This is a genomic window from Sandaracinobacteroides sayramensis (genome assembly GCF_022014495.1).
Lineage (GTDB): Bacteria > Pseudomonadota > Alphaproteobacteria > Sphingomonadales > Sphingomonadaceae > Sandaracinobacteroides > Sandaracinobacteroides sayramense.
In genome coordinates, this window is record NZ_JAKLSQ010000015.1 from 1 (window position 1) to 56592 (window position 56592).

48 protein-coding genes (1 of these 48 only partly in view) are annotated in these 56592 nt (G+C 68.2%); 25 read left to right on the plus strand and 23 right to left on the minus strand.

The features are described 5' to 3' along the window. Positions 1-243 precede the first annotated feature (243 nt). Complete coding sequence (gene cysN, locus L6Q21_RS12185; protein ID WP_237831040.1) at positions 244-2163, minus strand: sulfate adenylyltransferase subunit CysN; 1920 nt, start codon at positions 2161-2163, stop codon at positions 244-246. 1 nt (position 2164) lies between these two features. Continuing rightward, positions 2165-3112, minus strand: coding sequence for a sulfate adenylyltransferase subunit CysD (gene cysD / locus L6Q21_RS12190; protein WP_237831041.1), 948 nt, complete (start codon positions 3110-3112; stop codon positions 2165-2167). A gap of 85 nt (positions 3113-3197) precedes the next feature. On the opposite strand from cysD, the gene L6Q21_RS12195 reads away from it, so the two are divergent. Together L6Q21_RS12195 and dapE are read left to right on the plus strand one after the other, a co-directional pair. Next, positions 3198-3848, plus strand: a complete 651-nt coding sequence (locus tag L6Q21_RS12195; protein WP_237831042.1) for a glutathione S-transferase — start codon at positions 3198-3200, stop codon at positions 3846-3848. A gap of 203 nt (positions 3849-4051) precedes the next feature. Next, positions 4052-5179: a succinyl-diaminopimelate desuccinylase gene (gene dapE / locus L6Q21_RS12200; RefSeq protein WP_237831043.1), complete on the plus strand. Its 1128-nt coding sequence runs from the start codon at positions 4052-4054 to the stop codon at positions 5177-5179. A 147-nt stretch (positions 5180-5326) separates the two neighbouring features. Here the strand turns inward: dapE and L6Q21_RS12205 are convergent, their stop codons facing one another. Beyond that, positions 5327-5644, minus strand: coding sequence for a TraR/DksA family transcriptional regulator (locus L6Q21_RS12205; RefSeq protein WP_237831044.1), 318 nt, complete (start codon positions 5642-5644; stop codon positions 5327-5329). A gap of 12 nt (positions 5645-5656) precedes the next feature. Further along, positions 5657-5908 (minus strand): YdcH family protein, encoded by a 252-nt coding sequence (locus tag L6Q21_RS12210; RefSeq protein ID WP_237831045.1) that lies wholly within the window; start codon positions 5906-5908, stop codon positions 5657-5659. A 293-nt stretch (positions 5909-6201) separates the two neighbouring features. On the opposite strand from L6Q21_RS12210, the gene L6Q21_RS12215 reads away from it, so the two are divergent. Further along, positions 6202-6531, plus strand: coding sequence for a UrcA family protein (locus L6Q21_RS12215; RefSeq protein ID WP_237831046.1), 330 nt, complete (start codon positions 6202-6204; stop codon positions 6529-6531). Between the two features lie 293 nt (positions 6532-6824). Then, on the plus strand, positions 6825-7103 hold the full coding sequence (locus L6Q21_RS12220; protein WP_237831047.1) for a GNAT family N-acetyltransferase: 279 nt from the start codon (positions 6825-6827) through the stop codon (positions 7101-7103). 174 nt (positions 7104-7277) lie between these two features. Here L6Q21_RS12220 and L6Q21_RS12225 read toward each other — a convergent pair whose 3' ends face one another. From L6Q21_RS12225 to L6Q21_RS12235, 3 genes are all read right to left on the minus strand, one after another. Further along, entirely contained in the window at positions 7278-8069 is a 792-nt protein-coding gene (locus tag L6Q21_RS12225; protein WP_237831048.1) for an SDR family oxidoreductase, read from the minus strand. A 300-nt stretch (positions 8070-8369) separates the two neighbouring features. After that, positions 8370-11210, minus strand: a complete 2841-nt coding sequence (uvrA, locus tag L6Q21_RS12230) for an excinuclease ABC subunit UvrA (protein WP_237831049.1) — start codon at positions 11208-11210, stop codon at positions 8370-8372. Between the two features lie 137 nt (positions 11211-11347). Next, positions 11348-12583, minus strand: a complete 1236-nt coding sequence (locus L6Q21_RS12235; protein WP_237831050.1) for a hypothetical protein — start codon at positions 12581-12583, stop codon at positions 11348-11350. 402 nt (positions 12584-12985) lie between these two features. On the opposite strand from L6Q21_RS12235, the gene L6Q21_RS12240 reads away from it, so the two are divergent. Together L6Q21_RS12240 and L6Q21_RS12245 are read left to right on the plus strand one after the other, a co-directional pair. Beyond that, entirely contained in the window at positions 12986-14101 is a 1116-nt protein-coding gene (locus tag L6Q21_RS12240) for a ScyD/ScyE family protein (protein ID WP_237831051.1), read from the plus strand. A gap of 241 nt (positions 14102-14342) precedes the next feature. Continuing rightward, positions 14343-15782 carry an alpha/beta hydrolase gene (locus L6Q21_RS12245; protein WP_237831052.1) on the plus strand — a complete coding sequence of 480 codons (1440 nt, stop codon included), beginning with the start codon at positions 14343-14345 and terminating at the stop codon, positions 15780-15782. A gap of 523 nt (positions 15783-16305) precedes the next feature. Here the strand turns inward: L6Q21_RS12245 and L6Q21_RS12250 are convergent. From L6Q21_RS12250 to L6Q21_RS12265, 4 genes are all read right to left on the minus strand, one after another. Then, positions 16306-17247 carry a ribose-phosphate pyrophosphokinase gene (locus L6Q21_RS12250; protein WP_237831053.1) on the minus strand — a complete coding sequence of 314 codons (942 nt, stop codon included), beginning with the start codon at positions 17245-17247 and terminating at the stop codon, positions 16306-16308. 136 nt (positions 17248-17383) lie between these two features. Further along, complete coding sequence (locus L6Q21_RS12255; protein ID WP_237831054.1) at positions 17384-18835, minus strand: asparagine synthetase B family protein; 1452 nt, start codon at positions 18833-18835, stop codon at positions 17384-17386. A gap of 97 nt (positions 18836-18932) precedes the next feature. Next, positions 18933-20051: an acyltransferase family protein gene (locus L6Q21_RS12260; protein WP_237831055.1), complete on the minus strand. Its 1119-nt coding sequence runs from the start codon at positions 20049-20051 to the stop codon at positions 18933-18935. Positions 20052-20085: 34 nt separating this feature from the next. After that, positions 20086-21702 carry an O-antigen ligase family protein gene (locus L6Q21_RS12265; protein WP_237831056.1) on the minus strand — a complete coding sequence of 539 codons (1617 nt, stop codon included), beginning with the start codon at positions 21700-21702 and terminating at the stop codon, positions 20086-20088. A 148-nt stretch (positions 21703-21850) separates the two neighbouring features. On the opposite strand from L6Q21_RS12265, the gene L6Q21_RS12270 reads away from it, so the two are divergent. The 3 genes from L6Q21_RS12270 to alr all read left to right on the plus strand — a co-directional run bounded on the left by L6Q21_RS12270 (position 21851) and on the right by alr (position 25357). Continuing rightward, positions 21851-22852, plus strand: coding sequence for an NAD-dependent epimerase/dehydratase family protein (locus L6Q21_RS12270; RefSeq protein WP_237831057.1), 1002 nt, complete (start codon positions 21851-21853; stop codon positions 22850-22852). A gap of 94 nt (positions 22853-22946) precedes the next feature. Then, positions 22947-24257: a lipopolysaccharide biosynthesis protein gene (locus L6Q21_RS12275; protein WP_237831058.1), complete on the plus strand. Its 1311-nt coding sequence runs from the start codon at positions 22947-22949 to the stop codon at positions 24255-24257. A gap of 104 nt (positions 24258-24361) precedes the next feature. After that, positions 24362-25357 carry an alanine racemase gene (gene alr / locus L6Q21_RS12280; RefSeq protein WP_237831059.1) on the plus strand — a complete coding sequence of 332 codons (996 nt, stop codon included), beginning with the start codon at positions 24362-24364 and terminating at the stop codon, positions 25355-25357. A gap of 119 nt (positions 25358-25476) precedes the next feature. On the opposite strand, the gene L6Q21_RS12285 is transcribed toward alr, so the two are convergent. The 4 genes from L6Q21_RS12285 to murA all read right to left on the minus strand — a co-directional run bounded on the left by L6Q21_RS12285 (position 25477) and on the right by murA (position 28835). After that, positions 25477-26364: a hypothetical protein gene (locus L6Q21_RS12285; protein WP_237831060.1), complete on the minus strand. Its 888-nt coding sequence runs from the start codon at positions 26362-26364 to the stop codon at positions 25477-25479. Beyond that, positions 26310-26954 (minus strand): hypothetical protein, encoded by a 645-nt coding sequence (locus L6Q21_RS12290; RefSeq protein WP_237831061.1) that lies wholly within the window; start codon positions 26952-26954, stop codon positions 26310-26312. Before L6Q21_RS12290 ends, L6Q21_RS12285 begins: the two co-directional genes overlap by 55 nt. Before the next feature lie 125 nt (positions 26955-27079). Then, a complete protein-coding gene (locus L6Q21_RS12295) occupies positions 27080-27559 on the minus strand; it encodes a DUF2948 family protein (protein ID WP_237831062.1) in 480 nt (159 codons plus the stop codon). Then, positions 27552-28835 (minus strand): UDP-N-acetylglucosamine 1-carboxyvinyltransferase, encoded by a 1284-nt coding sequence (gene murA, locus L6Q21_RS12300; protein WP_237831063.1) that lies wholly within the window; start codon positions 28833-28835, stop codon positions 27552-27554. The genes L6Q21_RS12295 and murA overlap by 8 nt, the downstream gene beginning before the upstream one ends. A gap of 448 nt (positions 28836-29283) precedes the next feature. Here murA and L6Q21_RS12305 point away from each other — a divergent pair, with 448 nt between their 5' ends. Continuing rightward, positions 29284-31878, plus strand: coding sequence for a right-handed parallel beta-helix repeat-containing protein (locus L6Q21_RS12305; RefSeq protein WP_237831064.1), 2595 nt, complete (start codon positions 29284-29286; stop codon positions 31876-31878). A gap of 179 nt (positions 31879-32057) precedes the next feature. On the opposite strand, the gene L6Q21_RS12310 is transcribed toward L6Q21_RS12305, so the two are convergent. Together L6Q21_RS12310 and L6Q21_RS12315 are read right to left on the minus strand one after the other, a co-directional pair. Then, positions 32058-33785 carry a right-handed parallel beta-helix repeat-containing protein gene (locus L6Q21_RS12310; RefSeq protein WP_237831065.1) on the minus strand — a complete coding sequence of 576 codons (1728 nt, stop codon included), beginning with the start codon at positions 33783-33785 and terminating at the stop codon, positions 32058-32060. Then, positions 33782-34078 carry a DUF952 domain-containing protein gene (locus L6Q21_RS12315; protein WP_237831066.1) on the minus strand — a complete coding sequence of 99 codons (297 nt, stop codon included), beginning with the start codon at positions 34076-34078 and terminating at the stop codon, positions 33782-33784. The genes L6Q21_RS12310 and L6Q21_RS12315 overlap by 4 nt, the downstream gene beginning before the upstream one ends. Positions 34079-34158: 80 nt before the next feature. Between L6Q21_RS12315 and L6Q21_RS12320 the strand changes: the two genes are divergently transcribed. The 7 genes from L6Q21_RS12320 (at position 34159) to L6Q21_RS12350 (ending at position 42041) form a co-directional block, all read left to right on the plus strand. Further along, positions 34159-34959, plus strand: a complete 801-nt coding sequence (locus L6Q21_RS12320) for a glycosyltransferase family 2 protein (protein ID WP_237831067.1) — start codon at positions 34159-34161, stop codon at positions 34957-34959. Positions 34960-35406: 447 nt separating this feature from the next. Then, positions 35407-36330 (plus strand): isopenicillin N synthase family dioxygenase, encoded by a 924-nt coding sequence (locus L6Q21_RS12325; RefSeq protein WP_237831068.1) that lies wholly within the window; start codon positions 35407-35409, stop codon positions 36328-36330. Beyond that, positions 36327-37856, plus strand: coding sequence for an alkaline phosphatase (locus L6Q21_RS12330; protein ID WP_237831069.1), 1530 nt, complete (start codon positions 36327-36329; stop codon positions 37854-37856). Before L6Q21_RS12325 ends, L6Q21_RS12330 begins: the two co-directional genes overlap by 4 nt. A 13-nt stretch (positions 37857-37869) precedes the next feature. Further along, positions 37870-38793: an NAD-dependent epimerase/dehydratase family protein gene (locus L6Q21_RS12335; RefSeq protein ID WP_237831070.1), complete on the plus strand. Its 924-nt coding sequence runs from the start codon at positions 37870-37872 to the stop codon at positions 38791-38793. A gap of 205 nt (positions 38794-38998) precedes the next feature. Beyond that, positions 38999-40252: an acetyl-CoA C-acetyltransferase gene (locus tag L6Q21_RS12340; protein ID WP_237831071.1), complete on the plus strand. Its 1254-nt coding sequence runs from the start codon at positions 38999-39001 to the stop codon at positions 40250-40252. An 83-nt stretch (positions 40253-40335) separates the two neighbouring features. Next, positions 40336-41214 (plus strand): alpha/beta fold hydrolase, encoded by an 879-nt coding sequence (locus L6Q21_RS12345; protein WP_237831072.1) that lies wholly within the window; start codon positions 40336-40338, stop codon positions 41212-41214. Positions 41215-41315: 101 nt separating this feature from the next. Continuing rightward, the gene (locus L6Q21_RS12350; RefSeq protein WP_237831073.1) at positions 41316-42041 is read left to right on the plus strand and encodes a hypothetical protein; all 726 of its coding nucleotides are present in this window, start codon (positions 41316-41318) and stop codon (positions 42039-42041) included. Between the two features lie 175 nt (positions 42042-42216). Here L6Q21_RS12350 and L6Q21_RS12355 read toward each other — a convergent pair whose 3' ends face one another. The 5 genes from L6Q21_RS12355 to L6Q21_RS12375 all read right to left on the minus strand — a co-directional run bounded on the left by L6Q21_RS12355 (position 42217) and on the right by L6Q21_RS12375 (position 47880). After that, entirely contained in the window at positions 42217-42813 is a 597-nt protein-coding gene (locus L6Q21_RS12355) for a DNA-3-methyladenine glycosylase I (protein WP_237831074.1), read from the minus strand. A gap of 54 nt (positions 42814-42867) precedes the next feature. Then, positions 42868-44355 carry a PepSY-associated TM helix domain-containing protein gene (locus L6Q21_RS12360; protein ID WP_237831075.1) on the minus strand — a complete coding sequence of 496 codons (1488 nt, stop codon included), beginning with the start codon at positions 44353-44355 and terminating at the stop codon, positions 42868-42870. Next, entirely contained in the window at positions 44355-44948 is a 594-nt protein-coding gene (locus L6Q21_RS12365) for a hypothetical protein (protein WP_237831076.1), read from the minus strand. Before L6Q21_RS12365 ends, L6Q21_RS12360 begins: the two co-directional genes overlap by 1 nt. Beyond that, positions 44945-47218, minus strand: a complete 2274-nt coding sequence (locus L6Q21_RS12370; protein ID WP_237831077.1) for a TonB-dependent receptor — start codon at positions 47216-47218, stop codon at positions 44945-44947. Before L6Q21_RS12370 ends, L6Q21_RS12365 begins: the two co-directional genes overlap by 4 nt. An 89-nt stretch (positions 47219-47307) precedes the next feature. Beyond that, complete coding sequence (locus tag L6Q21_RS12375) at positions 47308-47880, minus strand: TlpA family protein disulfide reductase (RefSeq protein WP_237831078.1); 573 nt, start codon at positions 47878-47880, stop codon at positions 47308-47310. Between L6Q21_RS12375 and argH the strand changes: the two genes are divergently transcribed. Genes argH through L6Q21_RS12400 form a run of 5 tightly spaced genes read left to right on the plus strand, consistent with a single transcriptional unit; the run spans position 47879 to position 52563 of the window. Continuing rightward, the gene (gene argH, locus L6Q21_RS12380) at positions 47879-49309 is read left to right on the plus strand and encodes an argininosuccinate lyase (protein ID WP_255696884.1); all 1431 of its coding nucleotides are present in this window, start codon (positions 47879-47881) and stop codon (positions 49307-49309) included. The two genes, L6Q21_RS12375 and argH, sit on opposite strands and share 2 nt — an antisense overlap. Next, a complete protein-coding gene (locus L6Q21_RS12385; protein ID WP_237831080.1) occupies positions 49300-49641 on the plus strand; it encodes a hypothetical protein in 342 nt (113 codons plus the stop codon). Before argH ends, L6Q21_RS12385 begins: the two co-directional genes overlap by 10 nt. Then, positions 49641-50912 (plus strand): diaminopimelate decarboxylase, encoded by a 1272-nt coding sequence (gene lysA, locus L6Q21_RS12390; protein ID WP_237831081.1) that lies wholly within the window; start codon positions 49641-49643, stop codon positions 50910-50912. Before L6Q21_RS12385 ends, lysA begins: the two co-directional genes overlap by 1 nt. Before the next feature lie 14 nt (positions 50913-50926). After that, complete coding sequence (locus L6Q21_RS12395) at positions 50927-51799, plus strand: UTP--glucose-1-phosphate uridylyltransferase (protein ID WP_237831082.1); 873 nt, start codon at positions 50927-50929, stop codon at positions 51797-51799. Further along, positions 51799-52563, plus strand: coding sequence for a precorrin-2 dehydrogenase/sirohydrochlorin ferrochelatase family protein (locus L6Q21_RS12400; protein WP_237831083.1), 765 nt, complete (start codon positions 51799-51801; stop codon positions 52561-52563). The genes L6Q21_RS12395 and L6Q21_RS12400 overlap by 1 nt, the downstream gene beginning before the upstream one ends. Before the next feature lie 416 nt (positions 52564-52979). On the opposite strand, the gene L6Q21_RS12405 is transcribed toward L6Q21_RS12400, so the two are convergent. Beyond that, positions 52980-53750, minus strand: a complete 771-nt coding sequence (locus tag L6Q21_RS12405; RefSeq protein ID WP_237831084.1) for an inositol monophosphatase family protein — start codon at positions 53748-53750, stop codon at positions 52980-52982. Positions 53751-53915: 165 nt separating this feature from the next. Between L6Q21_RS12405 and L6Q21_RS12410 the strand changes: the two genes are divergently transcribed. The 3 genes in view from L6Q21_RS12410 to L6Q21_RS12420 are tightly spaced (at most 32 nt apart) and all read left to right on the plus strand, a layout consistent with a single transcriptional unit that may run on beyond the window. Then, complete coding sequence (locus L6Q21_RS12410; RefSeq protein ID WP_237831085.1) at positions 53916-55109, plus strand: sensor histidine kinase; 1194 nt, start codon at positions 53916-53918, stop codon at positions 55107-55109. Next, a complete protein-coding gene (locus L6Q21_RS12415) occupies positions 55106-55852 on the plus strand; it encodes a LytR/AlgR family response regulator transcription factor (protein ID WP_237831086.1) in 747 nt (248 codons plus the stop codon). Before L6Q21_RS12410 ends, L6Q21_RS12415 begins: the two co-directional genes overlap by 4 nt. A 32-nt stretch (positions 55853-55884) precedes the next feature. Further along, positions 55885-56592, plus strand: partial view of a phospholipase D family protein gene (locus L6Q21_RS12420; RefSeq protein ID WP_272492463.1) — the beginning only. Its footprint extends 1023 nt past the window's final position; the window shows 708 of its 1731 coding nt (coding positions 1-708); the start codon lies at positions 55885-55887; its stop codon lies beyond the right edge, outside the window.

The following is a 56592-nucleotide window of genomic DNA, read 5'->3' on the forward strand; positions in this document are numbered from 1 at the left end:
TTTCCGCCTCCACCGCCGTGCCCGCCCAGAAGCTGGACCCCGGGTCAAGCCCGGGGGGACGGGGTGGGAGGTTGGTTGCCTGAACGGCTCGGCCGGTCTGGCGCTGCGTCGAGAATAGGGGGTGCAGGGGAAACATTCCCCTGCTGGGTCCAGGGCAAAGCCCTGGCCGCCGGAGGCCCCCCAAGCTGGACTGTGGACGCTAGCGGCTTACCCAGCCCCTCCCCTTCAGGAAGAGGGGCGTTTTCAGGGCCAGGCTTCGTAGATTTCGTCGTGGAGGATATGGGCCACGATTTGCTCGGCGGCTTGTTCCGGGGTGGTTTGCGTCGTGTCTATGTGGAGGTCCGGGTTTTCCGGCGGTTCGTAGGGGCTGTCTATGCCGGTGAAGTTCCGGATTTCGCCGGCGCGGGCGCGGGCGTAGAGGCCCTTGACGTCGCGGCGTTCGGCTTCGGCGAGCGGGGTGTCGATGAAGATTTCGACGAATTCGCCTTTGCCTTGCAGGTCTCTCGCCAGTTGGCGTTCGGCGCGGAAGGGGCTGATGAAGGCGGTGAGGACTATGAGGCCGGCGTCGACCATCAGCTTTCCGACTTCGGCTATGCGGCGGATGTTTTCGACGCGGTCGGCCTCGGTGAAGCCGAGGTCGCGGTTGAGGCCGTGGCGGACATTGTCTCCGTCCAGCAGATAGGTGCGCTTGCCCATGGCGTGGAGCTTCTTCTCCACCAGGTTGGCGATGGTGGACTTGCCGGCGCCCGAGAGGCCGGTGAACCAGAGGAGCATGGGGCGCTGGCCGTTCAGGGCCGCGCGGGTGGCCTTGGAGACGTCGAGCGCCTGCCAGCGGATGGTCGACGCGCGGGTGAGCGGATAGCGCACCGTGCCGGCGCCGGCGGTGGCGTTGGAGAGACGGTCTATCAGGATGAAGCCGCCGGTGAGGCGTGAGAGGCTGTAGGGGTCGAAGGCGATGGGGCGGTCCAGCGCGAGGGTGACCACGGCTATGTCGTTGAGGTTGAGGGCTTTCGCCGGCTGGGGCTCCAGCGTCGCCATGTCGATCCGCTGTTTGATGGCGGTGACGGTGGCGCCGACGGTGCGGGTGCCGAGCTTCAGCCAGTAGGGGCGGCCGGGGTAGAGGGGGGCCTCCTCCATCCAGATGAGGGTGGCTTCGAACTGGTCGGCGACATCGGCCGGGCGGTCCGCGCCGGCGAGGACGTCGCCGCGGCTGACGTCCACCTCGTCGGCAAGCGTGAAGGTGACGCTGGTGCCGGCGATGGCTTCGGAGAGATCGCCGGAGGGGCCGAGGATTCGGGCGATGCGGGTGTCGCGGCCGGCGGGCAGCACGCGGATCTTCTGGCCGACGTGGAAGGTGCCGCTGGCGATCTGGCCGGCGAAGCCGCGGAAGCTGGAATCCGGGCGGTTGACCCATTGCACCGGGAGGCGGGCGGGGCCGTCCGGATTGGCGATGGTATTGGTTTCGGCGGTTTCCAGCGCCTCGACCAGCGTGGGGCCCTTGTACCAGGGGAGGGTGGGCGCGCGGGTGGCGATGTTGGCGCCTTCCGGCGCGATGATCGGGATGGCGGTGATGTCGGCGAAGCCGAGGGTGGCGGCGAACTTGCGGAAATCGGCTTCGATGGCGCGGAAACGCGCTTCGCTGTGGCCGGCGAGGTCCATCTTGTTGACGGCGAGGACGAGCTGGCGGATTCCGAGCTGCGAGACGATGAAGGCGTGGCGGCGGGTCTGCTGCAGCAGGCCGCGCGAGGCGTCCACCAGCAGCACGGCGAGGTCCGCCGTGGAGGCGCCGGTCGCCATGTTGCGGGTATATTGCTCGTGGCCGGGACAGTCGGCGACGATGTAGCGGCGGTTGGGGCTGGCGAAGAAGCGGTAGGCGACGTCTATGGTGATGCCCTGCTCGCGCTCGGCGGCGAGGCCGTCGACCAGCAGGGCGAAGTCCATGTCTTTCCCGCGCGTGCCGTGGCGGGCGCTGTCGGCCGCCAGCGTTTCGATCTGGCCTTCGACCAGCGCCTTCGAATCGTGCAGCAGCCGGCCGATGAGGGTGGACTTGCCGTCGTCGACGCTGCCGCAGGTGATGAAGCGCAGCGTCGGCAGCCTGGCCTGACGGTCCAGGAAGTCCGACACGTCTTCGGCGTGCTCGGGGTGGAGGCGGATGGCGGTCATCTCAGAAATAGCCTTCCGCCTTCTTGCGCTCCATGGAGGCGGACTGGTCGTGGTCCACCATGCGGCCGGCGCGTTCGGTGGTGCGGCTGGAGAGCATTTCGGCGATCATGGAATCCAGCGTGTCGGCGCGGCTTTCGACGGCGCCCGACAGTGGCCAGCAGCCGAGCGTGCGGAAGCGGACTAGGCGCTCCTCGGCGGTTTCGCCGTTCAGCCATTGCATCCGCTCGTCGTCCACCACCAGTATCTGGCCGTCGCGCACGACCGTCCGCCGCTTGCGCGCGAGATAGAGGGGGACGAGGGGGACGTTTTCGAGGCGGATATAATCCCAGATGTCGAGCTCGGTCCAGTTGGAGAGCGGGAAGACGCGGACGCTTTCGCCCGGGTTCAGCCGGCCGTTGTAGAGCGACCAGAGCTCCGGGCGCTGGGCTTTCGGATCCCAGGCGTGGGCGGCGTTGCGGAAGGAGAAGATGCGCTCCTTGGCGCGGGCCTTCTCCTCGTCGCGGCGGCCGCCGCCGAAGGCCGCGTCGAAGCCGTGGTGGGTGAGCGCCTGCTTCAGCGGCTCGGTCAGCATCAGCCTGGTGTATTCGGGGGTGGGGGTGCGGAAGGGGTCGACGCCGGCGGCGGGCGCTTCCGCGTTGTGGGCGACGATGAGGTCGAGGTTGTGGGCGGCGACCATCCTGTCGCGGTGGCGGATCATGTCGCCGAAGTCCCAGCCGGAGGCGACGTGCAGGAAGGGGAAGGGCGGAGGGGCCGGATAGAAGGCCTTGAGCGCGAGATGCAGCATCACGCTCGAGTCCTTGCCGATCGAATAGAGGAAGACCGGCTTGCGCGCCTCCGCCACGGTTTCGCGGAAGATGTGGATGGATTCCGATTCCAGCCGCGCGAGGTGGCTGAGGCGCTGCGGATCGGGCGCGTGAATCGGTGCGGGGCGAACGGCTGAGGCGGTCATGGTGTGGCGCTAGTTGCTGCTGCGGCGCGTCGGGGAAAGCAAGTTGTTCTTTGCCCATGGATAGGCAGCGCGTAGAAAGCATCCCATGAAACTGCATCTGACCAACCGCCGCTACTCCTCCTGGTCGCTTCGGGGCTGGCTGGCCGCCAGACAGTCGGGCCTGCCGTTCGAGGAGGTTTATGTGGACATCTACGCCGACGACTGGGCGCGGGTGCGGACCGAGGGGGTTTATGGCGCGGCCGCCGGCAAGGTGCCGGTGCTGGAGGATGGCGCCAGCCTGATCTGGAATGCTGTGGCGATCGTCGAGTGGCTGGACCGCAGGAGCGGCGGCACGCGCTTCTGGCCGGCGGACGGGCCGGCGCGGGCGTTCGCGCTTTCGGCCGCGGTGGAGATGCAGGCCGGGTTTCCGGGGTTGCGGCAGGCCTGCCCGATGAACTGCCTGCGGCATTATCCCGGCTGGACGCTGGCGCCGGAGGCCGAGGCGGACGTGGCGCGGGTGCAGGCGCTTTGGGAAACCGGTTTGGAGGCCTTTGGCGGGCCGTGGCTGGCGGGGGGCGAATGGGGGGCGGTGGACATCCTGTTCGCGCCCGTCGCCAGCCGGCTGACGACCTATGACGTGAAGCTGAGCCCGGCGGCGGACGCCTATCGGCAGCGGGCGATGGCGCATCCGCTGGTGGCGGAGTGGGTGGAGGCCGCGAAGGCCGAGACGGTGGTGAAGCCGGCTTACGAATATTGAGGCCGAGCGAATGCTCGCTGAGGGTTGGCTTTCTTCCTCCAGCGTTTCGCCCGTGAAAAAGCTGGACCCCGGGTCAAGCCCGGGGTGACGGGGACTGGTGAACCGGGGTGGCGAGAGTTGGTGGTGAAATTGTTCGCTGCCAGTCGTAGCCGATCCATAGCCGAATATTGATAAGGGCGCGGCAAGCTGCCAGCAGGGGCGGCATGGATCCGATCGCTCTGGCCCAGGCCCTTGTCCGCTGCCCGTCCGTCACGCCTGCCGATGCCGGCGCTTTGGGGGTGGTGGCGGATGCGCTTTCGCGGCTGGGATTCGAATGCCATCGGCTGACCTTCGGCGAGGCGCCGGACGGGCCGATCGACAATCTGTTCGCGACCTATGGATCGGGCGGGCCGCATTTCGCCTTTGCCGGGCACACCGATGTGGTGCCGGAAGGGGGGGGCTGGTCTGTCGACCCCTATGCCGGGGAGATTCGCGGCGGGCGGCTGGTGGGGCGGGGCGCCGCCGATATGAAGGGGGCGCTGGCGGCCATGCTGTCGGCGGCGGCGGCGCATGTGGCGCGCGGGGCGCCGGGCACGCTCAGCTTCATCGTCACCGGCGATGAGGAAGGGCCGGCGACCTATGGCACCGATGCGCTGCTCGACTGGATGGAGGCGAACGGGCACCGGCCGCATGTCTGCCTGGTCGGCGAGCCGAGTTCCGCCCTGCGGCTGGGCGACATGATGAAGATCGGGCGGCGGGGCAGCCTGAACGCCTGGATCCGGGTGATCGGCGCGCAGGGGCATGTCGCCTATCCCGACCGCGCCGACAATCCGCTCCGCCGGCTGGTGCCGATCCTGAACGCGCTGCAGGCGCGGCGGCTGGACGAGGGGACGCAGTGGTTCGGCCCCTCCAACCTGGAGATCACCGACCTTGCCGTGGGGAATCCGGCCACCAACGTGATCCCGGCGGAGGCCAGGGCGCGGCTGAACATCCGCTTCAACGATTTGCACAGGGGCGAGGAACTGGCGGGCTGGATCCGCGAGACGGTCGCGGCGCATGCGCCTTCGGCCGAAGTGACGATCCGCATTTCCGGCGAAGCCTTCCTGACGCAGCCGGGTGTGTTCTCGACCCTGGTGGCGGATGCGGTGGAGGCCGAGACGGGGCTGCGGCCGGAGCTTTCCACCTCCGGCGGGACTTCGGACGCGCGCTTCATCCGGCGGATGTGCCCCGTCGTCGAGTTCGGGCTTCCGGGGCAGTCCATGCACAAGGTGGACGAGGAAGCCTCGGTGGCGGACATAGAGGCGCTGGCGCGGATCTACGACCGGGTGCTGGCGCAGGTGTTCGCGGGCTAGGTCGAGAACCCATGGAAGTGATGGATGCTTTCTCCGTCATCCCGGGCTTGACCCGGGATCCCGCTTCTTGGGCGCGCCGGGCGGAAAGCTGGACCCCGGGTCAAGCCCGGGGTGACGAAGGGGAATGGAAGCCCCCAGCCTGGATCGTCAGGGCGCGCAGTTGATGCAGAGCGTGGCCGTGGGCAGCGCTTGCAAGCGGGCGGGGGCGATAGCCTCCCCGCAATTGGCGCAGACGCCATATTCGCCGTCGCGGATTCGCTGAAGCGCGGCGCGGATTTCCCGGCCCTCTTCCACGCGCACGGCTTCCAGCCCCTCGGCTGTGCTGACATCTTCCAGCTGGTTGGCCTGCTCCTCCCAGTCGGAATCGAGGGGCTGGGTCGCTTCGCTTTCCAGCTTCTCGACTTCGGCGCCCAGTTCCTTCAGCCGGGCTTCGAGGCTGGCCTTGATGGAGTTCAGATCCTGCATGGCTTCCCTTCCTCAATCGGTTGCGCGGGCGGCGGAGACGATGGCGGCGATCCGGTCGAGCAGGTGCAGCCTTTCCCGCGAGACGGACTCGTTGCGCTCGTCGGAGGCCGGGTCGGTGCCGGCGTCTATGGCGTGGATGGCGGAATCCAGCTCGTCCAGCCGCGCGGCCAGTTGCTGGAAAGCCGGATCCTCCACCTTCAGCCGGCGCAGCAGCTCTGCGTCCTGCGGATAGATGTCGTGCAGCAGTTGGGGGATGTGGCTCATGCGCTCGCTCCTTCGTGGGAACAATGGCTTGCAGGCCGGCGGGTTCCTTGATCCCCGTCAAGCCGGGCGAATTTGGCATGCTTGGCATGGGGGCGAAAAAGCGACTGTGTGAAAATTCCCAAATGTTGGGATTATGAACATATGTTTTGTGAAGCGTTCATCCTGCGGACAGGTCGCTTTGCCGATGCTTCAGTATCAAATATTTGAAAACGCTTGATTTTATACACCGATGCCAAGGTTGGCACGGCACATGCATTGCTCTTGGCATCTGCATTTCAACAGGAGCTGATGCCATGACGACCCTTCCGACCCCGATGAACCTGACGAGCTTTGCCCTGGCCCTCGTGGCGAGCGGCGCCATGCTGGGCCTGGCGGCCGGACCCGCCGAAGCGGCCACCGAGACGCTGACCTTCCACAGTTCCGAGCTGGCGACGCCGGCCGGCCGGGCGCAACTGGAAACCCGGGTGCGATATGCCGCCGAGCGGGTCTGCGGCCGTGGCGGAGTGGACTGGCGGAACCTGCGCGAACAGGCGGACTATCGGGCCTGCGTGGCGCAGGCGACCGCGAAAGCCCGCGAGGATGTGGCGGCACTGCGCAGCGAAACGATGCTGGCGGCGCGCTGAGCGATTGCAACGAACAGAGGCGCGCCGGGGTATCCCCCTCTCTCTCCCGGCGCGCCTTTTCCCCCGGTGACCGATCAGTCCCGATGTCACCGGGGGAAGCCGATCCCCTTTCGAATGGGCCCCTTCGAACGGGCCCCTTGGAACAGGGATGGATTTCGCCGGGGTCACCCCTCTCTCCCCAGGCGAAGTAAAAGGCGGCCCGGCGTGTCCCCTCACACGCCGGGCCGTTCCTTTGCCCTGCAACCTTTCTTCTGCTTTGCTGTTGCCCCCATGAATGGGCGAAAGGTTGCGCGATGCTGGCGAACGGAGTGACGAACAGGCAGGCGGCGGACGGCCGCTCCGGCCGCTATGAGCTGGTGGTGGACGGGGTGACCGCCTATGCCGACTACCGGCTGGAGGGGGACAGCATCATCTTCCCGCACACCCTCGTGCCGCCGGAGATCGGCGGCCGGGGCGTGGGCGGCAGGCTGGTGAACGCCGCGCTCGACGACGCCGAGGCGCGCGGGCTGAAAGTGGTGCCGGACTGCTGGTTCGTGGCGAAGGCGGTGGAGGCGCGGCGCAAGCGCGGCTGACAGCTTGCGGATTGGTAGAAGCAGTTGAGGTATTTTCCGTCATCCCGGGCTTGACCCGGGTTCTCGCTTCTTGCCAGCGCCGGCGGGAAAGCTGGACCCCGGGTCAAGCCCGGGGTGACGGAGGGGAATGGGGAATATGGCTTCTCGACCCGGGGCCGCGGGGCCTTTCCTTTGCTATTCGCTGTCCATGGCGTGGCCGAGGGAGGCGTGGGCGACTCCGCCGTCGACCGTCAGCACTTCCCCCACCACATAATCGCCGGCGCGGCTGGCGAGGAAGATGGCGGCGCCGGCCATGTCCTCCGGCTGGCCGATGCGGCCGGCTGGAACCGCCTTCGCCACCATGTCGCCATGGTCGCGCGCGGCGCGGTTCATCTCGGAAGCGAAGGCGCCCGGGGCGATCGCCGAGACATGGATGTGCTGGGGCGCCAGATGCGCGGCGAGGCGGCGCGTCAGATGGTGGATGGCGGCCTTCGAGGCATGGTAGCTGTAGGTTTCCCACGGGTTGGGGCGGAGCCCGTCGATCGAGCCGATGTTGATGACCTTGGCCGGGCGGCCGGCGCTGGCCGCCGCCTTCAGCGCGCCGTGCAGCTTCTGGGTGAGGAAGAAGGGCGACTTGACGTTGAGGTCCATCACCTTGTCCCAGCCGCTTTCGGGGAATTCGGCGAAAGGCGCCCCCCAGGCGGCGCCGGCGTTGTTGACGAGGATGTCGAGCTTCGGCTCCGCTTTCGTCAGCGCGTCGGCCAGCGCCTGGCAGCCTTCGACGGTGGAGATGTCGCCCGGGAGCGGGATGCAGTTGGGGCCGAGTTCCGCCGCCGTGTCGAGGCAGGCCTGGATCTTGCGGGCGGTGATATAGACCTTCGCGCCCTGGGCGACGAAGCCGGAGGCGATCATCCGGCCGATGCCGCGCGAGCCGCCGGTGACGAGGGCGACGCGGCCTTCGAGGCTGAACAGGCTTCCGGTGTCCATATTGTCCTCCTTGCTTTCGCCGCAGGCTGGTAGGGGCATGGTGGCGGCGCGGCCACTGTCAGTTTAGGCTAGTTCAGGGACGGCGCCGGATTGCCGGGGAGCCGGAAGCGGCGTTGAGCGTTAGCGGGCGCCGTCGAAGACCTTGTAGCAGGCCGTCGAAGCCGGGGCATTGGTGGAGGGCGAAGCCCGGATCCCGGCGATTGACGATCTGAGACAGGACTGTTCTTCGGCCGCTGGCCCGCCGCTTCCGATTTCGAAACCTTGTGCCAGCTTCGAACAGGGCCCGAGTTCCGGCTTCCGTCAGCCCGCAGCCGCCCGCAGCAGCGGTTTCAGATAGCCGCCGGTGAAGCCCTTGCCGGAGGCGGCCAGCTGCTCCGGGGTGCCGGCCATCACCAGCGTGCCGCCGCCGGAACCACCTTCCGGGCCCATGTCGAGCACCCAGTCGGCGGTCTTGATGACTTCGAGATTGTGCTCGATCACCACCACGGTGTTGCCCTGCTCGACCAGCGCGTGAAGCACTTCCAGCAGCTTGCGGACATCCTCGAAGTGGAGGCCGGTGGTGGGCTCGTCCAGGATGTAGAGGGTCTGGCCGGTGGCGCGGCGGCTGAGTTCCTTCGCCAGCTTCACCCGCTGCGCCTCGCCGCCCGACAAGGTCGTCGCCTGCTGGCCGACATGGACATAGCCGAGGCCGACCTCCTCCAGCATGCGCAGCCGGTCGCGGATGGGGGGGACGGCCTCGAACAGCTTCACCGCGTCCGTCACCGTCATGTCCAGCACATCGGCGATCGAGTGCCCCTTGTGCAGCACTTCCAGCGTCTCGCGGTTGTAGCGCTTGCCGTGGCAGACGTCGCACTGGACATAGACGTCCGGCAGGAAGTGCATTTCGATCTTCAGCACGCCGTCGCCCTGGCAGGCCTCGCAGCGGCCGCCCTTCACGTTGAAGCTGAAGCGGCCGGGCTTGTAGCCGCGCGCCAGCGATTCCGGCAGGCCGGCATACCAGTCGCGGATGTGGGTGAAGGCTTGCGTGTAGGTGGCGGGGTTGGAGCGCGGCGTGCGGCCGATCGGCGACTGGTCTATGTCGATCACCTTGTCCAGATGCTCCAGCCCGGTAAGGCTGTCGTGCGGGCCGGCGTGGATGCGGGCGCCGTTCAAGGCGCGGGCGGCGGCCGGGTAGAGCGTGTCTATGACGAGGCTCGACTTGCCGCTGCCCGAGACGCCGGTGACGCAGGTGAAGGTGCCGAGCGGGATGCTGGCGCTGACGCCCTGCAGATTGTTGGCGCGGGCGCCCGTCAGCTTCAGCGCCTTGCCGTTGCCCTTGCGGCGCCTGTCCGGAAGCGGGACGGTGCGGCGGCCGGAGAGATAGTCGCCCGTGAGGCTGTTCGGGTTGTTCAATATGTCGTCGAGCGTGCCTTCGGCGATGACCATGCCGCCCTGCTTGCCGGCGCCCGGACCCATGTCGACCACATGGTCGGCGGTGCGGATCGCGTCCTCGTCGTGCTCGACGACGAGGACGGTGTTGCCGAGGTCGCGCAGGCGCTTCAGCGTTTCCAGCAGCCGGTCGTTGTCGCGCTGGTGCAGACCGATGCTGGGTTCGTCCAGCACATAGAGCACGCCGGAAAGGCCGGAGCCTATCTGCGAGGCGAGGCGTATCCGCTGGCTTTCGCCGCCGGAGAGCGTTCCAGAGGTGCGGTCGAGGCTGAGATAGCCGAGGCCGACGTTCACCAGGAAGCCGAGACGCTCGTTGATCTCCTTCAGGATGCGGGCGGCGATTTCCTGCTGCTTGCCGGTGAGGCTGCCGGTGAGGGCGAGGAACCAGTCGGCGGCCTCCGCCACCGAGCGGCGGGTGGATTCGCTGATGCTTTCGCCGGCGATCTTCACGCTGAGCGCCTCCGGGCGGAGGCGGGCGCCGCCGCAGGCCTCGCACGGCGCGCTGGCCTGGTAGCGGCCGAGCTCCTCGCGCATCCAGGCGGATTCGGTGTCGCGGAAGCGCTTGTCGAGGTTGGCGATGACGCCTTCGAAGGGCTTGTTCACCTCGTAGCGCTTGCGGCCGTCCTCGAAGACAAGGGCGATCGGCTTGCCTTTCGTGCCGTGGAGGATGGCCTCGCGCGTGGCTTCGGGGAGCTTCGCCCAGGGCTGTTCCAGCGTGCCGCCGAGCGCGGCGACCACCGAGGAGAGCACCTGCATATAATAGGGGCTGGGCGGGCTGGACTTCGCCCAGGGGACGACCGCGCCTTCCTTCAGCGAGACGGTCTCGTTGGGGACGATCAGCTCCGGGGAGAAGAAGAGCTTTTCGCCCAGGCCGTTGCAGGTGGGGCAGGCGCCCTGCGGGGCGTTGAAGGAGAAGAGGCGCGGCTCGATCTCGGGCAGGGTGAAGCCGGAGACGGGGCAGGCGAATTTCTCGGAGAAGGTGATCGGCTCGCCGCCGTCCACCAGTTCCACCGTGGCGAGGCCATCGGCGAGCTTCAGCGCGGTTTCGAAGCTTTCGGCGAGGCGGCTGGCGATGTCCGGCCGGACGACGAGGCGGTCGACCACCACTTCTATGTCGTGCTTGTATTTCTTGTCGAGCGCCGGCGCTTCCTCGATCTCGTGGATCTGGCCGTTCACGCGCAGACGCTGGAAGCCGGCCTTCTTCCACTCGGCGATTTCCTTGCGGTATTCGCCCTTGCGGCCGCGCACCACCGGGGCGAGCAGCATGAGCCGGGTGCCTTCGGGAAGCGCCAGCACCCGGTCCACCATCTGGCTGACCGTCTGCGCGCTGATCGGAAGGCCGGTGGCGGGCGAATAGGGCACGCCGACGCGCGCCCAGAGGAGGCGCATGTAATCGTAGATCTCGGTGACGGTGCCGACGGTCGAGCGCGGGTTGCGGCTGGTCGTCTTCTGCTCGATGCTGATGGCCGGCGACAGGCCCTCGATATGGTCGACGTCCGGCTTCTGCATCAGCTCCAGGAACTGGCGGGCGTAGGCGGAGAGGCTTTCCACATAGCGGCGCTGGCCCTCGGCGTAGATGGTGTCGAAGGCGAGGCTGGACTTGCCGCTGCCCGACAGGCCGGTGATGACGATCAGCTTGTCGCGCGGCAGGTCTATGTCGACCGACTTCAGATTATGCTCGCGCGCGCCGCGGACGGAGATTTTGGTCAGCATGGACGGTGTTCTACCTATGTTCCGCGCCAGTGGAAAGGGTTTGTGGAAAGGGTTTGTGGGAAGGGCTTGCGGGAAATGGCCGGGAAGGGGGAGCGGGCAGAAGTGGGAAATGCGGCGCGAAAAGAAAAGGGCTGGGGTCAGCTGGTGGGGACGGTGACGATTATGGGGCCGCTGGCCGGGACCGCCCTGGCCGGACCGGCGCGGCGTGGGCCTTCCAGAGCCGGGGCGCCGGGAATGGCGTAGGCCGCCATGGTGGAAGCGGCGCAGCCCCAGGAGACGCCGTTGGTGAAGCTTGCCGGCGCCACGGGGAACTCCCCTCCGCGCAGGAGCTTCGGCGCGCCCGCCTCGGCGTCGGCCGGATGGTTCTCCCAGGTCATGGCCGGGACCTGCAGCCCGCCCTCCACCTTCACGAAGGGGTGGGGGATGAAGTCTCCGATATAGGTCAGCTTGCCCGGCTCGACGGTGAACATCGCCGAGCCCAGGCAGAAGTTCACGTTGACGACGCCTTGCGCCGCCGGGGTCGCGCCGGTGATGACATAGGTGCCGGGCGTCAGCGCGGCGGCGACATGTTCGAGCTCCAGCGCCTTGTCGCGCGATTTCAGCAGGGCCGAATAGGTGGTGGTGTCGGCCTTGTCGCGCCTGGCCGGGGTGACGATATTGGCGGCTTCCGGATCGTAGCGGCTGATGAGGACGGCGGCCGACTTGCCCTGCGACAGCGAGTCCGGGCGGCGGAAACCCAGGATCACACCGCCCTGGCCGGGGGCGATCTCGACCGGCTTCACCGGCTTGGGGGGCGGGGCGCTGGCCTTGGGCGGGGTGCGCGGTTCGAGCGGGGCGGCGATCGCCGGAGCGGCCAGGCGGTTGGCCCAGCGCGTGACCTTCACGCCCTCCGGCAGGGTCTCGGCCCCCACCAGCCTTTCGAAATGCCCTTCCCGCTCGGCGTCGGTCATGGCGGCGACCCGGCTGCGCACGGCGGCGTCTTCCACTTCGACGAGGTTCCAGCCCTTGACGAGGAGGCAGGTGCGCCGGTTCGCGCGCCGGAGTTCGCCTTCGGCAATGGCGTTGCCGATCATCGCGCCGATGATTCCGGCGCCGGCCGCCGCCGCGGGCGAGATGATTCCGGGGTTGTAGGGGACGACGACGGTCTGCCCGCCCATCGTCCGCGAGCCGCGGGCGATCAGGCGGCATTCCTGCCAGTCGGCGTCATAGTCGGCGCGGGTGGCGCCCGGGCGGTTGTAGAAGCGGCTGTCCTTCAGGTCGCGCGCGGAGTCCTCGGCGATCTCGCGCGCGTCTTCCGCGCTGGTCAGCGCCGGGACTTCGGAGACAGCAGGGCCGGCGGCTTCGGAGGTTTCGGCCTGAGTCGCAGATATCAATAGAAATGCAAGCAATACAGACATTTAAGCCTCCACCCTGGCCTCATCGGCGCTTTTGCCGCTGTAGACCCGCCGCCTCTCCGGCGCCAGAGCGATTATGCATCCGGGCAGTGGATGCGGTTTGAAAAACCGGACCCCGGGCCGAGCCCGGGGCGACGGAAATCTGGGGAAGCCGTTCGCCGCGACTTCAAACCGATCCATCGGCGCAAGCCGGCACGGCTACAGTTCGGGGCCGAAAGCTGCTATGCACATGGTTAACGACGAGTCGCGGCGCTTTGCGCCGGGCGCGTCTTCCATGCCCGGGGAAAGCCCGGCGGGGTCGCATCGGCGAAGGCTGTGGATTCTGCGAGGAGGGGCATGATGCGAACAGGGATTTGGGCCATTGCGGCCATCGGCGCCGCTATGCTGTCTGGGCCGGCCGGAGCGGCGACCTATAAATCGACTATCTTCGCCCAGAATCTGAACAATCCGCGCGGGCTGGCCTTCGGGCCGGACGGGGCGCTCTACATCGCCGAAGGCGGCACCTTCAATCCGGGCGGGCCGAGCATCATACAGGAAGGGCAGCCGGCGGAATTCGGGCTCTCCGGCTCCATCACCCGCGTGGAGAATGGCGTGCAGACGCGGATCGTCACCGGGCTGCCCTCGCTGACGGGGATAACGAGCGGCTCGTCGACCGGCGCGGCGGACATCGCCTTCCTGAACGGCACCGGCTACTTCCTGATCGGGCTGGGCGCCGACCCCGCCGCCCGCACCGGGGCGCTGGGCTCGGCGCCGGAAGCGGTGGATCTGGGCGGGCTTTACAGCTTCTCCGGCAATGTGGTGACGAAGCTGGCCGATATCGCCGCCTTCGAGGCACTGAACAATCCCGCCGGCGGGCCGATTGACAGCAACCCGTTCAAGCTGACCGCCGGACCGGGCAGGCTGCTGGTGACGGACGCGGGCGGCAACAGCCTGCTTTCGGTGACGCCTGAAGGAGTGGTTTCGCTGGAAGCGGTGTTTCCCGGCCGCGACATCGGCGGCGGCTTCCCGAGCGACTCGGTGCCGACCGGAGTCGCCGTCGGCCCGGACGGAGCCTTCTATGTGGGGGAGCTGACCGGCTTCCCCTTCACGCCGGGGCAGGCGCAGATCTTCCGCATCGACGCCGATGACGGGACGCGCAGCGTCCATGCCACCGGCTTCACGAACCTGACCGACATCGCCTGGGGCGCCGACGGCTTCCTCTATGCGCTGCAGTTCGCCGATTCGGGGATCCCGGGCGGGCCGCCCGGCTCGCTGGTGCGGCTGGAGGCGGACGGATCGCTGACCACGATCTTCGGCGGGCTGATCGCGCCGGTCGGGCTGGAGATCGGCGCCGACGGAGCCTTCTACGTGACGCAGTTCAGCGCCTCGTCCGGCGTGGGGCAGGTGCTGCGGATTGCCGCGGTGCCGGAGCCGGCGAGCTGGGCGATGCTGGTGCTGGGCTTCGGCGTGCTGGGGATGGCGGCACGGCGGCGCAGGGCTACCTTCGCGCAGGGGTGATGGGGCGAAGCGGCGGCTGTGAAACACTCCCGTCACCCCGGGCTTGACCCGGGATTCCGCTGTCTTCCTCAAGCGCTGCGCCGGTAGAAAAGCTGGACCCCGGGTCAAGCCCGGGGTGACGGGTGGTGGAGATGTCCGGTGTCTGGTCGGCGACCCGCACGGGTTGGCAAGCTGCACAATCGCCATTTTTCGGGCGGCAGAATTGCCTTTTCTTTCCCCGCCAGCCGGCTAGGTCTGGGGCATGTGGCGCTGGATCGGATTCGCGGCCCTGATCGGGCTCATCATCACCATTCTCATGTCGTTCCACCAGCCGCCCATGCGCCTGATGCCGGTGCCGCTGGCCTTCCAGAAATCCGGGTCCGCGATGTTCGCCGCCAACCCCGGCCTCAGGCAGGACAACCGGATCGAGCTTTTCTACGCCACCAACCGCCTGCCGGTGGGGCCGCGCAACAACCGCCTCTATTCGGTGGCGCCCGGGCGCGACCTGCTGCTGGGGGTGGGCACCATCCGCATCGGCGACGATGGAACGCCCTGGGACAGGGTCTATGAATGGTCGCAGGGGACGGACGGCGGCCGGCGGCCGCAACTGGTTCTGGAGCGGATGGCGGAAATGGCGACCCTGCCCGAAGGGGCGGTGCCGGCGCCCTCCCCCGCGCTCGACTCGCAGCTTCGGGGCTGGCTGGGGCTGGTGGACCAGGCGCTGGAGCAGAGCCCCGACAGGGACATCATCATCTATGTCCATGGCGCCAATTCCACGGTGGAGCGGGCGGCGGGGCAGGCGGCGCAGCTTCGGCACTTCACCGGGCAGAACGCCGTGGTGCTGCTGTTCGCCTGGCCGACGGCGGAGAATTTCCTGGTCTATCCGCGCGACATCGAGACCGCCTTCGGCGCCGCGCCGCAGCTGGCACGGCTGGTGCAGCTGCTGTCGGCCCATACCAGGGTGCGCAAGATCGACGTGCTGAGCTATTCCGCCGGCGGCACCGTCGCCTCGGACGGCCTGGCGCAGCTTGGCCGCTACGCGACGGACGAGGGCGTGGACGTGCGGCTGGGGCAGGTGCACCACGCCGCGCCCGACGCTGACTTCCGCAGCTTCACCGACGACCTGCGCGATTACGCGAAAGTGGCCGAGCGGGTGACCGTGTCTTTGAACATGGAGGATTCGGCGCTGCGGCTTTCGCAGGTGGTGAACCGCGCCTCGCGCGCGGGGCGGCCCGACCTTTCCGAGCTTTCGCCCGGCGACCTGCGCTTCCTGCAGCAGGCCAACCGCGAGCTGGGGCTGGAAATCGTGCGGGTGCGGCCGGGCGACCTCCATGGGGTAAGCGCCCGCTCGCACGCCTTCTGGTACATGGACCCCTGGGCGGCGAGCGACGTGCTGATCGAACTGCTGTTCGGGCTGGGCGCCGAGAAGCGGGGGCTGGCGCCGGGGCCGGGGGCCGGCGGGCTTTCCTACTGGGTGTTCCCGCCGGATTATGAAGAGCGCCTGCCCGGGGTGCTGGCGAAGGTCTCAGCCCTCCTGCCCGCTACCGTGCCCGCTACCGTGTCTGGGGCCGCGCCCGAAGCGGCCGTCGTTCAGGAAGGCGATCGCCTCGGCGACGCTCAAGGGGTGGAAGGGCATCAGGCTGTGGGCGACGGGAAGGACGATATGGTCGGCCATGCCGTCGAGGCGGGTGGCGGCCACTGACACCTTGCCGTCGTTGGGGCGCGGCAGGACGCGCTCCGGGACGAGGCCGGGCACGTCTCCGGCGACCACGCCCAGCTCATAGTCGACCGGGCCGAGCAGCGCCTCGTCCGCGCGCAGGCGGCGGGTGCGCAGCACGCCGCCGACCGGGCCGAGGACGGTCGCCGACAGCTTCAGGTCGAACAGCAGGTCCGCCAGTTCCGAGCCCTGGTTGGGCGGCGCGAGCTGGACGACGCGGCCGAGGCGCTTCGGCCGCTCGGTGGCGATGAGCGCCCGGGCGACGAGGCCGCCGAGCGAGTGGGTGACGATGTGGAGCGGCCCGTCCAGCGTCTGTTCGAAGGCGGCGACGCGAGGGGCAAGGAAGGCGAGGATCTCCGCCATGCCGCGGCGCATGCCGTAGCTGGGCGCCAGCGTCGCATGGCCCTCGGCGCCGAGTTCGGAGCCGAGGAAGCCCATGGAAAGGCCGGTGCGGCCATGGCCATGAAGGAGAAGGACGCCCGAGGGCATGGCGTCGCCGCGCGCCGCTTCAGTCGAACAGGCTGGAGACGGAGCTTTCGTCGGAAATGCGGCGGATCGCCTCGCCCAGCAGCGGCGCCATGGTGAGGTGGCGGATCTTCTTCGCCTCGGTGACCGGCTGGGTGGAGCCGATCGAGTCGGTGATGACGAGTTCCGTCAGCGCCGAGCCCTCGACACGGGCGACGGCGCCGCCCGAAAGCACGCCATGCGTCACATAGGCGACGACCCCGGCGGCGCCGGCGTTCACCAGCGCCTGCGCGGCGTTGCACAGCGTGCCCGCGGAATCGACGATGTCGTCGATCAGGATGCAGAAGCGGCCCGAGACGTCGCCGATGATGTTCATCACCTCGCTTTCGCCGGGGCGCTCGCGCCGCTTGTCGACGATGGCGAGCGGGGCGTTGTCCAGCCGGCGGGCGAGCGCCCGGGCACGGACCACGCCGCCGACGTCCGGCGAGACGACCATCAGCTTGCCGGCCTGGCCCGGGTGGCGGGCCTGGATGTCGGCCGACATGACGGGCGCCGCGAAGAGATTGTCCACCGGCAGGTCGAAGAAGCCCTGGATCTGGCCGGCGTGGAGGTCCACCGAAAGCACGCGCGAGGCGCCGGCGGTGGTGATGAGGTTGGCGACGAGCTTCGCCGAAATCGGGGTGCGGGGGCCGGGCTTGCGGTCCTGCCGGGCGTAGCCGAAATAGGGGATGACGGCGGTGATCCGCTTGGCGCTGGCGCGCCGGAGCGCGTCGATGCAGATCAGCAGCTCCATCAGATTGTCGTTGGCGGGCGCGGAGGTGGACTGCAGGACGAAGACGTCCTCGCCGCGCACATTCTCGTGGATCTCGACGAAAATCTCCTCGTCGGCGAAGCGGCGGACGGAGGCCTGCGTGAGGGGAATCTCCAGATAGCTGGCGACATCCTGGGCGAGCTTGGGGTTGCTGTTGCCGGCGAGTAGTTTCATCGATGCTTCCTGAAGCGGTTGCGAAGCCGGTAGCCTACGCGGCCGCGTTCGGCAATCTTTGCGCGCCCGCCTCCCGCGCGGATAGCCCGCGCCGGGGAAAGGCGTGTTCAAATGCGCCTTCCGGAACGGGAATGCTCTAGCGGAAGGGGCGGATGATGCGCCGCACGTTCGTGGGGATCATGTCCTTCAGTTCCTGCTTCCAGTAGATCAGCCGGTCCATCCCGGTCACCTTGTTCACCGGGGCCTGCAGCAGTTCCGGCCAGAGCAACGAGATATAGTCGCGGAAGAAGCCGTTGTTCAGGCGATAGCCGTTGGGGAGGCTGAGAATGGATTCGTAGATCTTCACGCCCACGAAGGGATAGATGGTGGGGCGGTCGAGCTTGTGGCCGTAGATGGACGAGGCCGCCCAGTTGCTGTGGATCTGCTCGATCTTGGCGAGATCCAGCGCGAACACCCGGTCGCAAGGCGGCAGGCCGGCCAGCCAGCGCTCCGCCGCTTCATGGACGCGCGGCACGTCCGGGATGCGGATCATGTAGAGGAGGCGTTCGACCGGCAGGCTCTTGTGGCCGAGGTCCTCGCCGTTCCAGCTCGTCGCGCGGGTGAGTTCGGCGCAGGTGCCGCCGATCGGCTGCAGCCCACGGTCGGTTGCGACCACGCAATCCGTCATCTTCGCGACATTCTCGAAGATGGTGTAGCCGGTGCGGTGGAGCCAGGCCTCGATCGATTGCGCCGAGCTTTCCGTCAGCGGAATCTTGTGGTGCGCCACGCCGGCCACCTGTGCGACGCGGGCGGCCATCGCACCCTCCCTATCCCCCGGGGTGACGAAGGTCTGGGTTTCCAGTCGGTCGCGCATGTTGCGGCAGGCGGCGAGCGCCATGCGGGAATCGTTGCCGCCGCTCAGGTTCATCACCGCCTTGCCGGCCGTCAGCACGGCCTCGGTGTTGCGGCGGACGCGGGCGGCGATGTCGGCCACGAGGGGCTGCGTCTCGATCGGCTGGTCGCGGTCGAGCGCGGCGAACGCCGGTTGCGGCCAGACACGCTGGACGCTGAAGCTGGAGAGGTGGAGGCGGTGGTTGGGGTGCAGCCGCTCCAGCCCGCGCCGGGCGGTGAGGCCGAAGGGCAGGAAGCCGCGCGATTTCGGAAAGTTGAAGATCTCGCGCACCTCGGCGTCGTCCTCGAAGTCCGCGAACAGGCTGGCCATGGTGGTGGTGGACGCGATCAGCCCGTGGGCGGCGGAAAAGACCGCGGGCAGCGCCCCGGCGATGTTCAACTGGAAGTAGCGGCCTTCCGCCGCCTCGCGGATCACCACGAAGGCGCCGCCGGCTTCGTCCAGCAGCTCGTCCAGCCGGTTTTCGGGGACGGTCAGGTCGGCGTCTTTCACATGATAGACACCATCGAAGATCACCCAGCCGAGGATGGCGGCGATTTCACGCCCTTCGGTCGTGCGGATGCGGATGCACGGCAGGTCGGGGTGGGCGTAGAGGTGCAGGCCGACAAGGCCGTTCACGACCTTCGCGCCCCTCGGCTCCTTGCGGGCGGGCTCGGACAGGAGGCACCATTGCTTCGGGAAAATCGGGCCGTCTTGCATATGCACCCCCTGTGTCTCGGCCATGCGGGCCGCGCGGCAAGCCGCGCTTCGATCGCCCCTGCCTACAGATTGAAAATGAAGATTTCCAGAAAGGCCGTCAGCTGGCCGGCGCCCGGGCCGGGGCGAGCGGCTTTCCGTTCCAAAGCCACAGCAGGAAGCGCGACCGGGCGATGACCTGGGTGTGGAGGGCGAGAAGGGCTGGATAGCCCACGAGGAGGATGATCGCGAAGATCAGATAGAGGTTGGTGGTGAACTGCTGGGCGATGACGGCGATCAGATAGATCGCCAGAAAGTGGAATATGTAGAAGCTGTAGACGCTGTCCGTCAGCATTTTCAGGGCCGGGCTGCCGCTGGTGACCAGCCGGCGGGCGAGCGCGAGCAGGGTGATGACGATCATCAGCATGAAGCCGGCCCTGGCCATGAAATAGCTGGCCCGCTCCAGCACCCAGGGCAGTTGCGCGCCATAGGTGAGCTGCGCCCAATAGGCGATGGCGAAGAAAGCCAGCGCGATGAGCGGCAGGCGGTGCAGCGATTCGTAGAGGCCGCGATGGATATAGGCCAGCAGGCCCAGCGTGAAGAAGGGGAGATGCACCAGAGTCGCCATGGCGATGAAGTGCATCGGATGGCCTTGCGGCAGGTGCAGGATCTGGTCGTGGAGCGCGCGCAGGAGGACGGTGGCGGCGCCAGTGGCGAGCGCCAGCGCGAACGGCGTGGCAGCGCGATCCTCCATAAGCCATGCGACGGGGCGCAGCTTCAGCAGCCCGCGCCCGCCCGCCAGCAGCGCCGGCGTGAGCAGGGCATAGGCGAACAGCGAGAAGAGGAACCACAGATGCAGGTGCCAGTTGGACTGCGCCGGTGGATTGACCGGCAGCCTCCAGCCGCCGTCCAGCCATTCGCCGGCCGTCATCGGGTTTCCGTGGAACCAGTGGATCAGCCAGTTGGTGAGCGGGTTCAGCAGCAGCAGGCCGGCCGCCAGCGGCACGAGGACTAGGCGGCTGCGGTTGCGCAGAAAATCCCCCAACGGTTGCCGGGAGGCGACCATGGCGCTGAAATAGCCCGACACCAGGAAGAAGGCGGCCATGCGGAAATGCTCGGAAATGTCCTTGATCCCGTCGAACAGCCAGCCGCTGCCGATGGTGGAGCCGTGCACCATGAGGCCGAACAGCATGCAGAAGCAGCGAACGGCATCCAGATGGTAGATACGCTTGGCGGACATTCGGGCCCTTCCTGTCGAATGATCCGCGCTGGAGTCAGGCGGAGCGCATGAGTGCCGGAATGGCCCCTTGGGGATGGGCTTGCGTCGGCGGCGAAGACTGCCCCTCCCTCTTCTGCTCCCCCATCACCCGCAGTTTCTGACGATAGTATATGCCCAGAATGAGGCCGGCGAAGCAGAAGGCGAGGCTCTGGCCGCCTTCGGTGCTGAGCACCAGCCGGGCGAGGAGAAACGCCATGATGCCGACCGCCGCCGCGCCGGCCACCTCCTCGTCGCGCGTTCCGGCGTTCAGATAGATTTTCACCCCGATGGCGATGGAGAGGGCGAAGATGCCCACGAACATGAGGAAGCCCGGAATACCGAATTCCACCAGGAGGTTGATGGGGTAGGAGTCCACCGTGAACTTGCCCGCCAGATTCCGGTAGGGGATGATGCTGTCAATGGAGCCCATGCCATAGCCGATGGGATTCTTGATGATGGCCGGTATGGCCATGTCCCACTGAACTTCGCGCGCGTTGTTGCTGGCCTGGTGCGCGCCGCCGCCGAGCACTTTGACGCGCAGCCGCGGCAGCACCAGTATCGCGGTGAACAGGGTGATGGCGGCGGCGGGATAGAGGGACAGCATCGCCGGGGCGATCAGGTCGCGATCTCCCTTGGTCAGGCGATAGCGCCGCCAGGTCCACAATCCGATGAAGGCCGGGAAGGTCGCGACGAGCGCGACCATGGCCGTCCGCGACTGCGTGAGGACTCCTGCGGTGATCATCAGCACAAGGAGTGCGGTCGCGGCCAGCCTGCGCCACTGCGTCTTTGCCCAGAAGATCGCCAGCAGGCAGAAGGGGATCAGCATGCCCACATATTCCGCATAGATGAGCGAGTTGGTGAAAATGGAGCGCGCCCTGTATTCGTTCAGACGGGCGTTGCCGAACTGGATGGTTTCCAGAATCGCCGGGTCGATCGAAAGGAAAGCGGGAATATGGTCCGCCCAGATCGGCTTCGAATTCATATGCTCGGGGATCACCACGGCCGAGGTTATGGCCCCCGCCACGAGTATCAGCTTCATCAGCTTCTGGGGCATGTCCGGCTTCGACATGACCCATGCCGTGATCAGGAACAGGAAATACCAGAGGAAAAGCTGGTTGGTCCAACGCGAGGCGGATTCGAATTTCCCCACCGCCATCATGAAGCCCTGCCAGCCGACCCAGATGAGGAACAGCCGGGCCAATATCTTTTGCGACCCGAGAATATCCAGGAATTCCCGGCGCAGCCGCGAGGAGGTGGCGAGCGAATAGAGCGAGATCGCCGCCAGCACGAACATCGCGATCCGCTGGAAGGAGATCCAGGGCAGGCCAGGGGCGTTGAGCGCCAGATAGCGCGGCCATATCAGCGCAAGCGCCATGAAGACGAAGAACAGCTTCACCATCAGCCGGTCGAGATTGGTGTTGACGTCGGGAGCTATCCACAGCGCTATGAGGGCCATGATGGCCACGGGAATGGCCGGGATGAACCAGCCATACATGCCGAAGACGCCGATGAAGTAGCCCAGCACCACCGCCAGAAGGATCAGGGCGGAAACGCCGAACAGCTTCGTCAGACGATGCTGCACATCGTCGACCCGCCGCGTGTAAGGCGATAGGATTCGATCCCTGGTCGTCATCGATTCCAGCCCATAGGCCAGCAAGGCCGCTTGCTCCAGCGGGAAAACCGGCGCAAACGGCGCGCCGGCGAGGATTCAACAATTATTCAACGATGCAGTTCCCAGGAGATACCGGCATGAAAGCCGCGCAGAAAGCCGAACGGCCCTGATGGCGACGCTTGTGACAGGTGTCGCCGGATTCATCGGCTCGGCCGTGGCCCAGGCGCTGGCCCGGCCTGGCGAGCCGGTGATCGGCATCGACTGCCTGGTGCCCTATTACAGGCTGGACCTGAAGGAGGCCCGGCTGGCCCGGCTGGAGCGGCCCGGATTCTTTCTGGCGCGGACCGACTTCGCGGACATGGCGGCCCTGGATGAAGCGGTCGCGGCGGCGGAAGGGCGGCTGGGCCCGGTCACTCGTATAGTCCATCTGGGGGCCCAGCCCGGCGTGCGCTGGTCCATCGAGCATCCGCACGACTATGCCCGCTCCAATCTGGTGGGGCATCTCAACCTGCTGGAACTGGCGCGCCGGCTGCAGGTGCCGATGGTCTACGCCTCCTCGTCCTCCGTCTATGGCGGCAACGACAAGCTGCCCTTCGCGGTGGAGGACCGGGTGGACCGGCCAATCTCGCTCTATGCCGCCACCAAGAAGGCGGACGAGCTTCTGTCCGAATCCTATGCGCATCTTTATCGTATCCCGTTGACGGGGCTGAGGTTCTTCACCGTCTACGGCCCCTGGGGGCGGCCCGACATGGCGGTGTGGCAGTTTACCGAAAGCTGCCTTCAGGGGCGCATGGTGCGGATATTCAACCAGGGCCGGATGCGCCGGGACTTCACCTATGTGGACGATATCGTCGCCGGGGTGCTGGCCTGTCTTCAGCGTCCGCCGGAGGACGATGGCCTCGAAAAGCCGGGCGGAAGTCTTTCGCCGCATTCGATCTACAACATCGGCAACAACCGCTCCGAAGCGCTGATGCATCTGGTGGAACTGGTGGAACAGGCCTGCGGTCGGCCGCTGCTGCGCGAATATGCGCCGATGCAGCCGGGGGACGTGAAGGACACCTTCGCCGACATTTCCGCCATCGCGCAGGACCATGGCTTCGCGCCGCGCACGCGGCTGGACGAAGGCATTCCCCGTTTCGTCGACTGGTTCCGGAGCTGGGCGCGCCCCTGAGCCCGGAAGGCCGGACTTGTCCGCAAACCGTAACCGGCGGCCGGCCAGGCAAGTCATTGTCTTGCGGCGAGCGGCGGTCCATAGCGCGCGCCGTATGTCCGGCAACCCCCTGTCCCGCCTGCGGCCGATGTTGAAGCGGCTATGGAGCCCGGCGCTGCTGGCCTATGGCATTGCCGGCGGAGTCGCTCTCGCCTCTTTTCTTTCGACCTTGCTTCTCGCCCAGCTTTCGGGGCCCGCGGTGATCGGCCAATATGCCATGGCAATGAGCACCGCCACCCTGCTGGCGAGCTTTGCCGTGCTGGGGCTGGAGCGAATCACCATTCGCGAGATCGCCGGGGATCTGAGGCAGAACGAGCGCGGCAAGGCGCGGGCGGCCCTTTCCGCCATCGTCCAGGTGGTGGCGGTGGCCGCCGCGGCCACTGCCGCGATCTACACGGCGGCCGTGCTGCTGACGCCGCTGGTTTCGCGGATCGAAGGCGACCGGATCGCCATGCTGATCGTCGTGGCCTCCATATTGGTCTGGCCGTTGCAGCGGGTGGGATATTCGGCGCTGCGCGCGGCGGGTATGCCTGTCGTCGGCCAGCTGTTCGAAGCGATGCCGACCTTCCTGTTCACGGCCGGGATCCTGCTGTTGTTCGCGCTGGGGTTTTCCCCGACGACGCCGCAGGCCGTCGGCTTCTCCGTGCTGGGGCAGGCCGTCGCCTGTGTCGGGGCGTGGCTGGTGCTGAGGCCCCGGATGCGCGCATGGGGCGCGCCCGATCGCGACGCCGTGAACCGCCGGCTGCTGGTGGCGGGGCTTCCGCTGATGGCGACCCTGTTCCTGCAGCTGTTTTCCGACTGGCTTCTGCTGGCGCGGATTTCCGCCACCCTGGGCGTCGACGAGACCGGCGCCTTCCGCGTGTCGGTCCAGGTCATCACCATCATCGCCACCATCGTCTCCACCACCGAAGCCTATGTGGCGGCGCGCTTCGCCGGGGATTTCCGCGCCGGCCGGCCGGACATGGCGTGGGCGCGCCACCGGCGGGCAACCCTTCTGATGCTGGGCATCACGGCGCCGGCGTTCCTGCTGCTGTTCCTGGTGCCCGAACAATTGCTGTTGCTGGCCTTCGGGCCGAAGTTCGCCGTCGCCGCAACGGCGTTGAGCGTCATGGCGGCCGGCCAGCTGATAAATGTGCTGAGAGGTCCGTTGGGCTCGCTGCTGACCATGGCCGGCTATGAGCGGGTGCAGCTTGGCTTCACGCTGGTGGGCCTGGCGATGGTGGTGGCGCTGGCGCTGCTGCTGGTGCCCCGGCACGGGCTGATGGGAGCGGCGATCGCGCAGGTGGTGCCGACCATCTTCCGCTCCGTCGCCGGCTATGCTTTCGCCCGCTGGCGAATTCCGAACAGGCCCGCAGCCGCTGGTTGACGACAGAAGCATGATATCTTGCCCGGCCGTTGCATGGTATAGCCCGGCAAACTATCCCTCCTTCCAGGACGTTCCCCGGCAGCCCCGCCCTTTTGCGGCTAAGATTGGAAGAGGCGGCGCTGGCCGCCAATTTCCGCTGGTTCGAGGAGAGGGCGGGGGTTCCCGCCATTCCGGCCGTGAAGGCCGATGGCTATGGCCTGGGCGCGGCGCAAGTGGTGGAGCGGCTGCTGAAGGCCGGCGCGCGGACCTTCGCCGTTTCCAGCTGGTGGGAGGCGCAGGCGCTGGGCCGCCCGGACCTGCCGCTGGTGGTGCTGCACGGCTTCACGCCGGACTGCGCGCCGGCCGCCGCCGCCCTGCCGCTGGCGCGGCCGGCGCTGGCGACCGTGGCGCAATGCCGGGCCTGGGCGGAGGCCTTTCCGGGGCGCGAGGCCGACCTGATGGTGAACACCGGCATGAACCGGCTTGGGCTGGAGGCGAGCGAACTGGGCGCGGCCGACGGGCTTCGGCTGGCGGTGCTGCACAGCCACCTCGCCTGCGCCGACGAGCCGGCGCATCCGCATACCCCGGCGCAACTGGCCGCCTTCCGGGCGCTTTCGGGCGCGCTGCCGGGCGTGACGCGGGCGCTGGCCAATTCCGCCGGCATCTGCTGGGGGCGCGAGTATAGTTTCGACCATGTGCGCCCCGGGATCGGGCTTTATGGCGGCGTGCCGCACCCGGATGCCCGGGTGGCGCAAGTGGTGCGGCCCGAGGCGCGGGTGCTGCAGGTGCGGGACGTGCCCGAGGGGCAGACGGTCGGCTATGGCGCGGTCTGGACGGCGCGGCGCGATAGCCGCGTGGCCATATTGAACGCCGGCTATGCGGACGGCTTGCCGCGCCAGCTGATGCAGCGGCTGCGGGTTCGGCTGGGCGGGGCCTTGCTGCCGCTCGCCGGGCGGATTTCGATGGACATGCTCGCGGTGGACGTGACCGGCGCCGATGTGGCCGAGGGCGACTGGCTGGCCTTCGACTTCGACCTGCCGGCGTTGACCGAAGGCACCGGGCTGGCGCAATATGAGTTGCTCGTCTGGATGTCGCGCCGCTACGACCGGATCTGGGTCTAGGCTGGGAAGCTGTATAAGCGATCGATGTATTTTCCGTCGCCGCGGATTGGGGTCGGAGCCTGCTTCCTTCCTTGAGCGTTGCGCCCGCGGAAAAGCTGGACCCCGGGTCAAGCCCGGGGTTACGTGGAAGAGCAGAGGCGGCGAACGACGGGCGAGGGGGTGCTCGAGCCGCCCCTCAGCTTGCCAGCTTCTTGCGCAGGAAGCGCTGCACCGTCTTCAGGCTGTCCAACCCGCGCCAGCCGGTTGAGCGGGCCGAGATGGTTCCGGCAGTCGCCATAGCGGTTGATCGGGAAGGCCATGGCTTCCGGCCAGAGGATTTCGCCGATGCGGGGCAGCAGCTTTTCCGAGCCGCGGTCGGGCAGCGAAAGCGTGAGGAAGCTTTCCTGTATCCGCCATTGCGCGAAGGGCATCAGCGACCAGCGCAGCGACTTCTGCGCCGGCCCCTGCCCCATGCCCCAGCTTCCCATCCGGAGCTCGATATAGGCGAGGTCCATGACGGTGGAGCGCGGCAGATGGCGGATCGGCGCCAGCCAGGCTTCGATGTCGGCCTCCATCCCGGCGTCGCGGGGCTGCTTCAGTCGGGCGAGGATGTTGAGCGCGTCCGCCGGCTGGCGGTTCACCTGCTCCCAGTCGTGGGCGTAGAGGAAGCAGCGGGCCGGTTCGCCGTAGAGGCCGTTCACGAAGACATCGCCATCGACCCCGCGCAGCGACAGGTAGATTTCGCGGTTGTTGGAACGGACGGCGTGGCCGACCATCCGGTCCCAGCGCTCGATGTCGGCGGGGGTCGAGGCGGTGATCGGAACGCTCTGGTGCCGGAAGCCTAGCTCGGCGCAGAGGCGGGGCGGGATATCCTGGTCGAAGGAGACTCGGCCGTCGGCCAAGGTCATTCCGGAAACGCTTTGCGCATGGCCCCGGAAGGCGGCGAAGACGATGCGGCTGTCGAGCCCCGCCGTCAGCCCGATGGCGATGCGGTAGCGGCTGGCGGCGGCGCCGGCGAAGCCCGCCATCTGCGCGGCGGCGGCCTGCGCCGCTTCCTCAAGGGTGGGGGCGGGGGCGGCGAGGAGCGCCGCGTGCGGCTGATCCCGCGATGCGCGGTCAGGGTGCCGGGAATCCAGCCGGCGCGGCCCTCCGCCGTGACCAGCCGGGCGTGGCGGTCGCGCAGGAAGCGCTCTTCATAGGCTGCCGGATCGAGGATTTCGTTCGCCGAGCCGCCGAAGCGCCGGGTTTCGGGGCAATAGACGAGCGGCAGGCTGGCGCCGCAATCCGGGTAGAGCCGGCGGCCGAAGGGGCCGCCATGGGTTTCGACGAGGAGGCAGCCGGAAACGCCGCGGACGATGTGCAGTTCCACTTCCTCCGCCGTGCCGATCGGCCGGTCGACGCGGATGCCGGCATTTTCCATCGAGAGGTGCGGGCCGAGCCAGCCTTCCAGCAGCAGGCCGTGCACGGTGGCGACGCGGGCGCCGCTGGAATCGGTGACCGGCCAGGATTTGAGGCCGTGGCTGAGGGCGATTCGCGCCGGGGCGTCCGCCGGCGCCTCGCCACGGGCGCCGAAGGGTTCCAGTTCGGCGTTCACGCCATGCGGTTCGGACGATGCCATCTGTGTCTGCCACTCTTGCCGGAACTGCCGTCGGATCGAGTCGGGGTCGTTTGCCACAGGGGCCGGAGCAAAAGAAAGGAACGAATTGTGTCGCGCGCGGGGTGGCGCCGCGTTGGTGCCGGTCGTCAGTCCGCGTCGTGGTCGGGGATGGCGGCCGCGCCCCAGGGGCCTGAGACGTCTTCCAGCGTCGCGTCCAGCACCTCCTGCGTCAGGCGAAGCGCCGCGCCCCCACCGAAGCTCAGCAGCAGGGCGGCCTCCTCCGCTTCCGCTTCGCCGCCATCTGCTTCGCCGCCGTCCGCTTCGCCGCCGTCGAAGGTGATCGACAGCAGCGGCAGCACCGCGTCCGCCGCCGCCGGCCAGTTGCGGCGCTGGACGGACTTCACATAATCGAAGCGCAGCGCCGAGCGGATGCGGGTGGCGGCCCCGCCCTTCTGCGGCCCGCGCGCCGCATCCTCCCAGCGGAAGCGGTTGCCGATGAGGGCGAGGCGCTGCTGCCTCGGCTGCCAGGCGATGTCGTGGGCGAGGATCGCCATGTCCTGCACGCAGGCGGAGACGAGGATCAGGTCGTCGGGCTCTTCGGCCCGCAGCAGCAGAAGTTCAGTCACCGTTCACCCGTTCGATCTCGGCGCCCACCGCCTGCAGTTTCTCTTCCAGCCGTTCGTAGCCGCGATCCAGGTGATAGACGCGGCGGACCACCGTTTCCCCCTTCGCGGCGAGGCCGGCGATGACGAGGCTCATGGAGGCGCGCAGGTCGGTCGCCATCACCGGCGCGCCATGCAGTTCCGGCACCCCGCGCACCATGGCCGAGCGGCCGGTCACGGTGATGTCCGCCCCCATGCGCGCCAGTTCGGGGACGTGCATGTAGCGGTTCTCGAAGATGGTTTCCGTCAGCATCGAGGCGCCGTCGGCGACGGTGACGAGGGCCATCAGCTGCGCCTGCATGTCGGTGGCGAAGCCGGGCCAGGGGGCGGTGGTGGCGGTGACGCCGTGAAGACCGTTGGCGCGGCTGACCTTCAGCCCGCCCTCCACATCCTCGAAGGCGACGCCTGCCTGTTCCAGAACGGGGAGGGTGGAGCCGAGGAGGTCGCGGCTGGCGCCTTGCAGCACCACTTCGCCGCCGGTGATGGCGGCGGCGCAGGCGTAGCTGCCGGCCTCGATCCGGTCGGGCATGACGGCGTAGGTGGCGCCGTGCAGCCGGTCCACGCCCTGGATTTCCAGCCGCTCGGTGCCGATGCCGTCGATCTTCGCGCCCATGGCGACGAGGCAGTTGGCGAGGTCGACGATCTCCGGCTCGCGCGCGGCATGTTCGATGATGCTGTCGCCTTTGGCGAGGACGGCGGCCATCAGCACATTTTCCGTGGCGCCCACCGAGACGACGGGGAAGATGATGCGGCCGCCGGTGAGGCCCCCCTTGGGCGCCTTCGCGCGGACATAGCCGGCGGTCAGCTCGATTTCGGCCCCGAGCGCCTCCAGCCCCTTCAGGTGCAGGTCGATCGGGCGGTTGCCGATGGCGCAGCCGCCGGGCTGGGAGACGGTGGCGATCCCCTCCCGCGCCAGCAGCGGGCCGAGCACCAGGATCGAGGCCCGCATCTTGCGCACGATGTCGTAGGGCGCGGTCGTCGAGGTGGTGCGGCTGGCGGAGATGGTCATCACCCGGCCGAAATCCTCGGGCCGCGAGCCGCGCGTGTGGGTGGAGGCGCCGAGCACGTTCAGCAGATGGCCGAAAGTGTCCACGTCCGCGAGCCGGGGGAGGTTTCTGAGAGTGAGCGGCTCGTCCGTCAGCAGCGCGGCCGGAAGCAGCGTGAGGGCGGCGTTCTTCGCGCCCGAGATGGGGAGGCGGCCCTTCAGCTGCCGGCCGCCGATAATCCGTATCTGGTCCATATAAGAGGGGTAATTAGCGGGGTTGGGCCGCTTGCGCGAGAGGCCGGGACGGCAAAGCCGAAAATTGGGTGAATATGCGCCCTGCCGGGGCCTTCGGGCGACGGTCCGAGGTCGAAAAATTGTGACAGGAAAGTTTCAGAAGATTTTACAACTAACGGAAAAATAACAGGAAAATATTTTCCACGATTCGGCTTCGAGTCGCGTCTCAAGTTTTTCGTTCATGTAACATCCGGCTGGCGGTATATGTTCGGCTCGTCGGCGTTTATGCACGCTTCGGCGAAAAAAACGTGAAAAATCTTGTGCGGGCACCGTTCCCTAACACAGTGCGAACGGGTCTAAAAAAACGGTCTAAAAAATAATAACAAAGGGTTGCATAATGACTTTTAACAAAAGTCTCGCCTTGTGCGGGCTGCTTGCCTCTGCGGCAACGCCAGCGGCTGCATTCGATTTGTCCTCAGTCCAGTTCCTTCTCGAAGATGCCAGAAGCCGGGTCAGCACATTGCTGGCGGTCGAGGATTCCTCGACGGCCGGGAAAACGGCTGAGCGCGGCACCGCCTCCTTCGGGGCCGGCGCTGCGGTGACCGGCGGCTCGGCGGCGCTTGCCAGGAGCCTTGCCGACAGGCTGCCGGCTTCGACGCAGGCGACCGTCTCCGCTTCCCGCCTGCCGCAGGTGGCGACGGTTGCGCCCGCTGCCGGCACGGCCGCTCCGGCAAATACGGCCTTGCCGGTTGCCGCGCTTCCGGCGGCGCCAGCCCCGGCAATTGCGCTTCCGGCTGCGCCGGCTCCGGCTATCCTGGCCCCGACTATCCTGGCTCCGACGGTGACATCGCCTGCGGTCGCCGCATCGGCGCAGCCCGCAGCCAGTGCCGCTCCGGCTGTGGTGGTGGCGCCCGCGGCGTCTTCCCCTGCGCCGTCCTCCCTTGTGCTGTCCTCCCCTGCGCTGTCCTCTGCGGCCAGCGTGTCGGCCGTTTCCAGCCTTCCCGCCGCTGGGATCACCGCCGAACTGCCGGCGGCCACAGCTACTCTCGTGCCCGTTTCCACCTCGCCGGTGACGGTGGTGGAAACCGCCGTCGTCGCGGGCGTCGCCTCGGTGGTGGAAGGGGTGAAGGAGGTGGTCTCCTCCGCCGTCGCCACTGTCAGCGGCATCGGCGGCGCGCTCGTGGACATGGTCGTCGCGGCGCTGGGTGGCGACAGCGGCGTCAGCGGTCCGCTGCTCAGCCGCGAGCAATTGCAATCGGCGATCCGCGTCGGGGCCGAACCCGGCAAGCTCACGCCGGAAACGCCGCCGTCGGGCGGAAACGGCGATGAACTGACGAACGAGGACGATTTGTCCGCGGCACCGGAGCCGGAGGCCGAGCCGGACGAGGTCGGGGTGATCGGCGGCAACGGCACCACCTATTATGTCGACTATGCCGCCGGCGACAACGGCAACAGCGGCAAATCCCCGGACAAGCCCTGGAAGCATGCGCCGGGCGATTCGCTTGCGACCGGCGCGGCCGCCAGCGTTTCCCTGAAGCCGGGCGATACGGTGCGGTTCAAGGCGGGAGTCGCCTATCGCGGCAGCATCGCGCTGAAGCACAGCGGCAGCGAGGGCAACCCGATCATCTACACCGGCACCGGCTTCGGTTCGGGGCAGGCGATCTGGGATGGGGCGGATGAGGTCTCCTCGTCGGTGCCCTGCCCCAGCCAGTCGGCTTGCGGAGGGGCGGCCAACTGGTCGAGCCTGCGCCTCGTCACTTTCGCGGAACCCGAAACGGAGCATCGCAAGCTGTTCGATGCGCAAGGGGCGCTGTTCGAGCCGCAATCGCCGGGCCAGTCCGATCCCTTCTGGGGCGCGAACATCGACCAATATGCCGTTATCCCGGTAGCCAAGGCGGCGGCGATGACGGAAGGCAGGCTGGAAGACGCCGCCCTGGCGGCGGCTGCCCGGAACGAGCCCAATGCGAGGCTGCTGCTCTGGGTGTACGGCAACAAGGTGGTGGAGCGGACGATCGACTCCATCTCCGGCAACACCCTCTATTTCGACGGCAAGGGGCTGGTCCCCTACACCAACCGCGACAGCAAGGCGGCCATCGTCGGCGCCGTCAAGTCGGTGAACAAGCCGGGCCTCTATGCGATCATCGCGCCGGGCAAGGCCATCGTCTATCCGCGTTCGGCCGGCGCCTCGCAATATTATGTCGGGAAGGGGCGCTCGGCCTTCAACCTGCGCGGGCAATCGAACATCACCGTCCACGGCTTCCAGTTCGTTCGCGGAACGGCCTCGCGCGGGACGACCCGCGAGGGGGTCGTGGTCGCCAACTACAGCGGCGCGGTCTCCAACATCCGCATCGAGAGCAACAGGTTCCAGAACTTTTCGATGCAGAATGGCTATGGCATGGTGATGCTGAACAATGTCACCAACCTCGTCATCCGCGGCAACAGGCTGGAGGATCTGGAAGGCGCTTCCGGTTTCCGCCTGGGATCCAAGGTGTTCAACCTGACGGTCGAGAACAACCGTCTGCGCAAGATGGGGCGCACCGGCATCTTCCTCGGCGGCGTCACCGGCGGCGTCGTCCGCTCCAACATCCTTTCGGAGTTCCTGGGCGTCCATGGCAACGCCATGAGCTATTATGAAGCGAACAAGAGCGTCGACGTGACCGGGAACTGCGTTTTCAACAGCAGCCGGCCGATGACGTTCCACGGCGACGGCAGCGGCGGAAATACCGTCAACAACATACGCTTCGCCGACAACATCTTCGTCACCAGCGCCGATGGCACCAGCGCCGTCTACAGCTGGGGCAGCGGCATGCGCGGCGTGGTTCTGGAGAATAATCTGGCCCTCGGGCGCAAGGCAGGCTTCATCCTGAACAGCGGCGACAAGGAAGTGACCGCGACCCGCAACCGCACGTCCCGCCTGCTGATCAACGGTTCCAAGACCACGCCGGCCGGCTGGCTGATCCAGAACAACGACGACAGCGCGGAACTGGGCGATGCCGCCAATGCCAGCCTCGCGATGAACGGGTGCACTGCCCAGAGCCCGAGCGGGGTGCTGGCGGTGGGCTGAGCCGGTCCTGGCCCGGGACGTGGGCACGAGACAATCGCGCGCCCGAGACAATCACGCGAAAGACCCGGACCGGGAGAGACGCAGACCCTCCCGGTCCCACCTTCCAGACGCCCGCCGACGCGGGCGTCTGACTTTATCCGGGGGCCCCGACGTCCCCGAATCGCCCGGCTGGAAAGCCTTCAACCCTTCGGCTTGAAGCGCACGACAGGCGGGATGCGGCTGCCGGGAACCGCGCAGCCTTCTTCGCTGAACTGGCCGCCGGCCACGCTGGCAAGGGAGAGATTCTCCCGGTTGTCGGCCAACGTCCAGTCCGGCGGGATATCGCCGCGCGTGGCGATGCCCGACGTGTCGTTGCCGCGGACGACGACCTGCCGCTCGCTGCGGTTCATGAGCAGCCCGTGCTTCGGCCCCACGAGCAGGTTGCTCTCGATCAGCACGTCGCGGGTCTGGCCGCCCCAGCTGTTGATGGCCGCCTGCCCGTCCGGCGTGGAAATGAGGATGTTCCGCACGATGCGGATGCGGTTCACCATCTCGCCCTTCTTGTCCCCATGATAGGTCAGCGGACGGTTGGACGAGACGACGCAATTGCCTTCGATTGTGATGTCCTGATTGCCGAGATAGGCCGTGATGCCGTTGCCGTGCACGCCTTTGATTTCCGCCAGCACATTGCCTTTGATCTGCGCGCCCTGGACTCCGAGGACGCCGATCGCGGTGCGGCCTGTGCGGCGGATGACATTGCCGGCCACGGTGATGTTGCGCGGGCTTCCGCCGCTGGCGCGGAAGCCGCCGCCAAAGGCGATATTCTCCACCCGGTTGGCGATGAAGCGAAACCCTTCCGAACCCTGCAGATGGACGATGCCCGAACCATTTTCCAGCAGCGCGGGGCCGAACAGGTTTCCGCTCACCTCGATGTTGCGGGCATTGGCGCCCAGAGAGGTGACGGCGCGGCCTTCGCGTTGCCCGGCCCGGCTTCCGGTCATGTTGCGGAAATGCAGCCCGGAAATCACCACATCGGACTGGCCGTTCAGATTGAAGCCCATCCGCCCCGAGCCGATGGAGAGGCTGGCGGCCGTGTCGCCCGGCAGCAGGCGGGCGACGAGGACGCCCTCGGCAACGACCACATATCGTCCGGGGGACTGCAGCCCCTCGAAACTGCCGTTCAGCGCCACGGCGCCGTCGCGGTTGTCGTAGAAGTCGAGATCGGTCGGATCGAAGAAGAGGCGGTCGCCTTCCACGCGAAGCAGGGGCCGCCGCTGGACGAGATTGGGCCGCACCCAGAAGGCCAGTTCCATCCGGCCGCCGGCCTTGGCGGCCTTGGCCAGTTGTGGCGACGTGAAAGACCCGGACCGCATGCTGGAGAGCTGGCTGCGCGATATCGTCGCGAAGCTGTGCCGGTTGTCGCTGAAGAAGGGGTCCGGCAGGTCCGGGAGCTGGCTGAGCCAATACAGACCCTTGGCGCCATAGAGCACGATCCGCGCGGTTTGCGGCTTGGCATATTCCACCCGGGTCAGGCCCTGCCAGTTCTGTGCGCCACCGCAATCCGCCGAGCTTTGGCAGGGGCGGGCGGTGGTGACCGGGTCGGAGCCGTCGATGATGCCCATCCCCTTGTCCCAGCCAAGGCCGCTATAGGTGATCGGCTTTTGCGCCGTGCCGCTGGCAGGCAGCACGATCGTGCCGCGATAGGGCACTCCGGCGCGGAAAAGCACCTTGTCACCCGGTTGCAGGGATGCGCCGGCCGGCCGCGCGGTCGCCGCCCGGTCCCCCGGGGCGTGCTTCCAGGCGGTGGCGGGGCTTCGGCCGTCCGCCTGGTCGCTGCCGTTCCGGTAATCGACATGCCAGGTGGTGCCGCCGGCGGGCGAGCAGCCCGCAAGCGCCGCCCCGGCGGCGATCAGTGCAAAGCCCTTCATGCCGGCTCCTCCTGGCCCAATGTGTCGGCCCATTCCAGCGGCCGGTAGAGATGTGGAAAATCCTGTCCGTTCCGGGACTTTTCCCATTTGAGGGCAGGGTCGCCGGCGACATCCACCTCGGCCAGCACCAGCCCGCCCTCTCCGGCGAAATGCGCCTTCAGCGTGCCGGCCGCCTGCGCCGCCGTGGAGAGGTGGATGAAACCGTCCCGGAGATCGTCGGCAGAGCCTCGATAGCGGCCGGATTCGCGGAAGGCGGCCCACTCCCCGGCGCGGAAAATCTTCACCAACGTCATGATTTCATCCTTGGGCATGCCTCGGGGAACGTCAAACCCCGGCACTGGAATCCGTCGGCAGGCCGGCCTAGAACCCGGCCATGTCGGAACTCCGCTGGACGATCGTCGTCCCCTATTACAATGAGGAGAGGTGGCTGCCCGCCACGCTCCAGAGCTTGACCGCCCAAACGCTGCGCCCCTTTCATGTGGTGCTCGTGGACAATGGTTCGACCGATTCCGGGCCGGAACTGGCCCGGACCTGGGCGCAGGCGCAGCAGGGCATGAAGGTCAGCCTGCTCCAGCAGCCCACGCCCGGACAAGTGCACGCGCTGGCCATGGGAATCGCCGCCGCCGATACCGAATTCCTCGCCATCTGCGACGCGGACACCCTATACCCGCCGCATTATTTCGAAACCGCGACAGGCCACATGGACGCGGCGCCGAAATCGACCATCGGCTTCATCGCCCACGACACCGGCCCCGACCCGGACAGCCTGGGCGAGCGCGTCGGGCGGTTCCTCTACACCCATATCATCCCCCGGATCCTGACCCACCAGGCGCACGGCGGCGGCTACGCGCATCTGATGCGCACCGCCCCGTTCAAGGCCTCCGGCGGCTATGACCCGAAGCTCTGGCCCTATGTGCTGAAAGACCATGAACTGGTGAACCGGCTATGGAAGCACGGCCGGATCGCCTACGCCAACGACCTCTGGGTGCAGCCGTCGCCACGCCGCGCCGACCGCAAGAGCGTGCGCTGGACGCTGTTCGAGCGAATCCTCTACCACCTGACGCTGCCGGGGCAGAAAGACTGGTTCTTCTACGAATTCCTCGGCCCGCGCTTCGAGGCCCGCGGGCAGAAGGATATCGTCCTGCGGCGGCAGAGCTGGGTGGAGGGGGATTAGCGGCATCGGGGGCGGATGCGGGGCGGTTTTCGAAGGGGCTCTGCCCCTTCACCCCGGCAGGGAAATGATTTCCCTGCACCCTCTTTTCGTTTGGTTGTGGGTGATTGGGGCGGTTGGGTTGGTGGTGGGGTTTGATTGCCTGCGGCGCTGGTTTTGGTGGGTGGGTGGTTTCCTTCTTGAGCGTTGTGGTTGTGGGACGGTCCCACCCCACCCCAACCCCTCCCCTGACAGGGGAGGGGCTTTCTTCTTTCTTGCGCCGCAGGCTTTTGGAATTGTTGGTGGGTGCAGGGCGCTGAGAAGCTGGACCCCGGGTCAAGCCCGGGGTGACGGGTGGTGATTTTTGAGGATCGGGGGTGCAGGGGCGTCACGCCCCTGCTGGGTCCAGGGCGAAGCCCTGGCCGCCGGAGGCGCCTCGCCTAAAGCCCGAAACCTGCTTACAGCAGGCGCATGTCGACTCGTGCCGATATCAAGCCGATCGCGCTTTCGCTGGTGGAGGCGGACCTCGACGAGGCCGCCGCGCGTTTCGGGGACAGTTTCCGCCGCACCGGCTTCGCGGTGGTGGAGGGGCATGGCATCGCCCCCGAGGTGATCGAGGGCGCGTGGGAGGCGGCCCGGCGTTTCTTCGCCCTGCCGGATGCGGTGAAGCGGCGCTACCATCTGCCGGGCGGGGCCGGGCAGCGGGGGTATACCGCCTTCGGCGTGGAAACGGCCAAGGGGGCCAGCCTCTCCGACCTGAAGGAATTCTGGCATGTGGGCCGGGATCTGCCCGCGGGGCACCGCTTTTGCGCGATCATGGCGCCCAATATCTGGCCGGACGAGGTTCTGCCGGAGTTCCGGCCGGCGATGCAGGCCCTGTTCGCGGCTTTGGGCGACGCCGGGCTGAAGGTGCTGAAGGCGATCGCCGTGCATCTGGGGCAGCGGGCGGATTTTTTCGAAAGCCCGGTGGCGGACGGCAATTCCATCCTGCGGCTGCTGCATTATCCGCCGGTGACGCAAGGGGCGGATGCCGTGCGCGCCGGCGCGCATGAGGACATCAATGTGATCACCCTGCTGCTGGGGGCGGAGGAGGCCGGGCTGCAACTGCTTTCGCGGCAGGGGGAGTGGCTGGAGGTGCCGGCGCCGGAGGGCTCGCTCGTCGTCAATGTGGGGGACATGCTGCAGCGGCAGACGGGGGGGCAATTGCCCTCCACCACGCACCGGGTGGTGAATCCGGCGCCGGAGCGGCGGCACCTGCCGCGCTATTCCATGCCCTATTTCCTGCATTACCGGCCCGACTGGCTGATCGAGCCTTTCGTTCCGAACGCCGAAATGCCGCCGATCACCGCGCATGACTTTCTTCTGCAACGTCTGGCCGAGATAAAGCTGACATGAGAATCCTGACCCTTTCCGTCGCGGCGCTGGTTGCCGCCCCGCTGGCCGCGCCTTTGGCCGCCCAGTCCATTTCCACCACCGCCTCGCGCGAGCCGAGCTGGAAGAAGGCGGAGGCCGAGGTGGCCGCCCGCCGCTCCACTCCCGGCGCCGGGCAGCGGGCGAAGAATGTGATCATCTTCATCGGCGATGGGATGGGCGTTTCCACCATCACCGCCGCGCGCATCTACGAGGCGCAGAAGCGGGCGAAGGCGGCGGGCGGCAGCTATCCCGGCTTCGAGGGCGGCGAGGAGAATCTGCTGAGCTTCGAGAAGCTGCCGAACCGGGCGCTGGTGAAGACCTACAACACCAACGCGCAGGTGCCGGACAGCGCGGGGACGGCTTCCGCCATCACCACCGGCACCAAGACGCGGATCGGCGTGCTGGGCATCCTGCCCGGGCAGGGGGCGGACACCTGCCGCACGCCGGCGCAGTTCCCCAAGACCCTGGGCGAGCTGGCGCATGAGAAGGGCATGGGGCTGGGGATCGTGACGACCACCCGCATCACCCATGCGACTCCGGCCGCCATGTTCGCGCACAGCCCGTCGCGCGATTGGGAAGGGGCGGACAGGGCCTTTCCCGCCGAGGAGCGCAAGACGGGCTGCGCCGACATCGCCTCGCAGCTCGTCGGCTTCCGGGGCGGGGCGGATGTGGTGCTGGGCGGCGGGCTGGGGCGGTTCCGCCCCAGGGACGCCGGCGGCAGCCGCGACGACGGCCGCGACCTGATCGCCGAGTGGCAGAAGGCCTGGCCGCAGGGGCGGTTCGTGGAGACGGCGGCGCCCTTCCGGGCGCTGGACCCGAAGGCGGCGGAGCCGGTGTTCGGCCTGTTCCACGAGGACCATCTGAGCTTCGCCTTCGACGCCGACCGGGCGAAGGAGCCGTCTCTGGCGGAGATGGCGGTGTTTGCGGCGAAGAAGCTGGAAGCGCGGGCGAAGCGTTCGGGCAAGGGCTATGTGCTGATGGTGGAAGGCGGGCGGATCGACCATGCCCACCATATGACCAACGCCTATCGGGCGCTGGACGAGACCGCCGAGCTTTCGCTGGCGGTGGAGGAGGTGCTGAAGAGCGTCGACCTGAAGGAGACGCTGGTGCTGGTGACCGCCGACCACAGCCATGTCTTCACCATGTCGGGCTATCCCCCGCGCGCGAACCCGATCCTGGGGCTCCTCAGGCCGATCAAGGGCGGCGAGGGCGGATCGGCGACGGACGCCAACGGCAATGTGCTGGACCAGCTTGGGCGGCCGATGACGACGCTCGGCTATATGAACGGTCCGCTGGAGGTGCGTTCGGGCGGGAAGGTGCTGAATTCCACGCGCGAGCCGACGGACCCGGACTTCCTGCAGCCCAAGGCGTTCCTCGTCAGCTCGGAAACGCATGGCGGCGAGGATGTGGCGCTGTTCGGCGCCGGGCCGGGAAGCGCGCTGGTGTCCGGCACGGTGGAGCAGAACAGCATCTTCTACATCATGGCGCACGCGCTGGGCTGGAAGTAGCGGCCGGCCGCCCGTGCGGACATTGGTGATCGGCGGCACGCGCTTCATCGGCGCGCATCTGGTGCGGCGGCTGCACGATGCGGGTGCGGAGGTCACCCTGTTCCATCGGGGGCTGACGGCCAATCCGATCCTGCCCGACGTGGCGCATGTGCTGGACGAGGGGGCGGAATATCCCATCGTCCGCTTCCCGGACGCCCTGCGCCGGGACTGGGATCTGGTGGTGCATATGGTGGCGATGGGCGCCGCCGATGCCGAGGCCGCCGTCGGCGCCTTTCGCGGCCGGGCCGGGCGGCTGCTGCTGGTTTCCAGCTGCGACGTCTATCGCGCCTATGGGCGGCTGACCCGGGCCGAGCCGGGGGAAGCCGAGCCGGTGCCGCTGGGGGAGGAGGCGCCGCTCAGGTCCGTGCTGTTCCCTTATCGCGGGATGGAGCCGCTGCTGGAGGCCTATGCCCGCCATTATGAGAAGATACTGGCCGAGGCGGCGGTGCGGGCGGCCGACGGGCTGGACTGGACGATCCTTCGGCTGCCGAAGGTCTATGGGCCGGAGGACAATGGCGACCTGGCGAGCGTGCGCGGCTATCGCGCGGCGCCCGGCTGGCGCTGGACGCATGGGCATGTGACGAATGTGGCGGCGGCGATCGCGCTGGCCGCGACGCATCCGGCGGCGCGATGCGGGCTGTTCAATGTGGGAGAGGCGGAGACTCCGACCATGGGCGAGCGATTGGCCGGATTCCCGCCGGAAGCGGGCGATCCGCCGCCGCTGCCCGACTTCGATTTCCGCCAGCCGCTGGTGCTGGACAGCGGGCGCATCCGGCGGGAGCTGGGATATGCGGATGTGGTGGACGAAGCGGCGGCGATGCGGGAGCTGGCGGCTGGGCTTGGTGTTGCGGGCGTTTCGCGTGTGGAGAAGCTGGACCCCGGGTCAAGCCCGGGGTGACGGAATTGGGGGTGCAGGGGAATCATTCCCCTGCCGGGGTGAAGGGGCGGAGCCCCTTCGGTCTTCGCGGCTAATTTCTCTCCCTGGGTGCAAAATTCGCATTTATCTGCCATGGCGGCCGTGTCAGGGCCGTTTTCCTCGCACTTCGCACAGTAGAGGTGCCGGGCGGGCGGCCTAATCGCTTTTTGCCGAAGGAGACTGAAGGATGGCAGACGCCTATATCATCGACGCCGTGCGCACCCCGCGGGGAATCGGCAAGCCCGGCAAGGGCGCGCTTTCGCACCTGCACCCGCAGCATCTGGGGGCGACCGTGCTGAAGGCGATCGCCGAGCGGAACGGGCTCGACACCTCGACCGTCGACGATGTGATCTGGTCGACGAGCGCGCAGCGCGGCAAGCAGAGCAACGATCTGGGGCGGATGGCGGCGCTGGACGCCGGTTACGACGTCCGCTCGTCCGGGTTGACGCTGGACCGTTTCTGCGGCGGCGGAATCACCACGGTGAATCTGGCGGCGGGCATGGTGATGTCTGGCCTGGAGGATTGCGTGGTGGCGGGCGGCACCGAGATGATGAGCTACACCACCGAGCTTTCCGCGCAGGAGCGGGCCGGCGGGTTGCCACCGCTGATGATGGGGGTGGGGAACGCCCGGCTGCAGAAGGTGCACCCGCAGTCCCACCAGGGGGTGTGCGGCGACGCCATCGCCAGCCTGGAGGGGATCAGCCGCGCCGATGTCGATGCGCTCGGCCTGGAAAGCCAGAAGCGGGCGGCGCAGGCGATCGCCGAGGGGCGGTTCGCGAAATCGCTGATTCCGGTGCTGAACGAGGATGGCTCGGTGGCGCTGGACCGCGAGGAGTTTCCGCGCCCGCAGACGACGGCCGAGGGGCTGGCGGCGCTGGAGGCGAGCTTCGCCAAGATCGCCGACATGCCGCTGGACGAGCGGGGGACGACCTTCCGCGGGCTGATCAACCAGAAATACCCCGAGCTGAAGATCGGCCATGTGCACCACGCCGGCAATTCCTCGGGCGTGGTGGACGGCGCGGCGGCGGTGCTGGTGACGAGCAAGGCCTATGCCGAGAAGAACGGGCTGAAGCCGCGGGCGCGGATCGTCTCCATGGCGAACATGGGCGATTGCCCGACGCTGATGCTGAACGCGCCGGTGCCGGCGGCGAAGAAGGCGCTGGCGAAGGCCGGGCTGACGCTGGACGACATCGACCTGTTCGAGATCAACGAGGCCTTCGCCGTGGTGGCGGAGAAGTTCATCCGCGACCTCGGCCTCGACCGCGAGAAGGTGAATGTGAACGGCGGGGCGATCGCCCTTGGCCACCCGATCGGCGCCACCGGCTCGATCCTGATCGGCACGCTGCTGGACGAGCTGGAGCGGCGCGACCTGAAGCGCGGCCTGGTGACCATGTGCGCCGCCGGCGGCATGGCGCCGGCGATCGTCATCGAGCGGGTCTGAACGGCCGGGCCCCGGGGAGTCGGCTTCCCGGGGCGGCTTTCTTCAGGAAAAATGGGGAGTGGACAGGGGTTGCGGCACAGGCCATGCCCCTTCCCATGCAGGAAGGCCCCACATCCCACAGCTATATCTCGCAGCGGCTGAAGCTGCATTACGCCGACTGGGGGAACCCCGAGGCGCCGCCGCTGCTGCTGCTGCACGGCGGGCGCGACCATTGCCGCAACTGGGACTGGACGGCGAAAGCGCTTAAGGAACGCTGGCATATCCTCGCGCCGGACTGGCGGGGCCATGGCGACAGCCAATGGTCGGCCGACGGCGAATATAAGCTGCTGACCTATGTCTATGATCTGGCGCAGCTGATCCACCAGCAGGGGCTGGCGCCGCTGACCATCGTCGCGCATTCGATGGGCGGGAACATCGCGCTGCGCTACGCCGGGCTTTACCCCGAGCATGTCCGCCGGCTGGTGGTGATCGAGGGGCTTGGGCAGAGCCCGAAGCGGCAGGCCGAGCGCGAGGCGGTCGATTTCGCCGAGCGGATGCGCATCTGGGTGGAGAAGAAGCGCGCCGCCGCCGCGCGGACGCCGCGCCGCTATGCGACGCTGGAGGATGCGCTGGGGCGGATGATGGAGGAGAATGGCCATCTGTCCGAAGCGCAGGCGCGGCATCTGACGGTGCATGGCGTCAACCGCAACGAGGATGGCACCTATGGCTGGAAGTTCGACCCCTATCTGAACATCTGGAACGACGCCGACCTTCCGCAGGCGCAGGTGGAGGCGCTGTGGTCCCGGATCACCGCGCCGACGCTGCTGCTGTATGGCGCCAACAGCAGCGCTTCCAACCCGGAGAAGGACGGGCGCATCCGGCATTTCCGCGACGCGCGGCTGAAAGTTTATGAAGACGCCGGCCACTGGCTGCACCATGACCGCTTCGAACGCTTCCTGGGCGATCTCGACGCCTTTCTGTAGGCCCTGCCCTGACCCGGTTCGGGCACCCTTGCCGTTGAAAGCCCGCCGCGCGGCCGCCATGCGGGCGGAAACCGCCGGGCCGGCGGAGCAGGGAGCAAGGCATGGCGGGCAGGATTCAAATGGCGGGCGCGGTTGCGCTTCTGGCGGCCATGGCGGCGCCGGTGGCGGCGCAGGATGGCGGCTGGCAGATCGTACTGCAGCCCTATCTGATGGTGCCGGCGATGACCGGCTCGGCCGCCGTGAAGGGGTTCGATGCCGATGTCGATGTCGGCCGCAAGGATGTGGTCAAGAATCTGAACATCGGTTTCCTCGGCTATGTGGAGGTGACGAACGGCCGGCTGGGCTTCGCCGTCGACACCAACTACATGGATCTGGACGCCACGCCGGACAGCGCGCGGATCAGCGCCAACAGTTCGCAACTGGCGGTTCAGCCCATGCTCTTCTACCGGGTGGCGCAATGGTTCGACCTGATGCTGGGGGCGCGCTACAACAAGATCAGCTTGAAGCTGGAATCCGATCTGGAGGCGGTCGACGGGCTGAAACGCTCGAAGGACTGGATGGACCCGATCGCCGGCTTCCGCTTCCAGGGGCCGCTGGGCGGCGCGACGACCTTCAGCCTTCTGGCCAATATCGGCGGCTTCGGGCTCGGCTCCGACCTGGCGCTGCAGGTGAAGCCGATGCTGAGCTTCGGTGTGGGATCGGGCATCTCCATCGATGCCGGCTACCAACTGGCCTATATGGATTATGAAAGCGGCTCCGGGCGGGATCGCTTCGCCTATGACGTGCTGACGCATGGGCCGCTGCTGGGCGTGACCTTCCGCTTCTGAGGTTTCGCCCCTGCACCTTGGAAGGGGGTTGCTGCGACGCTCCGCAACCTCGTCACCCCGGGCTTGACCCGGGGTCCGGCTTTCTTCTTCCAGCGCCGTGGCCGCAGAACAGCTGGACCCCGGGTCAAGCCCGGGGTGACGACAGGCCTGGGTCAAGACCCCTCCGGGTGGGTGTTTACGGCCTTGCGAAGGTGGCGCGGGCGGCTTCGACTTCGGCGTGGATGGCGCAATCGGGGTGGTGGTCGTTCACCAGCCCCATGGCCTGCATGAAGGCGTAGGCGGTGGTGGGGCCGACGAAGGACCAGCCGCGCTTCTTCAGATCCTTCGACATGGCGACGGATTCGGGCGAGGTCGCGCGGACGGCGTAGGGGAGCGGCGCGGCTTCGTGGCGCCAGACATAGGCGGCGAGCGACCCTTCCGCGGCGATCAGCTTCAGCGCCTGCCGGGCGTTGTTGATGGTGGATTCGATCTTGCCCCGGTGGCGGACGATTCCGGCGTCGGCCAGCAGGCGCTCCACGTCCGTTTCGGTGAAGGCCGCGACTTGCCCGATGTCGAAACCGGCGAAGGCGCGGCGGAAATTCGCGCGCTTCGTCAGGATGGTGCGCCAGCTCAGGCCGGACTGGAAGCCTTCCAGGCAGAGCTTCTCGAACAGCCGGCGGTCGTCGGCGACGGGGAAGCCCCATTCGCGGTCGTGGTAATCGAAATAGTCCGGGCTGGCGGCGCACCAGTGGCAGCGGGGGCGCCCGTCCGGGCCGGGGATGGGGTCGTGCATGGGCGCAATGTGCCGCAAGGCCGGGCGCGCGGGAAGCGCCCCCGGCGATGTTTCTCAGACCAGAGCACGCGAAAGATGCGGGCGGGCCACGGTGTAGAGCAGCAGCAGGCCTCCGGCCGCGAGCGAGAGGTTGATGGCGGTCGCCACCGGGTCTCCGCCGGGGCGGCCGATGGCGTGGAAGGTGGTGAGGAAGAGGAGGAGCGCGCCGGTCAGCCCCCGGCCGAGGCGCGAGAGGGCGGCGGGCGCGAGCGGCCAGGCCGCCGCGAGGGCGAGGAGGCTGACGACGCCCCAGACGGCGATCGGCAGGACGAGCTCCGCCGTGGGCCAGCCGATGGCGGCGATGGCCGCGGCCGTGAGCGCCAGCGGCTGCCCCCAGATGACGGACGCCCAGACCTTCTCCCAATTGGGAGCCGGGCGGCCCTTGTCCCGCCGGCGGGCGAGCCAGATATGGACTCCGCCGGCCGCCAGATAGGTGAGGCCGAGGCCGAGGATGCCATAGGCGATCTTCACCGTGTAGCCGGCGAACCAGCCGAAGTGCAGCGGGCCGAGCGAGCCGAGGATCTTCTCGCCGAGGTTCGAGTCCTCCGCCTTGCTGGAATGGTAGAGGCTTCCCTCGCGGTCGAAGGCGAAGGCGCTGACGCCGGCGATGCGGTTGGGGGTGGTGCGGACGTTGAAGAGCGCCGCGCCGCCCATTTCCGTCGGATGCTCCAGCATCACATATTCGATCCGGCCGTCCGGGGCGCGGGCGACGGCTTGCGCGAACATCGGCCTCAGGTCGAGCGGCGGGGCCGGGCGGGGGTCGTCAACCGGGTGCGGCGGCAGGAACAGGCTGTAGACCTTGTCGGTGTCCCCCTTGAAGAGGGCGAGGCCGAGGACGCCGACGATGACGATCGACAGCCCGAGCAGCGCCCCCGTCAGCGAGACGATCACATGGAAGGGCAGCGCCCAGACGCCGATGCGGTTGTGGAGGTCCGCCTCCTGCAGGCGGCGGGAGCCGCCGAGGCGCAGGTGGAAGGCGTCGCGGAAGATGCGCGGGTGGGCGAGGATGCCCGAGATCAGCGAGGAGAGCAGCGCCACCCCGCTGAGGCCGACGATGAAGCCGCCCCAGCTGCGCGGCAGGTGCAGGTGGATGTGGAGGCGGGTGAGGAATTCCGACCAGAGCATGTCCGCCCCGCCCGTCAGCTCCCCGTCGGCGTCGGCGAGCAGGCTTTCCCGCTCGCCATCCTTCTCGGTGGTGACCATCAGCCAGGGGAGGTCGCGGTTGGGGAGGTTGATGAAGACATGCTCGACGCCGTCGCCGGCCTTTTCGAGCGCGGCGAGATAGGCGCGGTTCAGCGTTTCCGCCGAGACGCTTTCCATGCGCGGGGCCGTGGGGTTTTCCCAGCGCTGGAATTCGCGCGCGAAGACGGCGAGCGTGCCGGTGAGGCAGACGAGATAGAGGGCGGCGGCGAAGGCGAGGCCGAGGCCGCTGTGCCCCTTCAGCACGGCGCGCACGAAATCGGGCGAGGGGCTGAAGCTTCTGGCGCGGGGTTGAGCCGTCATCAAAGGCCCTTCAGGATGGCAAGGGTGAAGCCGACGACGGCGGTGCCGACGAGGACGGCGGTGGCGCGCAGGATTCGGCTGTCGGCAAGCGTCCAGGCCATGGCGGCGCCCCAGACGACCGGGACGATGAGGCCGCCGATCAGCAGGCGGGTCTGCGTTTCACCGGGCATCCAGACAGCGTAGCAGATGCCGATGCCCATCGCCGCCACCATGCCGATCGGGCCGGCGAGCAGCCAGCGCAGCGTGGTGCGCCAGGGGGTGGTGGGGCGTTCGGCCGGTTCGGGGGCGAGGCTGTCGCCGCCGCTCGCCCTCGCGCGGGCGGCGCGCGGGGTTTTCGCCGCGCGGACCTGAAGGCTGGAAGCGACGACCGCGAAGGCCGCCGCCGAGATGAGGGTGATGGCGATGAAGGGGCCGCGCGCCGGGCCCAGCGCGAAGGCCGGCCAGACCATGGTGAAGACGAGCGTAGCCCAGCCGGCGAGGCGCCAGGGGGTCTTGCCTTCCCGCAGTCTCCACGCGTGGCGCAGCAGGAGGGCGCCCGCCGCCCCGCCGGCGAGCATCAGCAGCATCAGCCCGGCGAAGGCGGCGTCGCTCAAAAGCCGGCCTCCAGAACGACGCCCAGCGTGCGCGGCTGGCCGAGGATCGCGGAGTTATAGGTGCGGTTGTAATATTGCATATATTCGGTGTCGAACAGGTTGGTCGCGAAGACGGAGACGCCCCAGTTCGCCGCCCGGTAGCCCAGCCGGGCGTTGACGAGGGTGCGCGCGCCGACGTGCGAGTCGGACTGCGGATGGCCGAGGTCGGTGAAGACGCTGCTGCGGTGGTTGGCGTTCAGATTGGCGCTGAAGCCGCTGCCGAAGCGGACATTGGCGCCGGCCGACAGCGTCCAGTGCGGGGCGTAGGGGAATTCCATGCCGCTGAAATCGGTGACGATGCCGACGTCGGTGGTGAATTCGTCGAACTTGGTGCGGTTGTGGGCGATGCCGGCGTACCAGTCGAACGCCTGCGAGACGCGGTGCGCGGCTTCCAACTCGAAGCCGTAGAGGTGCGAGCGGCCGGCGTTGGCCGTGTGGTAGTCGTAGAGGTTGAGGCCGAAGTTGACCGTGCTCTGCTGGTCCTTCCAGTCGATGTAATAGGCGTTGCCGTTCACCGTCAGCGCGCCGTCCAGCCAGACGGAGCGGAGCGAAAGCTCGTAGTTCCAGGTGTATTCCGGATCGTAGGGGAAGGCCTGCGAGCGGGCGGTGTTCACGCTGGAGCCGCCGGAGCGGTAGCCGCGCTGCACGAGGAAGGCGGTGGAGAGGTCGGGCGTCCACGCCATGTTGAGGCCGATCTTCGGCAGGAAGGCGGTGAAGGTGCGCGAGGTGGGGGGCGCGGCGCCGGCCGCCTGGTCCACCAGCATCTGCACGCCCTGGTTGATGGCGTAGATGGCGGGCGCCAGATCGCCATAGTCCGCCGGATTGGGGTAGACGCCGGCGAAGACCGCGCCCTGGTCGAGGGCGACCCGGTTGGTTTCCCGGTCTATGCGGAAGCCCGCCAGCAGCGAGAGGCGGTCCGTCAGCTCGTAGCGGCCGTCGGCGAAGAGGGCGAAGGTTTCCACCTTGCTGGAATAGTCCGAGAAATAGTCCACCGGCACTTGCGGCAGCGCCGCCACATAGAGCGAGGCGATATAGGCGGCGGTGGCGGCGTCGAGGCCGTTCTGCTGCAGCAGGCCGGAAATGGTGGTTTCCGGGGTGGGCACCATCGAGCGGCTTTCCGAGCCGGAATCCTGACGCCGGTTGTAGTAGAAGAGGCCGACGAGGCCGCTCAGCCGCTCGCCATGGTAGTTGAGACGCAGTTCCTGGGTGAGCGTGCGGACGTCGGCCCAGTTGGTGCCATAGGCGATGGGCTCGGCGGTGTTGTCGCCGTCGTAGCTGCGCAGCGAGTCGATGTCGATGTAGGTGGTGAGCGAGCTGAGGGTGAAGCCGCTGCCCAGATCCAGCCGGAGGTCGAGGATCGCCTGGTCGCTGTTGGTGTCGGAGGTGTTGGGCGCGTCCGAGTGATTCTCGCGGTTGTTGAAATAATCCTCTACGTCGAGATTGGCGTAAGTGAACATATAGCCACTCTTGCCCTTGAAATGCTGGTAGCTGGCGCGCGCCTCGAAGCCTTCGAGCGCCGACGGGGTCCAGAGCAGCTTGGCGCGGACGGAGGTGCTATCCACCGGGTTTTCCGGCGCGTCGCGCGTGGGGTTGAAGACGTCGCCGTCCGACTTGCGCTTTTCCGCCGCGACGCGGAAGGCGAGTTCGCCCGGCACGATCGGGCCGCCGCCGGCGATGGCGAAGTTGCGCGTGTCGCGGCTGGCGAGGATGGCGCGGCCCCGGAGGCTCCATTCGTCGGTCGGGTCGTTGGTGCGGATGTGGACGGCGCCGGCCAGCGCGTTCAGCCCTTGCAGCGTCGATTGCGGGCCGCGGAAGATTTCCACCTGCGCCACGTCCCACATGTCGGTCGGGCCGTTGCCGATCGCTTCCTGGATGAGGGGCGCCCCATCGACGAAGACGGTGGCGGTGGCGGCGTCGCCGCCGCCCGAGACGCCGCGGTTGGAGATGCCGCGGATGGTGAAGCCCGAATTGCCATAGGTTTCGGAGACGTTGACCGTGCGCTCGAACACGTCCTGCAGGGTCTGGATCGCCTCCTCCTCGATGCGGCGCGAGGTGGTGACGCCGACCGAGGCGGTGGTTTCCTGCAGCGAGCGGTGGAATTTCTCCCCGGTGACGATGATGTCGTCTGTGGGCTGCGCCTCAGCGGCTTCCGGCGCTTCGCCGGCGCGGGCGGCGGCCGGAATCAGCGTGGCGGCAAGAAGCGACGAGGAGAAAAGCAGGATATGGCGCATGTTGACCCCTTTTTGATCTGGGGCCGCGCCTAGTTGGGGCGATATTGCAAGTCAACCGCATTATCATTGCATGCCTGCAATGGCGGGTTTCAAAGCCCGAGCATCGCCCGCGATTCGGGCGAGGCCCAGTCGCGGTCGCCGGCGTAGCGCCAGACTTCCTGGCCCTTCTCGTCGTAGAGGATGGTGAGCGGCAGGCCCTTCGCCTTCAACTCGAAGCCGAACTGCATGCCGCTTTCGACCCGGGTTTCTAGGTTCGGATATCTGTCGGCGGTGAAGGCCTTGGAGACGGCGCGCCACCCCTCCATGTCCTGGCTGATGGGGACGACGAGGAGCTTGCCCTTCGTGTCGGCGGCGAGTGTGTCGAGGGTGGGCAGCTCTTTCAGGCAGGGCGCGCACCAGGTGGCCCAGAGGTTGACCAGCAGCTTGCGGCCCGGATTGGCGCGCAGGATGTCGGCGATGGTTTCGGTGGCGCCGTCCGGGTTGGTTTCCAGCGCCAGCGCGGGGGCCGGCCGGCCGGCGTGGCTGCGGTCGAAACCCGGCTTTGCCGCCGCCGGCTCCGCCTCGGCCGCTTGCGGGGCCTGCGGTTCGGCCTTAGGGCTCGGCTGCTGCTGCTGGCAGGCCGCCAGCAGGACCGACATGGACAGGATGAGGGCAGGCTTCATGGGAACCTCCGGCAACGACTCTGGCGCGGCGAGCCCGGCGGGGGCCAATGCGCTTTGGGGCGGGCGGTTCGAAGGCGGGCCCGCGGCGGTGATGGCCGAGATAAATGCCTCCATCCCCTTCGACAAGCGCATGTGGCGGCAGGACATCGCCGGCAGCCTGGCGCATGTGGCGATGCTGTCGGCGAAAGGCATCATCGACGCCGGGGCGGCGGCGCGAATCGCCGACGGGCTGCGGCGCATCGAGGCGGAATATGCCGCCGGCGGCGTGCCGGTGGATATCGCCCGCGAGGACATCCACATGACGGTGGAAAGCCGGCTGGCCGAGCTGATCGGGCCGGACGCCGGGCGGCTGCACACCGCGCGCAGCCGCAACGACCAGGTGGCGACCGACTTCCGCCTGTGGGTGCGCGATGCGATAGACGGCCATCTGGCCGCGATCCGCGCGCTGGCCGGCGTGCTGGCGGCCCGGGCGCTGGAGCATCGCGAGACGGTGCTTCCGGGCTTCACCCATCTGCAGGTGGCGCAGCCGGTGACGCTGGGGCACCATCTGCTGGCCTATGTGGAGATGCTGAAGCGGGACTTCGGCCGCTTCGCCGACGCCCGGGCGCGGCTGAACCAGTGCCCGCTGGGCGCGGCGGCGCTGGCGGGGACCGGCTTTCCTATTGATAGGCAGCAGACGGCGGCGGCGCTGGGCTTCGAGCGGCCGACCGCCAATTCGCTCGACAGCGTCTCCGACCGGGATTTCGCCATCGAATATCTGACCTCCGCCGCGCAGTGCGCGCTGCACCTGTCGCGGCTGGCGGAGGAGATCATCCTCTGGGCCAGCCAGCCCTTCGGCTGGGTGCGGCTGCCGGACCAGTGGTCGACCGGCTCGTCCATCATGCCGCAGAAGAAGAACCCGGACGCCGCCGAGCTGGTGCGCGGCCATTCCGGGCGGATCCTGGGGCTGATGACCGGGCTGATGGTGACGATGAAGGGCCTGCCGCTGGCCTATTCCAAGGACATGCAGGACGACAAGGAGCCGGTGTTCGAGGCGCATGATCTGCTGGAGCTGAGCCTGGCGGCGATGGCGGGGATGATGGAGACGATCGGCTTCGTGCCGGAGCGGATGCGGGCGAGCGCGGCGAGCGGCTTTTCCACCGCCACCGACCTTGCCGACTGGCTGGTGCGCGAGGCGGACGTGCCCTTCCGCGAGGCGCACCATATCACCGGCCGCGCGGTGAAGGCGGCGGAAGAGGCCGGCGTGCAACTGGACGGGTTGTCGCTGGAGGCCTTGCGGGGGATCGACCCGCGAATCGACGGGCAGGTGTTCGATGTGCTGAGCGTGGAGGCGAGCGTCTCCAGCCGGACCAGCCTTGGCGGCACGGCGCCGGCGCGGGTGAAGGAAGCGGCGGAAACCGCCCTGCGGGAGGTGCCGGCGTGGAGCTGAGATTCCTGCTGCCGCTGGGCGCGCTGCTGCTGTCCGCCTGCGGCTACAAGAGCGCGGTGACTCGGCTGGAGCCGCCGGACCCGGCGTTGACGAAGGACGAGCAGAAGGCGGCCCGCGCCGCCGAGCGGCGGCAGGTGGAAGCCGGGCTGCAGGTGCCGGCGGCCGCCCGCCCGCAGCGGGTCGACGACCTGACCGTGAAGCTGGAGCAGCGCCGCGACGACCCGTTCAGCCTGCCGCCCGAAGGCACGGCCGGCGGCACCCCCATTCCCTTCCCCGGCGACCCGCTTCCGAAGCCGGACGCGCGCCCGGCCGAGATCGCACCGGAACGCTGATGGACCATTTCGAGATTCGCGGCGGCGAGATGTTCGCCGAAGATGTGCCGCTGTCGGCGATCGCCGAGGCCGTAGGCACGCCCGTCTATGTCTATTCCGCCGGCACCTTGCGGCGGCATGCGCGGGTGTTCCAGCAAGCGCTTTCGGCGCTTGACCGGCCGCTCGTCGCCTTCGCGGTGAAGGCCAACCCCAATATCGCCGTGCTGAAGCTGCTGGGGCAGGAGGGGCTGGGCGCCGATGTGGTTTCCGAGGGCGAGATGCGCCGGGCGCTGGCCGCCGGCATTCCCGCCGACCGCATCGTCTTTTCCGGCGTCGGCAAGACCGATCCGGAGATGGAAGCGGCGCTGGAAGCCGGAATCCTGCAACTGAATGTGGAAAGCGAAGGCGAGCTGGAACGGCTTTCGGCCGTGGCGGCGCGGAGCGGGCGGACGGCGGAGATCGCCCTGCGCGTGAACCCCGACGTGGACGCGCGGACGCTGGCGAAGATCTCCACCGGCAAGGCCGAGAACAAGTTCGGAATCCCGCTGGACAGGGCGGAGGCGCTCTACGCCCGCGCCGCTTCGCTTCCGGGCATCCGTGCCGTGGGGGTGGCGGCGCATATCGGCAGCCAGCTGTTCGATCTGGCGCCGCTGGAGGCGGCCTATCGCAAGCTGGGCGAACTGGTGGCGCGGCTGCGCGCCGCCGGGCTGACGGTTTCGCGCGTCGATCTGGGGGGCGGGCTGGGCATTCCCTACGACCCCGCCTTGCCGCCGCCGCCCTCCCCCGCCGACTATGGCGCGATGGTGAAGCGGGTGACCGACGAATGGCCGGACCGGGCGGGCATCCGGCTGATGTTCGAGCCGGGGCGGCTGATCGCCGGCAACGCCGGCGTGCTGCTTTCCCGCGTGGTGACGGTGAAGGAGGGAGCCGCGCGGCGCTTCGTGGTGCTGGACGCGGCGATGAACGATCTTATCCGCCCGACGCTTTATGGCGTCTATCACGATATTCGCGCGGTTCGCCCGAGGCCGGGCGAAACGCTGGCGACGATCGTCGGCCCGGTCTGCGAAACCGGGGACATGTTCGCCGAGGATCGCCGGCTGACGCCGCTGCAAGAGGGCGACCTGGTGGCGCTGATGACGGCGGGCGCCTATGGCGCCACCATGGCCGGCACCTACAACTCCCGCCCGCTGGTGGGCGAGGTGCTGGTGGACGGCAGTCGTCAGGCTGTCATCCGGCCGAGGCAGACATTGGAGGAACTTCTGGCGCTCGACCGGGTGCCGGACTGGCTTTGAAGAAGGGGCATGTTTTGAAACCAGTCAAGAAAGCCGTCTTTCCCGTGGGGGGCATGGGCACGCGATTCCTGCCGGCGACCAAGGCGGTGCCGAAGGAAATGCTTCCGGTCGTCGACCGGCCGCTGCTGCAATATGCCGTGGACGAGGCGCTGGCCGCCGGGATCGAGCAGATGATCTTCGTGACCGGCCGGGGCAAGGCGGCGCTGGAAGACTATTTCGACGTGGCGGCCGAACTGGAAAACCTGCTGCGCGCGCGCGGCAAGGAAGTGGAGCTGCGGGTGCTGGAAGGCACGCGGCTGTCGCCCGGAAGCATCGCCTATGTGCGCCAGCAGGAGCCGGCGGGGCTTGGCCATGCCGTCTGGTGCGCGCGCCACATCACCGGCGACGAGCCCTTCGCCGTGCTGCTGCCGGATGAGTTGCTGTGGAACCCCACGGACCCCTGTCTCGCGCAGATGGTGCGCGCCCGCAACGAGGTGGGCGGAACGGTGATCGCGGTGATGGAAGTGCCGGAAAAGGAAACCCATCGCTATGGAATCGTCGACCCCGGCGCCAGCCATGGGGCGCTGACGGAAGTGAAGGGCTTCGTGGAGAAGCCCAAGCCCGGGACGGCGCCCTCGCGCCTCGCCGCCGTGGGCCGCTATCTGATCGAGCCGGAATGCATGGCGCTGCTGGCCGAGGGCAGGCGTGGGGCCGGCGGCGAGATCCAGCTGACGGACGCGCTGGCGCAGCTGATCGGCCGCCAGCCCTTCCACGCCTACACCTACTCGGGCGCCCGCTTCGACTGCGGCGACAAGGCCGGCCATGTGACCGCCAATATCGCGCTGGCGCTGGCGCGGCCGGACATCGGCCCGGCGGTCAGGGCCTGGCTGGACGCGAACGTCCGCTGATGGAAAGCCTGCCGCTCTTCCATCGGTTGCAGGGCGCGAAAGTGCTGCTGCTGGGCGAGGGCGAAGCGGCGGAGGCGAAGGCGCGGCTGGTGCGCGAGGCCGGCGGCGAGCCGGTGGCGGAAGTGGAGCCCGGCGTGCGCCTCGCCTTCGTGGCGCTGGCGGAGGGGGCCGAGGAGGCAGCCGCCCGGCTTCGCGCCGGAGGGCTGCTGGTGAATGTGGCCGACCGGCCGGAGCTTTGCGACTTCTTCGTGCCGGCGATCGTCGACCGCTCCCCGGTGGTGGCGGCGGTCGGCACCGGCGGCGCGTCCGCCAGCCTCGCCAAGGCGCTGAAGGAGCGGCTGGAGCTGTTCCTGCCGGTGGGGCTGGGGGCGCTGGCCAACGCCATCCGGCAGGCGCGGCCCTCCGTTTCCGCTGCCCACCCGGAGGTGGCCGACCGGCGGGGTTTCTGGGCGCGGCTGCTGGCGCCGGGGGGGGCGCTTGATCCGCTGGCTTCGGTCGCCGATCCGGCGGAGGCCATTTCGCTTGCTCTGGCCGGGGGCTACCAGCCGGAAGACCGCTTCGACACCATCCAGGTTGGCGAAGGCGGCGCCGAAGCGTTGACGCTGCGCGAACTGCGGTTGATGGCGCAGGCCGACCTGGTGATCCAGGAACCGGGCGTGCCCGCCGAAGTGCTGGCGCTGGTGCGCCGCGACGCGGCGCGGCGGGTGGGCGAGGAGGTGCTTGAGGGAGATGTTGGGCGGGTGGTGCTGATCCGCTTGGGGTGAGTTGCTGGCGCGGTTTTCGAAGGGGCTCTGCCCCTTCACCCCGGCAGGGAAATGATTTCCCTGCACCCTCTTTTCGTTTGGTTGTGGGGGATTGGGGCGGTTGGGTTGGTGGTGGGGCTTGATTGCCTGCGGCGCTGGTTTTTGTTTCTTGCCTTGTGGGTGTGGGACGCTCGCACCCCACCCCAACCCCTCCCCTGACAGGCGAGGGGCTTTTTGCCTTCTTGCGCCGCAGGCTTTTGGAATTGTTGGCGGGCGCTGGGTGCTGAGAAGCTGGACCCCGGGTCAAGCCCGGGGTGACGGGTGGTGATTGTTGAGGATCGGGGGTGCAGGGGCGTCACGCCCCTGCTGGGGTGAAGGGGCAAGGCCCCTTCGGACTTCTCTTTATCGCCGTCCGGCGACGGGGTGGCGAAGCCTGCTCAGATCCGCTCCAGCGCCTCGCGGTGGGTGCGGTGGTCTCCGGCGGCCAGCACGTGGCCTTCGCTGGTGAGGGAGAGCGGCTTGCCGTGCCAGTCGGTGATGAGGCCGCCGGCGCCCTGGATGATGGGGACGAGGGCGGCCCAGTCATAGGGTTTCAGCCCTTCTTCCATCACGAGGTCGAGGTGGCCGGCGGCCAGCAGGCCGTAGTTGTGGCAGTCTCCGCCGAACAGCATGTCGGCGACGGAGCGGCCGACGCGCTGGAAGCTGGCGTGGCCGGCGGCGGTGAAGGCGAGCGGGTGGGTGGAGGCGGCGCGGGCGCGGCGCAGCGTCTCGCACGGGCGGACTCGCACGGACTTGCCGTTCAGCGTCGTCTGCGGGCGGCCGACGGTGCAGCCGAGCCAGCGGTCGTTGGCGGCGCCGGCGGAGAGGAGGCCGAGGATCGGCTTGTCCTGCTCGATGAGGGCGATGAGGGTGCCGTAGAGCGGGCGGCCGGCGACGAAGCCGCGCGTGCCGTCGATCGGGTCGATCACCCAGACCCGGCCGGAGGAGCCGCGCTCGACTCCATATTCCTCTCCGTAGATGCCGTCGGTGGGGCGGTCGCGCTTCAGCATCTGGCGGATGGCGGCTTCGGCGGCGCGGTCCGCGGCGGTGACGGGGGAGAGGTCCGCCTTTTCCTCGACCTTCGTGTTGGCGCGGAAGAAGGGGGCGACCGCTTCGTCCGCCGCGTTGGCCAGGCGCTGGATCAGGATGATGTCGGACTCGATGCTCATGCCGCGCGGCCTTCTCATATGGGCTTTGGGCGGTGCTAGCTTGCCGGCCGGCGTTGGGGAAGGCCGATTTTCAGGGTTAACGGCAAATGAACCGCTTCGACCAACCGCCATTGCCCGTCGACGAAGGGCGTCGCATGGCCGGCGTTGTTTCTCTAATGTGACGGAATGAACAAAGGCTTCAGGCCCCATTCGCACGGCGCAGGCTGGGAGCCGCAGCGCGAGGATGCCCCCGAGCCGCTAGCGGCGCTGGCAGCCGGTGGCGTTGCGGATGGGGGGGCGGACGGCGGGGAGCCGGGGGCGCGGCTGGCGCTCGCCTCCATCCTGGGCTTCTGGCTGGTCTATTTCCTGCTGGCGACGGCGCGGGCCGCCATTTCGATGATGCCGGCGCAGGACGAGATGCTGCTGCGCCGCGCCATCGTGACGGTGGTGGCGATGGGGCTGACCGGCCTCCTCTACCTGCTGCTGCGGCGGATGGGGGACCAGCGGACGGGGAAGCTGCTGACGATCGCCTTCGCCGCCTCCGTGCCTTTGGCCTTTGCCTATGCGACGGTGAACTACATCGCCTTCTACGGCTTCCCGCTCAATGCGCATGCGCTGGACGGGATGGACAGCTACAAGCAGAAGGAGGCGCCGCTGGCGATGATCGCCTCCACGGCGCTGGAATGGTATTTCTTCATCGCCGCCTGGGCGGTGATGTGGGTTGCCCTGCTGTATGCGGCGCGCGTGCGGCGGGTGGAGCGGGAGGCGGCGCTTTACGCCCGCGCCGCGCAGGACGCGGAGCTGCGGGCGCTGCGCTATCAGGTGAACCCGCATTTCCTGTTCAACACGCTGAACTCGCTTTCTTCCCTGGTGCTGCGGGAGCGGGCGGAAGAGGCGGAGCGGATGATCCTGAACCTTTCCACCTTCTTCCGCGCCTCGCTGACGCGGGAGGCGAACGAGAATGTGACTCTGGCCGACGAATTGCAGCTGCAGCTTCTCTATCTGGACATCGAGAAGGTGCGCTTCCCCGAGCGGCTGATCGTGAAGGTGCTGGTGCCCGAACAGTTGATGGACGCGATGGTGCCGGCGCTGATCCTGCAGCCGCTGGTGGAGAATGCGATCAAATATGGCGTTTCCCGCAGCCAGCGGCCGGTGACGGTGACCATCGCCGCCGAGGCGATCGGCGACCGGCTGGAGCTTTGGGTGCGCGACGACGGCGAGGGGCTGCCGACCGGCAACGAGACGGGCTGCGGCGTGGGACTGGCCAATGTACAGGCGCGGCTGAAGGCGCTGTGGGGCGACGCGGCGCATTGCGTGGCCGGGGCGCCTTCGGCCGGCGGCTGGCTGGTGCGGCTGTCGATGCCGCTGGTGAAGGCATGAGTTCCCTGAAGACGCTGATCGTGGACGACGAGCCGCTGGCCATCGAGCGGATGCAGATCCTGTGCGCCCGCATTCCGGGCCTGCAACTGGTGGGGACGGCGCAGGACGGCGAGGCGGCGCTGCGGCTGATCGGCGCCTTGGCGCCAGACCTGATCTTCCTGGACATCGCCATGCCGGGGATGACCGGGCTGGATGTGGCGCATGCGTTGGAAGGGCGGGAGAAGGCGCCGGCGGTGGTGTTCGTGACCGCCTTCGACCAGTTCGCGGTGGCGGCCTTCGATGCGGCGGCGGTCGACTATCTGCTGAAGCCGGTGGCGCCCGAGCGGCTGGAAAAGGCGGTGGCGCGGGTGGCCGAGCGGCTGCGGCTGGCCGCCGAAGCGCCGGCCGGCGAGGCGCAGGCCGACGGCCGACATGCGCGCGAATTCTGGGTGCCGAACCGGGGCGAGCTGGTGCGGGTGGCGGTTTCCGACATCGACCGGATCGAGGCCGAGCGGGACTATATGCGCCTGCACAGCGGCAACCGGAGCTGGCTGATCCATGAGACCATCGGCGCGCTGGAGGCGCGGCTGGACCCGGCGGAGTTCATCCGCGTCCACCGCTCCGCCATCGTGCGGCGGGCGCGGATCGCCCGGCTGGCGCACGACGGGCAGGGCAACTGGACGGCGGAGATGGAGGGCGGGCAGCAGCTTCGGATCGGCCGCACCTATCTGGCGAGCGTGCGCGCCAGCATCGCCAGGGGCTGACGCCGGCCGCGGCTTCGGCCAGAGTGGCGGCGATGGGGTCGGTGTTCCTTTCCGAGTCGCGGGGGCCACGGCGGGATTCGCCGGCGGAGGATCTGCCGTTTCCGCCGCGCGGCGGGCTGAAGGTGACTCCGCTGCTGCTGGCGGCGGAAATGTATCCGGAGCTGGAGCGGCTGGTGCTGGGCGCGAAGGACCGGGCGTTCCTGGCCTTTCGCGTGTTCGATCCGGCGACCGCCACCCGTTCGAAGGAGGCGAAGGCCGAGGGGCTGGAGGACTGGGCCTCTCTCATCCGCGCGCGGGTGATGGCGGGGGTGACGGTGCGCATCCTGCTGACCGACTTCGAGCCGACGGTGGCGCACCGGCTGCACGCCAGCAGCTGGTCCAGCTTCGCGGCCTTGCGCGAGGTGCTGCGCGAGCTGCCGGAGCCGGACCAGGAGCGGCTGGAGATCATCGTCAGCCAGCATCCGGGCGAGCTGGGCTGGGGCATGCGGCAGTTGCTGCGGCTGCCGATGGGGCTGTTGCTGCGGCGGATCGTGCGCGAGTTCGCCGAGAGCGGCGGCGACATCGAGGAATTGCTGGCGGTGCGGCCGGGGCTGTGGCGCTATGTGAAGAACGAGGATGGCCGCCCGCGCTTCCGGCGCGGGCCGGCGCCCCGGCTATGGCCGGCGACGCACCACCACAAGTTCGCGGTGGTCGACGATCAGGTGGCGATCATCGGCGGGCTGGACGTGGACGAGCGGCGC

Excerpts from the sequence above, each read along its gene's own strand:
- L6Q21_RS12320 (WP_237831067.1), top strand. The coding sequence starts at position 34,159 with ATGTCGGAACTCCGCTGGACGATCGTCGTCCCCTATTACAATGAGGAG.
- L6Q21_RS12210 (WP_237831045.1), bottom strand. The coding sequence starts at position 5,908 with ATGAGCCACATCCCCCAACTGCTGCACGACATCTATCCGCAGGACGCA.
- L6Q21_RS12220 (WP_237831047.1), top strand. The coding sequence starts at position 6,825 with ATGCTGGCGAACGGAGTGACGAACAGGCAGGCGGCGGACGGCCGCTCC.
- L6Q21_RS12355 (WP_237831074.1), bottom strand. The coding sequence starts at position 42,813 with ATGCACGACCCCATCCCCGGCCCGGACGGGCGCCCCCGCTGCCACTGG.
- L6Q21_RS12195 (WP_237831042.1), top strand. The coding sequence starts at position 3,198 with ATGAAACTGCATCTGACCAACCGCCGCTACTCCTCCTGGTCGCTTCGG.
- L6Q21_RS12360 (WP_237831075.1), bottom strand. The coding sequence starts at position 44,355 with ATGACGGCTCAACCCCGCGCCAGAAGCTTCAGCCCCTCGCCCGATTTC.
- L6Q21_RS12405 (WP_237831084.1), bottom strand. The coding sequence starts at position 53,750 with ATGAGCATCGAGTCCGACATCATCCTGATCCAGCGCCTGGCCAACGCG.
- dapE (WP_237831043.1), top strand. The coding sequence starts at position 4,052 with ATGGATCCGATCGCTCTGGCCCAGGCCCTTGTCCGCTGCCCGTCCGTC.
- L6Q21_RS12285 (WP_237831060.1), bottom strand. The coding sequence starts at position 26,364 with ATGGCGGGCTTCGCCGGCGCCGCCGCCAGCCGCTACCGCATCGCCATC.
- argH (WP_255696884.1), top strand. The coding sequence starts at position 47,879 with ATGGGAACCTCCGGCAACGACTCTGGCGCGGCGAGCCCGGCGGGGGCC.
- L6Q21_RS12325 (WP_237831068.1), top strand. The coding sequence starts at position 35,407 with ATGTCGACTCGTGCCGATATCAAGCCGATCGCGCTTTCGCTGGTGGAG.
- L6Q21_RS12370 (WP_237831077.1), bottom strand. The coding sequence starts at position 47,218 with ATGCGCCATATCCTGCTTTTCTCCTCGTCGCTTCTTGCCGCCACGCTG.
- L6Q21_RS12245 (WP_237831052.1), top strand. The coding sequence starts at position 14,343 with ATGTGGCGCTGGATCGGATTCGCGGCCCTGATCGGGCTCATCATCACC.
- L6Q21_RS12225 (WP_237831048.1), bottom strand. The coding sequence starts at position 8,069 with ATGGACACCGGAAGCCTGTTCAGCCTCGAAGGCCGCGTCGCCCTCGTC.
- uvrA (WP_237831049.1), bottom strand. The coding sequence starts at position 11,210 with ATGCTGACCAAAATCTCCGTCCGCGGCGCGCGCGAGCATAATCTGAAG.
- cysD (WP_237831041.1), bottom strand. The coding sequence starts at position 3,112 with ATGACCGCCTCAGCCGTTCGCCCCGCACCGATTCACGCGCCCGATCCG.
- L6Q21_RS12215 (WP_237831046.1), top strand. The coding sequence starts at position 6,202 with ATGACGACCCTTCCGACCCCGATGAACCTGACGAGCTTTGCCCTGGCC.
- L6Q21_RS12415 (WP_237831086.1), top strand. The coding sequence starts at position 55,106 with ATGAGTTCCCTGAAGACGCTGATCGTGGACGACGAGCCGCTGGCCATC.
- L6Q21_RS12240 (WP_237831051.1), top strand. The coding sequence starts at position 12,986 with ATGCTGTCTGGGCCGGCCGGAGCGGCGACCTATAAATCGACTATCTTC.
- L6Q21_RS12375 (WP_237831078.1), bottom strand. The coding sequence starts at position 47,880 with ATGAAGCCTGCCCTCATCCTGTCCATGTCGGTCCTGCTGGCGGCCTGC.
- murA (WP_237831063.1), bottom strand. The coding sequence starts at position 28,835 with ATGGACCAGATACGGATTATCGGCGGCCGGCAGCTGAAGGGCCGCCTC.
- L6Q21_RS12345 (WP_237831072.1), top strand. The coding sequence starts at position 40,336 with ATGCCCCTTCCCATGCAGGAAGGCCCCACATCCCACAGCTATATCTCG.
- L6Q21_RS12315 (WP_237831066.1), bottom strand. The coding sequence starts at position 34,078 with ATGACGTTGGTGAAGATTTTCCGCGCCGGGGAGTGGGCCGCCTTCCGC.
- L6Q21_RS12250 (WP_237831053.1), bottom strand. The coding sequence starts at position 17,247 with ATGAAACTACTCGCCGGCAACAGCAACCCCAAGCTCGCCCAGGATGTC.
- L6Q21_RS12400 (WP_237831083.1), top strand. The coding sequence starts at position 51,799 with ATGGAAAGCCTGCCGCTCTTCCATCGGTTGCAGGGCGCGAAAGTGCTG.
- L6Q21_RS12350 (WP_237831073.1), top strand. The coding sequence starts at position 41,316 with ATGGCGGGCAGGATTCAAATGGCGGGCGCGGTTGCGCTTCTGGCGGCC.
- L6Q21_RS12290 (WP_237831061.1), bottom strand. The coding sequence starts at position 26,954 with ATGGCATCGTCCGAACCGCATGGCGTGAACGCCGAACTGGAACCCTTC.
- L6Q21_RS12310 (WP_237831065.1), bottom strand. The coding sequence starts at position 33,785 with ATGAAGGGCTTTGCACTGATCGCCGCCGGGGCGGCGCTTGCGGGCTGC.
- L6Q21_RS12270 (WP_237831057.1), top strand. The coding sequence starts at position 21,851 with ATGGCGACGCTTGTGACAGGTGTCGCCGGATTCATCGGCTCGGCCGTG.
- L6Q21_RS12340 (WP_237831071.1), top strand. The coding sequence starts at position 38,999 with ATGGCAGACGCCTATATCATCGACGCCGTGCGCACCCCGCGGGGAATC.
- lysA (WP_237831081.1), top strand. The coding sequence starts at position 49,641 with ATGGACCATTTCGAGATTCGCGGCGGCGAGATGTTCGCCGAAGATGTG.
- L6Q21_RS12330 (WP_237831069.1), top strand. The coding sequence starts at position 36,327 with ATGAGAATCCTGACCCTTTCCGTCGCGGCGCTGGTTGCCGCCCCGCTG.
- cysN (WP_237831040.1), bottom strand. The coding sequence starts at position 2,163 with ATGACCGCCATCCGCCTCCACCCCGAGCACGCCGAAGACGTGTCGGAC.
- L6Q21_RS12255 (WP_237831054.1), bottom strand. The coding sequence starts at position 18,835 with ATGCAAGACGGCCCGATTTTCCCGAAGCAATGGTGCCTCCTGTCCGAG.
- L6Q21_RS12275 (WP_237831058.1), top strand. The coding sequence starts at position 22,947 with ATGTCCGGCAACCCCCTGTCCCGCCTGCGGCCGATGTTGAAGCGGCTA.
- L6Q21_RS12410 (WP_237831085.1), top strand. The coding sequence starts at position 53,916 with ATGAACAAAGGCTTCAGGCCCCATTCGCACGGCGCAGGCTGGGAGCCG.
- L6Q21_RS12260 (WP_237831055.1), bottom strand. The coding sequence starts at position 20,051 with ATGTCCGCCAAGCGTATCTACCATCTGGATGCCGTTCGCTGCTTCTGC.
- L6Q21_RS12205 (WP_237831044.1), bottom strand. The coding sequence starts at position 5,644 with ATGCAGGATCTGAACTCCATCAAGGCCAGCCTCGAAGCCCGGCTGAAG.
- L6Q21_RS12265 (WP_237831056.1), bottom strand. The coding sequence starts at position 21,702 with ATGACGACCAGGGATCGAATCCTATCGCCTTACACGCGGCGGGTCGAC.